Raw genomic sequence first — 56,357 nt, forward strand, 5'->3', positions numbered from 1 at the left:
ACCAAGTACCTGGCCGAGGATGGCTCCGGCTTCGCTGACCCGGCCAAGGGCAAGACGGCCGCCGAGGGCATGTACGACAAGGGCGCGGACGTCATCTACCACGCTGCTGGCGGGTCCGGTGCGGGCGTCTTCGAGGCGGCCAAGGCCAACAAGAAGATGGCGATCGGGGTCGACTCCGACCAGGCCAAGACCGCGGCGAAGAACGTCCAGGACGTCATCATCACCTCGATGGTCAAGAACGTGAACGTCGCGGTCTTCGACTACGTCAAGGCGTCCGTCGACGGCAAGCCGTTGTCCGGTGTCCAGGAGTTCGACCTCAAGGACGGTGGCGTCAGCTACACGACCACCGGCGGCAAGATCGATGACATCACCGCCAAGCTCGACGCGTACAAGAAGCAGATCATCGACGGGAAGATCACCGTTCCCGTGAAGTGACTCTGACCGGCAGTCCGGGGCCCGATCACACGTGAGCGTGTGGCCGGGCCCCGGCCCGTCCTCGGGCGCTACCCTTCGCCTGCGCACCCATGTCGCTGATGCACCACGGAGGCACCATGAGCACGACCGTCACAGACCCCCCTTCGTCCGCAGGCAACGCCGCCACCGACCTCGTCGTCGAGGTCGAGGGGATCACCAAGCGCTTCCCCGGTGTCATCGCCAACCAGGACGTGACCTTCGGTGTGACCCGCGGGACGGTCCACGCGATCGTCGGTGAAAATGGTGCGGGCAAGTCCACCCTGATGAAGATGCTCTACGGGGTGCAGCGCCCCGACGAGGGCACCATCCGGGTCAACGGAGAGGCCGTCTCCCTGCACAGCCCGGCCGACGCGATCAAGCACGGCATCGGCATGGTCTTCCAGCACTTCATGCTCGCCGACAACCTCACCGTGACCGAGAATGTCGTCCTCGGAGCGGAGAAGCTGCACGGGATCGGAGCGGGTGCACGCGCCGAGATCAGCCGCATCTCCGACGAGTACGGGCTCGGGATCGACCCCCGAGACCTCGTCGCCGACCTGGGGGTCGGCGCCCGGCAGCGGGTGGAGATCCTCAAGGTCCTCTACCGCGGGGCCCGCACGATCATCCTCGACGAGCCGACCGCGGTGCTCGTCCCGCAGGAGGTCGACGAGCTCTTCGGCAACCTGCGCGAGCTGAAGCGCGAGGGCATCACCGTCCTCTTCATCTCCCACAAGCTCGACGAGGTGCTGTCGGTCGCCGATCGCGTCACCGTGATCCGTCGCGGCACGACCGTCGACACCGTGCTGCCGCAGGACGTCACCGCCCGCCAGCTCGCCGAGCTCATGGTCGGCTCGGAGCTGCCGACGCCACAGACGCAGGAGTCCACCGTCACCGATCGGGTCGTGCTCTCCGTCGAGGGCGTGACGCTCGCCGGCGCGGGCCGCAACGCTCTCGAGGACATCACCCTGGCCCTGCACGCGGGAGAGGTCGTGGGGATCGCCGGCGTCGAGGGCAACGGGCAGGCTGAGCTGGTCGAGGTCCTCATGGGCATGCGCGAGCCGGTCACGGGACGCATCGAGCTCGAGGGGACCGACATCTCCGACTGGGACGTGCGCCGCATCCGCGAGGCGGGCGTCGGGTACATCCCCGAGGATCGTCACCGTCAGGGCCTCCTGCTGGATGCGCCCCTGTGGGAAAACCGGATGCTGGGCCACCAGACGCAAGAGCCCGCGTCCAAGAACGGAATCCTCACCAACGCCGCGGCCAGGACGGACACCGAGAGGATCGTGCGCGAGTACGACGTGCGCACCCCGAGCATCCACGTCACCGCCGGCTCCTTGTCCGGCGGCAACCAGCAAAAGCTGATCATCGGTCGCGAGATGAGCCACGCACCCAAGGTGCTCGTCGCCTCCCACCCGACCCGAGGCGTCGACGTCGGCGCACAGGCGGCGATCTGGGACCTCATCCGTGAGGCTCGTCGCGAGGGTCTCGCGGTCCTGCTCATCAGCGCCGACCTCGAGGAGCTCATCGGGCTCTCCGACACCATCAAGGTCATCTTGCGTGGCCGGATCACCGGGGACTTCGACCCCGACGTGGTCACCAGCCAGGAGCTGGGCAGCGCCATGACCGGCGCCGGGAAGGACGCCTCATGAAGTTCACTCCACGCCGACTGGTGCTGACCCTCGCGGCCCCGGTCCTCGCGGTGGTCGTCGCCTTCGTCATCACCTCCCTCGTGCTGGTGGCCGTGGGCGACCCGGTGGTCCAGGTGTGGTCCACGCTGCTGTCCGAGCCGCGGCCGCGCACCCTGGTCAACATCGTCAACAGCGCCATCACCTACTACATCGCTGCCGTCGCCGTCGCGATCGGCTTCAAGATGAAGCTCTTCAACATCGGTGTCGACGGCCAGTACCGCATTGCCGCCTTCGCCGCCGCGCTCGTGGCCGGACAGGCCTGGCTCCCGGGTGGGCTCAACATCGTCCTGGCCATGCTCGTCGCCATGCTCGTCGGTGGCTTCTGGGCGGGCATCGCCGGCTGGCTCAAGGTGACCCGCGGTGTCTCCGAGGTCATCTCGACGATCATGCTCAACACGATCTCCGCCGGCCTGGTCGGCTGGGGCCTGCGCACCTGGGGCACCCGGGCCGAGGGCAGCAACACCCGCAACACCACCGAGATCCCGGCGTCGAGCCAGCTCGACGGCTTCAAGCTCATCGCTGACGCGCCCAACCGGGTGTACACGCTCCTGGTGCTCGCGGTCCTCGTCGGCATCGTCTACTGGTTCATCATCAACCGCACCCGCTTCGGCTTCGACGTGCGGGCGACCGGTGAGTCCGAGACGGCCGCCGTGGCCAGCGGCGTCAAGGTGCCGCGGATGGTCCTCATCGCCATGATCGCCTCCGGCGCCGTCGCAGGTCTGATCAGCATGCCCGCCTTCTTCGGGGCCGACCACAGCTACGGGCTCAACTTCCAGGAGGGCGTCGGCTTCATCGGCATCGGGATCGCGCTCCTCGGGCGCAACCACCCCGTCGGTATCGCCTTCGCGGCACTGCTGTGGTCCTGGCTGGAGAAGGCGAGCGATGGCTTGCAGCTGAAGGCCGATGTCTCCCCGGCGCTCGTCTACATCATCCAGGGCGTCATCCTCCTGGCGGTCGTCATCGCCTACGAGGTCGTCGCTCGCTTCGAGCGGCGCCTGGAGCAGAAGCAGGTCACCCGCCAGCTCGACACGGCCACTCCGGAAGGAGCCTCGGCATGACCCTCAGCGTCGGCACCGAGACCGAGACCGTCCCCGCCGCGCGGACCACGCGGCGCATCCCCTTCTGGGCCTGGCCCCTGGGTCTCGCGGCCCTGCTCGTCGTCCTGTCGATCATCCGGATGATCACCGGTCAGGACGACATCTCCTCCTCCGGGACACTCGGTGCTGCGCTCGCCTGGGCCATGCCCCTGGCTCTCGCGGGCCTCGGCGGTCTGTGGTCGGAGCGCGCCGGCGTCATCAACATCGGGCTCGAGGGGATGATGATCCTCGGTACCTGGGGGGCGGCCTTCGGGGCCCTCCACGGTGGTCCGTGGATGGGCGTGCTCGGTGCCGTCGTCTGCGGTGCGCTCGGCGGTCTCGTGCACGCCCTCGCGACGGTCACCTTCGGCGTCGACCACATCGTCTCCGGTGTGGCGCTCAACATCGTCGCCCTGGGCGTCGCGAGCTACCTCGCCGCGCGGTTCTTCGGCGACCTCAAGGGCGGCAGCGATGTCCAGTCGCCGCCACTCCCTTCGCTCCCGCGGGTCGGTGTCCCCGGAGTGTCCGAGCCGCTCAAGAGCGTCGAGGACAAGGGCTGGTTCTTCGTCTCCGAGCTGGCGGCAATGTTGCGTGCAGCGACCACCGACCTGTCGCTGCTGACCGTCATCGCGCTGCTCCTCCTCGTCGGGACCTGGTGGCTGTTGTGGCGCACCTCCTTCGGCCTGCGGGTGCGCTCCTGTGGTGAGTCGCCGGTCGCCGCCGAGACCCTCGGCGTCAACGTCTACCTCTACAAGTACATCGCGGTCACCGCGTCGGGCGGCCTCGCCGGCCTCGGTGGTGGCTTCCTCGCGATGGTGGCCTCCAATGCCTACCGTGAGGACCAGACGGGCGGACGCGGCTACATCGGCCTCGCGGCGATGATCTTCGGCAACTGGCGCCCCGGGGGCGTGCTCATGGGCTCGGGCCTCTTCGGCTACATGGATGCCCTGCAGCTGCGCGGTGGAGGTTCGGCGCTGCACGCGATGCTCCTCTTCATCGGCATCCTGCTGCTCGTCATCGGTCTCTGGCAGATCCTGCGGCGTCACGCCCACGTGCAGGGCGCGATCGCCATCGTCACGGGCATTGCCGTCGTGGTCCTGTGGGCCATCAGCGACACCATCCCCGGCGAGGTGACCCGCTTCGCCCCGCACCTGACGACGCTGCTCGTGCTCGCCTTCGCCAGCCAACGTCTGCGCATGCCGGCGGCCAACGGCAAGGTCTATCGACGAGGAGAGGGGCACTGACGTGGGGCGCGCCCTGACGCAGGACGACTGGGAGCTGCTGCGCAGCACCGCGGTCGAGGCGATGGGGCAGGCGTACGCGCCGTACTCCAACTTCCCGGTCGGGGTCGCCGGTCTCGCCGACGACGGACGGCTGCTGAGCGGCTGCAATGTCGAGAACGCCTCCTACGCGGTGGGCCTGTGCGCAGAGTGCGGGCTCATCAGCGACCTCGTGCGCACTGGCGGTGGCCGCCTGGCCGCCGTCTGGTGCGTCGACTCCCGAGGCGAGACGCTCATGCCGTGCGGTCGCTGCCGACAGATCCTCTGGGAGCACGGCGGCGAGCAGTGCCGCATCCAGACACCGGAGGGCGAGCGCTCGCTCGCCGAGATCCTGCCGCAGGCCTTCGGGGCGGACGACCTGACCAAGGGAGCACGATGACCGAGCAGCACGATGTCGTGGACATCATCCGCACCAAGCGCGACCGGGGTGTGCTCGCCGATGACCAGATCGACTGGGTGATCGACGCCTACACGCGCGGTGTCGTCGCCGACGAGCAGATGTCGGCGCTGGCCATGGCGATCCTCATCAACGGCATGACGCGCCCTGAGATCGCCCGGTGGACCGCGGCGATGATCGCCAGCGGGGAGCGGATGGACTTCTCCGCCCTGAGCCGGCCCACCTCGGACAAGCACTCGACGGGGGGAGTCGGGGACAAGATCACCCTCCCGCTCGCCCCGCTCGTCGCAGTCTTCGACATCGCCGTGCCGCAGCTGTCCGGCCGAGGTCTCGGCCACACCGGCGGGACGCTGGACAAGCTCGAGTCGATCCCGGGCTGGCGTGCTGATCTGAGCAATGCCCAGATGCTCGCGCAGCTCGACGACGTCGGCGCGGTCATCTGCGCCGCGGGCGCCGGGCTGGCTCCTGCCGACAAGAAGCTCTACGCCCTGCGCGATGTCACCGGCACCGTCGAGGCGATCCCACTCATCGCCAGCTCGATCATGAGCAAGAAGATCGCCGAAGGCACCGGCGCGCTCGTCCTCGACGTCAAGGTCGGGTCCGGTGCCTTCATGAAGACCCGCGAGGACGCCACCGAGCTCGCCCGCACGATGGTCGACCTCGGGACGGACGCCGGGGTCAACACCGTCGCCCTCATCACCGACATGTCCGTGCCGCTCGGCCTGACGGCCGGCAATGCCCTCGAGGTGCGCGAGTCCGTCGAGGTCCTCGCAGGTGGGGGACCGCAGGACGTCGTCGACCTCACGGTCGCGCTCGCCGACGAGATGACCCGGGCGGCTGGCAAGGACGTGGGGCCTGACGAGCTGCGTGCCGCGCTGGCCGACGGTCGGGCCATGGATGTCTGGCGCCGGATGATCTCCGCGCAGGGTGGCGACCCGGACGCATCTCTGCCCACCGCGGCCGAGACGCACACGGTGACCGCCGACGCCGACGGCTACCTCGAGCACCTCGACGCCATGGCGGTGGGCATGGCTGCCTGGCGTCTGGGCGCGGGCCGTGCGCGCAAGGAGGACCCGGTGCAGGCCGGGGCCGGCGTCGAGCTGCACGCGCGTCCGGGCGACCGCGTGAGCGCCGGGCAGCCACTCATGACCCTGCACACCGACACCCCCGAGCGCTTCGCCCGGGCTCAGGAGTCGCTCGTCGGGGGCTGGCGCATCGCGCCGCAGGCGCCCGCCCGAGGCTCCGTCGTCCTCGACCGGATCACTGCCCAGGAGGCATGAGATGCCCGAGCTCAACACCAGCCCGTCGATCATCGACGTGCCCGGCGGCAAGGTCATCGCCGAGCACGTCGGTCGGGTCGCCACCGGGAGCGAGGCGATGTCCGTCGCCCACATGAAGGCGCCGCGCGACTGGTCGGAGCCCGCACAACGCCCCGACTTCGACGAGGTGACCGTCGTCGTCTCAGGAACCGTGCTCGTCGAGCACGACGCAGGAACCACCGAGGTCACCGCCGGGCAGAGCATCGTCACCCGGGCGGGGGAGCGGGTGCGCTACTCCACCGGCCCCGAGGGCGCCGAGTACGTGGCGATCTGCACGCCCGCCTTCGCGCCGGACACCGTCCACCGAGAGGACGAAGGGTGAACCTCGACGAGGCCGGGATCCGCTCCCTTCCCAAGGTGCTGCTGCACGATCACCTCGACGGGGGTGTGCGGCCGGCCACCGTCCTCGAGATCGCCGACGAGGTGGGCCACGAGCTGCCGGCCAGTGGTGACGAGCGCACCGCCGAGGGCCTGGCGCGATGGTTCCGTGAGTCGGCCGACTCGGGCTCGCTCGTGCGCTACCTCGAGACCTTCGCGCACACCGTCGGGGTCATGCAGACCGCGCCGGCGCTGCGTCGCGTCGCGCGGGAGTCGGTGCTCGACCTCGCTCGTGACGGCGTCGTCTACGCCGAGTCGCGCTACGCCCCCGAGCAGCACCTCGAGGGCGGACTGACCCTCGAGCAGGTCGTCGACGAGGTCAACGCCGGCTTCCGCGAAGGGGAGGAGCAGGCCGCCGCAGAGGGGCACCCGATCATCGTGAGGGCGCTGCTCACCGCGATGCGGCATGCCGCGAAGTCACGCGAGATCGCCGAGCTGGCGGTGCGCTATCGCGACAAGGGGGCGGCTGGGTTCGACATCGCGGGAGCCGAGGCGGGCCACCCGCCGAGCCGGCATCTCGACGCCTTCGAGTACCTGCGCCGCGAGAATGCGCACTTCACGATCCACGCCGGTGAGGCCTTCGGTCTGCCGAGCATCTGGGAGGCGCTGCAGTGGTGCGGAGCAGACCGGCTCGGCCACGGCGTGCGCATCGTCGACGACATCGGCTTCCGCGGGGGAACCGTCACCGACGACCCGCTCGCCGCCAACCAGGCTGCGAGAGAGGACCCCTCGCAGCTGCGGCTCGGTCGCCTGGCCGCCTTCGTCCGGGACACCCGGGTGCCGCTGGAGATGTGCCCGCACAGCAATGTGCAGACCGGTGCCGCGCCATCGATCGCCGCGCACCCGATCACCCTGCTGGCCAGGCTGCGCTACCGGGTCACCCTCAACACCGACAACCGGCTGATGTCGGACACCTCGATGACCCGGGAGATGCACGCCCTGGTCACCGATGCGGGCTGGGAGCTGGACGACCTGCGCTGGGTGACGACCAATGCGATGAAGTCGGCCTTCCTCCCCTTCGACGAGCGGTTGGACCTCATCGAACGAACGATCAAGCCGGCGTACGCGGCTGCGGCCTCTGCCTGAGGGCCTGGTAGGTGCCCTGATGCTGGTTGGAGGTAAACGCGCGGACGAAAGGTCGGCGAGTTCCCTTCCAATCAACGCCCTTGAACCTCGAATGGATGCCAACTCGCCCAAGAATCGTCCGCGCGTTTACCTCCACCCGATGACTGGGGGCGACTGACGCCTCCACTCGGCGGCTGGGGCCTCAGTAGGTGGCGGTGGGTGCGGCGTCGGTGGCTTGGCCGGGCTCGGGGACGACGAGGCCGTCGGCGCCGAGCTGCTCGGCCTCGGTCAGGAGGGCGGAGGTGCTCGAGGTGCCGATGCGGGTGACGCCCTCGGCAACCATCGCCAGGAGGGTGGGGATGTCGCGGACACCACCGGAGGCCTTGACCTCCATCTGCTGCGGGGTGTTGGCGCGCATGAGCGCCACGTCCGCGAGGGTGGCGCCGCCTCCGGCGAATCCGGTGGAGGTCTTGGTGAAGTCGGCCCCCGCGTCGGCGCTGGCCCGGCAGGCGTCGATCTTGGCGCGCTCGTCGAGCAGCGCCGTCTCGAAGATGACCTTGACGATGACCCCGGCAGCGTGCCCGACCTCGACGACCGCTGCGATGTCGTCGCGCACGGCGGTGATGTCCCCGCCGCGCAGGCGGCCGATGTTGAGGACCATGTCCAGCTCGGTGGCGCCGTCGGCCAGGGCCTGCTGCGACTCGGCGACCTTGGCGGTCGTCGACGTCGTGCCGTGGGGGAAGCCGATGACGGTGCACACGCGCGTCGGGCTCCCGTCCACCTCGGTGATGGTGGCCTTGGCGAGGGCCACATCGCTCGGCCGCACGCAGACGCTCCAGATGCGGTGGCCGGCGAGCTCGCGGACCGAGGCGGCGACCTCGTCAGGGGTCAGCTCCGGCTTGAGCAAGGCGTGGTCGATCAGGTCGGCGACGTCCTGGACGGACAGCGCCGAGCCGGGGACGAAGGAGGGACGACGGGTCATGAAGCCAGCCTAAGGCCCACGCACAGGCACTACGCTGAGCGTCGAGCCGACGGACGCGGCCCGACGTGATGATGAGGCCGTATGAGTGCGCAACCTTCCACCGGAGCGGATCACGGTCGACCGTACGCAGCCGTGTCGGTCTTCCTCGTCGTGGGCTCATTCCTCACGTGGCGTTCCACCTTGGGTTTCGACCTGCGGGACAGCGCCTACGTGACAGCCATCGCCCAACGCATGGCTCGCGGCGAGACACCCTTCGTCGACGAGCTCAACCCGCACAGCTTCGGGTCGCTTCCTGCTGTCCCCAGCCTTTGGCTGTGGCACCACATCGTCGGTACCTCGGGAGTCGTCCTGCTCGGACGCCTGACCTTCGTCGTTCTGGTGGGCCTTGCCAGCGTGGTCGCCTGGCGTGCTCTGTCACCTCATGCCGGGCGGACCATCTCAGCGGTGGCAATCGCCACAGCGGTCCTCGCGCTCCCTTACAACCAACTCGTGGTCTCGTACAACACCACGCCACAGCTGGCGCTGATGGTCGCCTCCTGCGCGGGTGTGGCGGCGGTGGCGCGGGGGTCGAGAGGCTGGGCAGCCGCGTGTGGGACGTCGGCCATGGTGGCATCCATCGGCTACTTCGCGGTACTCCCGGCGGCGATGGTCCTCATCGGGTCGACACTGGTCGGGCGGGCCCTGTGGGTGCATGGTCGTCCGGAGAGGGCTTGGGTCTTCAGTCTGCTCGGCTCAGGGCTCCTCGTGGGCCTGGTCTTCCTCGGGTGGCTCACGCTCGTGCCGGGCTGGGGCGCCGTCCGCGACTCTCTGGCCCTGTTGGACTCGGGAGCAGGCGATCGCGGGATAGGGGTCGAGCCCTTCTACTGGCACTTCGTGGCGGGCGCGCGACTACTCCCGTTGGCGCTTCTGGTCGCGACCATGTCGGTCGCCATCAGGTGGCCACGCGGCGTGCGCGAGGTCCTCTTGGGTGGCGCAGTCGCACTGCTCGCGTTGTGGGGTGGCGAGTGGGGGCCTCCCGGTCAGGAACCAACCGCCGGGAAGTACGCGGGAGCAGTTGCTCTGGCACTGCTCGTCGTCCTGGCTCCGGCCATGACCATCTGGCTCGGTCGACGCAGGGATCGCCTGCTCCTCTTGGTCGTCCTGATCGCGCTCCCGGCTGCGGTCGTGGGTTTCATCGCGACCTCTGCCGTGACGCTGAGCGGTGCCGCATACGGTGCCTACGCCGTCCCGCTGTCGGGGATGATCGTGCTGATCGTGTTGGTCCTGAACGCGGTGGTCACGGATGGCGGGGCGCCGCGATGGACGCAACCCATCGTGTTCCTCCCGGCCGTGGCCATGGTCGCGAGTCTCCTGTCGGTCGTCTTCAACGAGGGGCCCGTGGTCACCACGACGACACGGCTGGCCGAGGGGCCAGGCGCCGGCCTCAGCGTCGGGGTCGACAGCGGATCCGACTACGCGGCCGTGGCGCGGCTCGTCGCTGCTTGCACCGACCCCGGTGGCGGACTGTGGGCCCCCGGTGTACCCGGGGCCTACCTGTGGGTCGACCGGAGTGCTGGGGTACCCCAGTACTGGTTGTCACCGCACGAGTTCACTTCAGGGCTTCGGGTGCTCGGAGCCGTCGGAACCGATCCCGCCTGTGTGCTCGCCCCGTCCGACACGTCTCCGGGTGGTCAAGGGGAGCCGCTCGCCAGATGGCTCGACGACGGCTATGAGCGGCGTACCAGCGAGCGCCTTCGGACGGTGGGAGAGGACGGCACCCGGTACGCGCTGTTCGAGAAGCTTCCCGACGAGGAAGCGCTGCGGTCGGCCGCTGCACAGCAGCAGCTGACTCCCGGGTCGTCCTGAGGGACCGGTTCCGCGCGAACGCGACGACGTTCGAAGGGCGCGGGTTCAGGCCGGTACGTCCATCCACCGCGAGCCCGCCTCACGCAGGACTCCCGTGCCGCCCGTGAGCTCTGCGACGACGGGCGCCAGCGACATCTGCCCGTCGGCCGGCACACCGAGCCGCAGCGTCACCTCGGCGCCGTACGCGGCGTCGAGAACCTGGACCCCGCGGGAGCGCAGCTCGTTGTCGATCCTCCCGGCCTCGGTGTGTGGGACGACCAGCTCGTGCTCGATCACCAGGACGCGGCGCAAGGTCCCCACGGCGTCCAGCCCGGACCGGACCGAGTCGCCGTAGGCCCGGACCAGACCACCCGTGCCGAGCAGCACCCCGCCGAACCACCGGGTGACCACCGCGACGACGTCCGAGACCTCGTGACCCAGCATGACCTCGAGCATGGGAGCGCCGGCAGTGCCCGACGGCTCACCATCGTCGGAGGACCTGGTGGTCTCGCGACCAGGTCCGATGGCGAAGGCCGAGCAGTGGTGGCGCGCATCCCGGTGCTGCTTGCGCAGCCGCTCGACCACGGCCCGCGCGTCCTCCTCCGACTCCACCCGCTCGACGGTGCACAGGAACCGGGAGCGCTTGACCTCGATCTCGGTCTCGCCGTCGCGGGCGATCGTGAGGTAGGACGTGGCGGCCATCGGTGCGTCAGGCTCCGGACAGCTCGCGCTCGGCCCGCGTCGGCGTCGCGCACCGGGCTCCGAGCTCCTCGTGCCGGGCGACGACCCGGGGCTCGTCGCGCATGAGCACCAGCCCGCGACGCACGAGCGTCAGCGGCGGCTTGCGGCGCTCCCTGAGGTCTCGGGCCAGGCGCAGGACGAAGGTCTTGAGCCGGTGGTGGCGGATGCACCACGCGGAGTGCAGCAGCCCCGCGGCGCGCAGCGCCGAGATCGCGTCGGCGGCGAAGATGCCCTCCGCGATGACGAGGTCGTCCGGGCGCGCGGTGATCGTGTGCTGCCCGACGGCTCGGGAGGCGCTGATGTCGTAGACGGGCATCGCTGCCGTGCCCGTCGTGAGGAGCGTGTGCAGAGCCGCGATCGCGGCGTCCTGGTCCCAGCTGTCGGGGTGGTCCCAGTCGATCATCCCGAGCTCCGCGCTCACCGGCAGGTCCGGCGCATCGGCGTCCTTGTAGAAGTCGTCGAGTCGCACGACCGGCCAGCCGTGGGCCCCGTGCAGCCGGTCGGCCAGCCGCGACTTGCCCGACCCGCTCGGCCCCGCGAGCACCACGACACGGCCGTGGGGGCGGGACGGGGCAGGCGTGGGCACGAAGGGAGAGTCTAGAGGGCGGTCAGCCCCTCCATCGCGGCGCGTACAGCGGCCAGGCGCCCGGCCGCTCGCTCGCGGGCGCCCGTCAGGTCCTCACGGCCGGCGACCGGCTCGATCGCCTCGAGGTAGACCTTGAGCTTGGGCTCGGTGCCGGAGGGCCGCACGATGATCCGCGAGTCGTCGGCCAGCAGGTAGCGCAGACCCTCGGTCGGCGGGAGGCCACCGGCACCCGCGGCCAGGTCCTCGACGCTCGCCACCGGTGACCCGGCGACCTCGCTCGGGGGTGTCCGCCGCAGTCGCGCCATGAGCCGGCCGATGTCCGCGAGGTCCTCGACACGGATGGAGAAGGCGTCGGTCGTGTGCACACCGAGCTGGGTGTGCAGGTCGTCGAGGACGGACTGGAGGGTCCTCCCTTCGGCCTTGAGGATTGCGGCGAGCTCGGCGATGAGCAGCGCGGCGGAGACGCCGTCCTTGTCCTTGACGAGGTCGGGCGCGACGCAGTAGCCGAGCGCCTCCTCGTAGCCGTAGTGCAGGCCTTCCACGCGGGCGATCCACTTGAACCCGGTGAGGGTCTCCTCGTGGGGGACGCCCGACTGACGGCACATCGCGGCCAGCAGTCGCGAGGAGACGATGGAGCTGGCCATCCGGCGGCCGGTGGGCACGCCACGCATCAGCAGGTGCGAGGCGAGCAGTGCGCCGAGCTCGTCGCCGCGCAGCAGCCGCCAGCCACCCTCGACCGCGTCGTCGGGGACGGCGACCGCGCACCGGTCGGCGTCGGGGTCATTGGCGATGACGAGGTCGGGGTGCTGCTCGCGGGCCATCGCCAGGGCTGCGTCGAGCGCACCGTCCTCCTCGGGGTTGGGGAAGGCGACGGTGGGGAAGTCGGGGTCGGGCTCGGCCTGCGACGTCACCTTGGTCGGTGCGGCGAAACCGGCTCGGACGAAGGCCTGCTCGACCGTCGCGTCACCGACGCCGTGGAGCGCGGTGTGCAGGACGGTGATGTCGCGCGGGGTGCCCGCGGCGACCACGCCGGCCACCGCGTCGAGGTAGGCCTCGAGCAGCTCGTCGCCGAGGACCTCCCAGCCGGACTCCGCCCGGGGGACCGACGCGACGCTCCCGACGCGGGCGATCTGCGCGGCGATCTGCTCGTCGCTCGGGGGGACGATCTGGCTGCCGTCGCCGAGGTAGACCTTGTAGCCGTTGTCCTGCGGAGGGTTGTGGCTCGCGGTGACCATGACGCCGGCGTCGGCGCCGAGGTGGCGGATCGCGAAGGCCAGCACCGGGGTGGGCAGCGGCTCGGGCAGGAGCACGGCGCGGCCACCGGCCCCGACGACGACCGCGGCCGTGTCGGTGGCGAAGGCGTCGGAGTTGTGGCGGGCATCGCGCCCGATGACGACGAAGGGGGAGTCCGTCACCATCTTCAGGTGGGCCACCAGGCCCGCGGCGGCGCGGATGACGACGGCGCGGTTCATCCGGTGCGGGCCGGCGCCCAGGGCGCCGCGCAGTCCGGCGGTGCCGAACTGGAGCAGGCCGGTGAAGCGATCGGTGAGGTCAGTGACCGCGGTGGGGTCGCGCCCTTCGGCGGCGGTGATGACCTCCTCGAGCTCGGCGCGGGTGGCCGGGTCGGGGTCGTCGGAGGCCCACTCGCGGGCGGCGCCGACGAGGTCATCGGTGGCGCCCGCGGTGGTGTGGCGGGCGGCGTACTCGACCATCAGATGCGCCCGACGATGCTCGCGAGCAGGGTTCCGCAGCGCTCTGCCGCGGCGTGCCCCGCGGCGACCACCTCGTCGTGCGCGAGCGGCGTGTCGCTGATGCCGGCGGCGGCATTGGTGACGAGGGAGACGCCGAGGAGCTCCAGACCGGCCTCCCGGGCGGCGATCGCCTCGAGCGCGGTGCTCATGCCGACGAGGTCGGCGCCGAGGATGCCGGCCATGCGCACCTCGGCGGGCGTCTCGTAGTGGGGGCCGCGGAACTGGGCGTAGACGCCCTCGCCGAGGCCGGGGTCGATCTCCCGGGCCAGCTCGCGCAGCCGGGGGGAGTACAGGTCAGTGAGGTCGACGAAGTTGGCCCCCTCGATCGGGGAGGTCGCCGTGAGGTTGATGTGATCGCTGATGAGGACCGGGGTGCCCGGAGCCCACTCGGGGCGCAGCCCGCCGCAACCGTTGGTCAGGACGATCGCCCGGCAGCCGGCCGCGGCAGCGGTGCGCACGGCGTGCACCACGGACCGCACGCCGCGGCCCTCGTAGAAGTGGGTGCGCGTGCCGAAGACCAGTGCACGACGGCCCGTGCCCGCGATGTCGATCGAGCGCATCTGCCCGGAGTGCCCGGCGACGGCCGCGGCCGCGAAGCCCGGGACCTCCGCCTGCTCGACGGTTGCGACGGTCTCCCCGACGAGGTCGGCGGTCTGCCCCCAGCCCGACCCGAGGACGAGGGCGACGTCGTGGCTCGCGACGCCGGTGCGCTCGGCGATCACCGCCGCGGCGTCACGGGCGAGGGCGAAGGGGTCCTGGCTGTCGGTCTGCTCGGTCACAGCCGCAATCTACAAGGGTGGTTGGATGGGTGGCGTGACCCGAACCAGCTCAGTTGTGATCCTCGGCGGCGGACCCGGTGGCTACGAGGCGGCACTCGTCGCCGCGCACCTGGGTGCCGACGTCACCATCGTCGACCGGGACGGCATCGGTGGAGCCGCGGTGCTCACCGACTGCGTCCCCAGCAAGACCCTCATCGCGACCGCCGACTACCTCGGTGGCATCGAGACGGCGGCCGAGCTCGGCGTCCACCTCGAGGACCACGAGGGCGATGTCGCGACGCGGACCGTCGCCGAGCTCGACACGATCAACCGTCGGGTGCTCAGTCTCGCGGCTGCGCAGTCGGCGGACATCTCGGCGCGGCTGGCCGAGGTCGGTGTGCGGGTGGTCCCCGGGGCCGGTCGGCTGACCGCCCCGGGTGAGGTCGTCGTCGAGGGCGAAGGGGGGACCCCCGAGACCCTCAACGCGGACGTGGTTCTGGTGAGCACCGGTGCGACGCCACGGGTGCTGCCGACCGCGCAGCCCGACGGGGAGCGGATCCTCACCTGGCAGCAGATCTACGCGCTGCCGCAGATCCCCGACAAGCTCATCGTCGTCGGCTCCGGTGTCACGGGCGCCGAGCTGGCGCAGGCCTATCTCGGGCTCGGCACGGACGTCACGCTCATCTCCTCTCGCGACCTCGTCCTGCCCGGCGAGGACCAGGACGCGGCCGCGGTCATCGAGGACGTCTTCCGCCGTCGCGGCATGACGGTGCTCAACCGCTCACGGATGGCCTCCGCTGAGCGTCGCGGCGACGGGGTCGTCGTCACCCTCGAGGACGGTCGGGAGGTCGAGGGCAGCCATGTCCTCATCGCCGTCGGCGCCGTGCCCAACACGAGCGACATCGGCCTCGAGGACATCGGCGTCGAGCTCAGCGAGTCCGGGCACATCGTCACCGACCGGGTCTCGCGCACCTCGGTGCGCGGTGTCTACGCCGCAGGCGACTGCACGGGTGTCTTCGCGCTCGCCTCCGTCGCGGCCATGCAGGGCCGCACGGCGATGGCGCACGCACTGGGTGACGCGGTGACCCCCCTTCGCCTCTCGGCGGTGTCGGCCAATGTCTTCACCGACCCGGAGATCGCGACCGTCGGTATGAGCGCCGCGGACGCGGCCGACAACCCCGACGTCGAGGCGGTCATGATGACTCTCTCGCGCAATGCGCGGGCCAAGATGCTCGGCATCGACGAGGGCTTCGTCAAGCTCTTCGCCTACCGGGGGACCGGCACGCTGCTCGGCGGTGTCGTCGTCGCACCGCGGGCCTCCGAGCTGATCTTCCCCGTGGCCATCGCGGTGCAGAACAGGCTCTCCGTCGACCAGGTGGCGTCGACCTTCACGGTCTACCCCTCGCTCACCGGCACGCTCGCCGAGGCGGCCCGACGGCTGCACCCGCTGCGCAGGGACTGAGCCGTCCGCTGGCCGGTACCCGCGGGTCACGTGGCCGACACGAGGTCGGGCGCCCGGCTAGGGTCACGGTAGGGCCGATCGCCGGCCCCGTGTCGAAAGGGCCCAGATGAGCAACAACCCGCAGAAGTTCAACGGTGGCGAGTACGTCGACAAGGCACGTGACGCGGCCAGGGACAACCCGGACAAGGCGCGCAGTGCGATCGACAAGGTCCAGGAGGCGGCCAACCGGCGCACCGGTGGCAAGTTCGGGTCGCTGATCGACAAGGCCGGTGACTTCGTCGAGGACAAGCTGGGTCTCCCGGAGGAGAAGGCGGCCGAGGACACGACGCCGGCTCCCAAGGACGCGGGTGCGCCCGCGCCGAAGCCGCAAGCGCCTGCACCCAAGCAGGACAGTGCGCCCCGCGAGAGCGGTCAGTCCGACTCGACTGGCGGCGGAGTGCTCCCGGGCTGAACCTGCTGGGGCAGCGAAAGCTGCAGATCGATCGTCGCCGAGCGGCCGCCCACCGCCAGGATGTGGCTGTGGGTCGCCCCGGTGTCGCGGTCGACGGCCGTGAGGTCGTAGACGCCCTCCTTGGGCAGCGGCAGCGTGTAGTGACCCGTGTCGTCCGTGCGAACCCAGGAAACCGATCCGCCGCTGCGCTTGGTGATGACCACCGAGGCATTGGCCACAGGGTGATCGAGTGCGTCCGTGATCTCGCCGGTGACGGTCAGCCGCTCCGCCATGGCGAAGGGGGCGAGGTGGCGGTCGTCGGTGAGGTCGACGTAGAAGGACGCCGGCGACCAGCCCACCGCCGAGACGACGAAGAGATGACGGATCGGGCCAGCCGTGGCGACGCTGAAGTCGCCCGCGGAGTCGCTGCGTGACCAGTCCATGTGACTGCCGCGGCCGCCCATGACGGTGACGACCGCACCAGCGAGTCCGACCCCCTTCGGGTCCACGACCTTGCCGCGCACGACGTGGTCGACGGTCAGGGTCTCGATGGACTGGGTGTCGCCCTCGGCAGCGCGCCGGCGCAGGAAGGGCAGGATGAGCACGGCGCTCACCGCTGAGGCCGCCGCTGCGAGGACGAACATCGTGCTCAGGGCGCCGAAGGTCGGGTACCCCTTGGTCGCCGAGGTGATCGTCGCGGCCAGGACTGCGGCCGTGACGGCGCTGGCCGTCGAGGTGCCGACGGAGCGCAGCAGGGTGTTGAGGCCGTTGGCCGCGGCCGTCTCGGTCACGGGGACGGAGCGCATGATCAGCGTCGGGAGGGCCGAGTAGGCGAGTGCCGTACCGATCGTGACGACGACGGTGCCGATGACCACGAGGGTCACGGAGCCGCTGAGCGGCACTCGGGCAAGGTAGGAGACGGCCATGATCACGCCGCCGGCACCGATGGCCACCTCCGGGCCGAAGCGTCGGGTGACCCAACCCGACAGGGGTGCGAGCACGCCGAAGGCAACGGCCGACGGGGCCATCCACAGCCCGGCGTGAAGGGCGTCTAGGCCGAGGCCGTAGCCGGTGGCCTTGGGCGTCTGCAACAGCTGCGTCGACACGAGCATGTTGACGAACATCGCGAAGCCCATGAAGACCGAGATGGTGTTCGCGGCCAGGATGACCGGCTGCGCTGCCGTGCGGATGTCGACGAGCGGGTTGGGGATGCGCAGCTCGAGCGGGATGAAGACCGCGAGCAGCGCGACGCCTGCGGCGAGGCAGCCAAGCGTCCGAGTGTCGACCCAGCCCCAGTCGGCGCCCTTGGAGACGGCCAGGAGCAGGAGGACGAGGGCCAGGCTGAGCAGCACGGCGCCGCGGAAGTCGAAGGCTCCTGCGGTGCGCACATTGGACTCGGAGACCGTCACGAGGACGAGGCCGAGCATGAGGAGCGCGAGCACGCCGGGCAGCCAGAGGACGACATGCCAGTCGAAGGCCTCAGCGAGGAAACCACCCAGAGGAAGGCCCACGCCGGCGCCGATGGCCAAGGTCGCGCTCATCAGGGCGACGGCGAGCGGGACCTTGTCCGGCTCGAGCTCGTCGCGCATGGTCGCGATGCCGATGGGCACGAGCGCCATGCCCATGCCCTGCAGCGCCCTGGCGAGGAGGAGGAAGGGGAGCGAGGTGGACAGACCACCCACGAGTGCGCCGAGCGCGACGATCGCCAGGGTCACGAGGATCATCCGGCGCTTGCCGTACATGTCGGCCATGCGGGAGATGACCGGGGTGGCCACGGCGCCCGCCACCAAGGTGGCGGTGATCATCCAGGAGGCGTTGCCGGCGCTGGTGCCGATGAGGTCGGGCAGGTCAGGGACGAGCGGCAGCACCATCGTCTGCTGGAGCGAGACGACGGTGCCGCAGAGGGCGAGGACAGCGATGACGACGCCGCCCCCGCCACGCCGGGTGGGCGTGGCGGGGGCGGCGTCGATACTCGGGGTGCTGGCGCTCATCAGTCCTTGATCTCGGCGATGACCGCGCCGTTGCTGACCGTGGCGCCGACCTCGGCGGACAGGCCGGTGATCGTGCCAGCCTTGTGGGCGTTGAGAGGCTGCTCCATCTTCATCGCCTCCAGGACGACGATCAGGTCACCCTCGGCGACCTCCTGGCCCTCCTCGACGGCGATCTTCACGATCGTGCCCTGCATGGGGGCGGTGAGGCTGTCGCCGGAGGCCGCGGCAGCGCCGCCACCTCCGCCGGAACGCTTGGGAGCCTTCTTCTTCGCCGCGGCGCCGCCGCCACCGCCGAGCGAGAGACCGCCCGGCAGGACGACCTCGAGGCGCTTGCCGCCGACCTCGACGGTGATCTTCTGGCGCTCGCCCTCGTCCTCGGCGGCCTCGCCGATCTCGCCACCGTAGGGCGCGATCTGGTTGTCGAACTCCGTCTCGATCCAGCGGGTGTGGATGGTGAAGGGAGCGCCGTCCGCCGGCGCGAAGGCCGGGTCGGACACGATGGTCTGGTGGAAGGGCACGACGGTCGGCATGCCCTCGACCACGAGCTCGGACAGGGCGCGGCGGGAGCGCTCGAGGGCCTGCTCACGGGTGGAGCCGGTGACGATGAGCTTGGCGATCATCGAGTCGAAGGCACCGGCGACGGTGTCTCCCTCGACGATGCCGGCGTCCCAGCGCACGCCGGGGCCGGTCGGCACGGTCATCTTGGTGACGGTGCCGGGGGCCGGCATGAAGTTGCGGCCGGCGTCCTCGCCGTTGATGCGGAACTCGAAGGAGTGGCCGCGGGCGATCGGGTCGTCGTAGCCGAGCTCCTCGCCGTCGGCGATGCGCAGCATCTCGCGGACGAGGTCGATGCCGGTGACCTCCTCGGACACGGGGTGCTCGACCTGCAGGCGGGTGTTGACCTCGAGGAAGGAGATCGTGCCGTCCTGGGCGACGAGGTACTCACAGGTGCCGGCGCCGACGTAGCCCGCCTCCTTGAGGATCGCCTTGGAGGCGCGGACGAGCTCGGCGTTCTGCTCGTCGGTGAGGAAGGGGGCCGGAGCCTCCTCCACGAGCTTCTGGTTGCGGCGCTGCAGCGAGCAGTCGCGGGTGGACACGACGACGACATTGCCGTGCTGGTCGGCGAGGCACTGGGTCTCGACGTGGCGCGGCTTGTCGAGGAACTTCTCCACGAGGCACTCGCCGCGGCCGAAGGCCGTGACGGCCTCGCGGACAGCGGACTCGAAGAGCTCGGGGATCTCCTCCATGGTGCGGGCGACCTTGAGGCCGCGACCGCCACCGCCGTAGACCGCCTTGATGGCGATCGGCAGGCCGAACTCCTGCGCGAGTGCGACGACCTCGTCGGCGTCCTTGACCGGGTCCTTGGTGCCCGGAGCAAGGGGGGCATTGGCCTTGACGGCGATGTGCTTGGCCTTGGCCTTGTCGCCGAGGGCGTCGATGGCCGCGGGGCCCGGACCGATCCAGATCAACCCGGCGTCGAGGACGGCCTGGGCGAACTCGGCATTTTCGGCGAGGAAGCCGTAGCCGGGGTGCACGGCGTCGGCGCCGGCGTCCTTGGCGACCTCGAGGAGCTTGTCCTGCAGGAGGTAGCTGTCCGCCGGGGTCTGACCCCCGAGCGCGTACGCCTCGTCAGCGACCTTGACGTGCAGGGCGTCACGGTCGGGCTCGGCATAGACGGCGACGGAGGCTACTCCGGCGTCCGCGCAGGCGCGGGCGATGCGGACGGCGATCTCGCCGCGGTTGGCGATGAGGACTTTGCTGATGGCCATGGGTCGCAGACTACTGGGTGACTGGACCGCTTGATGGCCAGCCCGCATCGTGGCCCGCGCCACCCTCCCGTGGCTCAGCGTCGGTCGCTGGTGCTCAGCCCGCACCCGGGGCGAAGGGAGTACCCCGCCCGGATGTCGTCGGCGCGGGAGCGGGCGAGGTTCCACTCGGGCCAGGTGCTCCCTTCGTCCTGCGTCGTCGAGCGGGAGAGGACGCACGCCTTGACCTCGGCCGGCAGGTCACTCTCGTGGATCGTCGGGACGGCGTCGTCACCCAGCTGCGAGAGGTAGAAGGAGTCGATCTCGCCCGTCTCCTCGTAGAGAGCGATGTTGCGGTCGGCGACGAAGCCGTTGACATTGCCGAGGGACAGCCCGGCGACGAGGACTGCCGCCGAGACGAGCGCGAGCCGCCCCAGCCAGCGACCGCCGACGAAGAGCGAGACGAGCACGCCGAGGACGATGATGCCGAGCCAGACCTCGAAGGCGTCGACGTTGACCCGCAGGGTCGTGTAGCCGAAGGCGTCCTGGTAGAGGGCCATCCGGCGCAGGGCGGAGGCGACGACGAGGAGGGTGAGGACGCACAGGGCCGCGTTCATCCACCTCATCGTGCGTCGGTCGCGGTCGGTGTCGGCGCGCCCCCAGGAGCGCACTCCGGCGATGAGGAGCAGCACGAGCGCGGTCGCGAGGGTCAGCTGGCCGAAGCCCTGCCGGGCCGACTCGGCGTAGGTGACGCCGGCGGTGCGCATGACGTAGTCGTGCCCGCCGATGGTCGCCGCGGCCTGGGCGGCGATGAAGACGACGAAGACCGCGATGACGACACCGAGCGGGATCTGCCACTCCCGCACCGGGATCCGCCGGTCGGTGAGGCGGCTGGAGCGCAGCTCGTCGACCGCTGGCGGGTTGATCGCGAGGTAGAGCCCGGCGAGCATCACACCGGCGAAGAAGACGAGGGTGAAGGCCCGGAAGACGAACATGTCGCTGATGTCGGGCACGAGTGCCGAGGCCCAGGACCCGAGGACGGCGTCGGCGGAGGCGAGCAGGCCGCCGAAGACGACGAGCAGCACGAGGCTGACCGCGCTGATGCGCAGGGCCGCCCAGGTCCGACCGTGCTGCCCGAGCATGCGGACCGTGCGGTCGAGGAGCGGCAGGCCACGCAGCGCCGAGGCCGGCCAGGCGGCGACGGACGCGACCATGCCGCTGACGCGGTGCGCATCGGTGCAGGCGACGGCGGCGAGCACCCCCGCCATGACGGTCGCGAGGAAGATGTACCCCGGGTGCGCTGTGAGGATCGTCGTCAGGCCGAGGGGGAGCGCGAGGGCTGCAGTGAGCCACGACCAGCGGCTGGATCGGCGCGGCGAGGCGAGCCACAGGCAGGCGCCGCCCGCGACGAGGACGAGCAGCAGCCCGAGCCCGAGGTCGTTGTCCGGCAGCACGATCGCGGCCAGCAGGCCGACGACGAGGGCGGCGAGGACGAGCCTCGGTTGCGGTGCGGTCGTCCGCTCGGGCCACCACCGCGACCACGAGAGCGAAGGGGGCGACGTCGCCACCGCTCCCTGCCCTTCGAGACGCTCGCCCGCTGCGCGGACTCGCTCCTCAGGATCCGCAGGCGCGCCAGCGCCGTCTCGAAGGGGAGGGGTGGTGGGGGCGGGCTGGACGGACACGGTGGTCTCCTGGGTCGGTGTGGGCACGGGCCGGTCGGCGGCCAGCGGTGCGGGCGAAGGGGAGGGCCTGGGTGGGGTGAGCGGTAAGGTCATCCGGATCACGGCGCCCCCGGATTCCCCCGCTCCCTGCCCTTCGAGACGGCGCTGGCGCGCCTCCTCAGGACCCGGAGCTTGCCCAGCAAGCGTCTCGAAGGGAACCGCCTGGATGGTCCCGCTGTGCATCGTGACCACCCACGCGGCGATGGCCAGTCCGAGGCCGGTGCCACCCCCTTCGTCACCGCCGGGACCGAAGCGGTGGAAGAGCCGCTCGGCGCGCTCGGGCGAGAGGCCGGGACCGTCGTCGGCGACGGTGAGGGTCCACTGGTGGGCATCGGTGCGTGCGGTCATCGTGACCGTGCCGCCGCTCGGGCTGTGCCGGACGGCGTTGTCGAGCAGGTTGGCGGTGACCTGCGCGAGCCGGGCGGGGTCCCCGGTCACGGTGAGGTCTGCGGGCTCGACATCGACGACGAGGGAGACGTCACGCCCTTGGAGGGCGGCCTCGTCGACGGCGTTGTCGAGGAGGTACTGCACGTGGACTCGACTGGGGGAGAAGGGAACTCCGCGTCCGTCAGGTCGTGACAGGTCGAGCAGGTCGGTGACGAGGGAGGCGAGTCGCTCGGACTGGGCCAGGGCGGCGCGCAGGGTGCTCTCGTCGGGGGGTGTCACGCCGTCGGCGAGGTTTTCCAGCAGGGCCTGCTGGGCGCTCAACGGGGTGCGCAGCTCGTGGGCGACGGTCGCGACGAGGCGACGACGGTGCTCCTCGCTCTGCTCGAGTTCGGTGGCCATCGAGGTGAAGGCGCGGGCGAGCACACCCACCTCGTCCTGCCCGGACGTCGTGATGACGGCGGCGTAGTCCCCCTTCGCCATGCGCTGTGCGGCGTCGGTCATCTGCAGCAGCGGGGTCGTCATGCCCGAGGCGAGCCACCGGGTGACGACGAGAGCGACGCCGACGGTCGCCGGCAGCCCGAGCCACAGGGGGACCCCTGCGTCGGTGCCGATCGTGCCGACCACTGCGGCGACGAGCACGCTGGCGCCGACGAGTACGGCCAGGCGGGTGCGGATCGAGCTGAGCCCGCTGAGGGGCTGCGAGCGGTTCACTGCGCTGAGCCGTCGTCGAGGGCGTAGCCGACGCCGTGCACGGTGCGGATGCGGTGCGCGCCCACCTTGGTGCGCAGGGACTTGATGTGGCTGTCGAGGCTGCCGCGTCCCAGTCCGTCGTCCCAGCCCCACAGGTCGGCGACGATGTGTTCCCGGCGCAGGACGACTCCGGGCTCGCGGGCGAGCAGCGTGATCAGGTCGAACTCGGTCGGCGTGAGGTGCACCGCGTGACCGCTGACGGTGCAGCGCCGGGTGCGCTCGTCGAGGAGCAGTCCGTCGTGCTGCACCGGCCCGTCGTCGCTGCGACCCAGCTCGGCGGCCCGCTCGACACGGCGCAGCAGCGCACGGACCCGGGCGACGACCTCGCGCATCCGGAAGGGCTTGGTGAGGTAGTCGTCGGCGCCGACGCCGAGGCCGACGATGATGTCGCTCTCGTCGTCGCGGGCGGTGAGCATGAGGACGGGCACCGGCCGCTCGGCCTGGATGCGGCGGCAGACCTCGAGCCCGTCGAAGCCGGGGAGCATGAGGTCGAGGACGACGACCTCGGGGGAGTGCTCGGCGAAGGCCTCGACACCGCCTGGTCCGTCGTGGGCCCGGGTGACCTCGAAGCCCTCGGCCACGAAGCGATCCGTCAGGGCCTGGTTGATCGTCGGGTCGTCCTCGACGATCAGGACGCGGGGGCTGGTGCTCATGGACACAAGGCTAGGCAGCCCGACCGGGAGATCTCTGGGACGAGATCTGGAGATCCTCTGCAGATCTCGCCGAGGCCACTGCATTGCCATAGGGCAATGCCGAGAATCTTGCATTGCCCTATGGCAATGCAGGATTCTCGGGTTCGGGTCAGCCCACCGGCAGGCGGGAGACGAACTGCCGCAGCTGCTCGATGTTGCGCACCTCGTGCATGTCGACGACCTGCGCGTACTGGCTGGCGACGGAGTCGCCGGTGTCCCACATGCCCTCGCGCTCCGGGTTGAGCCAGACCGCGTGCCGGGCGCGCGAGACCAGCTCGCGCAGGGCGTCGACCTGCGGGTCGGTGCCGTTGGTGCGGGCGTCGCCGAGGATGAGCACGGTCGAGCGCGGGCCCACCGCGTCGAGGTGGTTCTCGACAGCGTCGACGAAGGCCGAGCCGTAGTCGCTCGAGCCGTGCCAGCGGGTCATCTGCGCCTCGCGGGAGACCCGCTCGCTGATGTCCTCGCCGAACTGCGCCTCGCGCACCAGCTCGGTGATGTCGTCGCAGGTGTTGATGAAGCCGATGAACCGCACCCGACGGAAGGCCCCGGCCAGTGACTGCAGCAGCAGCATCGTGAAGCGGGAGAAGCCCGCGACCGACCCGGACATGTCGCACAGCAGCACGATGTCGGCGCGGCTGCGGGTGCGCCGCTTGTATGCAGGCCGCACCGGCACTCCACCGGTGGACATCGCGGCGCGCAGGGTGCGCCGGATGTCGATGGTCCCCCGGGACTGGCGACGCTGACGGGCGGCCAGCTTGGCCGCGAGCTTGCGCGACAGGGGAGTGATGACGGCGTGCAGCTCGGCCGCCTCGGTCTTGCCGGTGAGGAGGAAGTCCTTGCGCTCCAAGGGATCCCGCACGCCGTAGCGAGCGATGCGCTCTCGACCGCGCACCTCGGCGTTGCGGCGTGCCGCCTCCGTCTCGATCTTGCGGCGGAAGGCCCCGACCCGCCCGCGGATCTCGTCGCGGTCGTAACGGTCGCTGAGCTGCTCGGGTCGCCACGGGCTGCCGGCGCCGCCTCCACCTCCACCCGACGCGCCGCCCGAGCCGGAGCCGGACCCACCCGAGCCTTCACCCGATCCGCCACTGACGTCGCCGGCGTCCCGGGCCCGCTGCAGGGCAGCGGCGATCGCCGTCTGCGGGGCGAGCCGCTCGATGGTCTGGTTGGCCGACCACCCACCGGTCGACGACTCGTTGGACAGGCGGCCCAGCTCCTGCAGCGCCCGGGATGCCAACCGGTCCAGCTCGGCCTGGTCACCGCGGGCGAGTGCGTCGACGAGCTCGTCACGGATGGCGGCGGCGCGCTCCCGGGCGCCGGCCGTGTCGGTGGGGGGCAGGGCCTCCCCTTCGCCCGTGCGGGTGCCGACGGCGGCGGGGAAGTGGATGTCGAAGAGCTGGTCGAAGACCGCCCGGTCCGCGGACCGGCGCATCATCGTCGCGGCCAGGCCGGTGCGCAGGCGCTCGCGGTCCTCCAGGCCGAGCGTCGTTGCGGCAGCAGCGGCATCGGTGATCTCCGAGGTGCCGACGGTCACCCCGTGACGACGAAGGGAGCGGGCCAGGTCGACGAGCCGCTCGCCGAGCGGATCAGGCAAGGGCCCGGTCCAGGTCGAGGGTCCGTGCGGCGAGCTCGATGTCCTCGCGGTGCTTCAGGACGACGCCGAGGGTGGCACGCACCAGGTCGGGCTGCAGGTCCTGGTCCGCGCCGAGGCTGAGCAGCGTGCGCGCCCAGTCGATCGTCTCGGCGACGGACGGCGACTTGCGCAGGCGCATCTCGCGCAGCGCTCCGACGAGGCGCACGACGGAGGCCGCGAGGGTCTCGCCGAGGTCGGGCACCGTCAGGCGCACGATGCGCAGCTCGAGGTCGGCCTCGGGGTAGTCGATGTGCAGGTAGAGGCAGCGGCGACGCAGCGCCTCGGACAGCTCACGGGTGGCATTGGAGGTCAGGACGACGAAGGGGGTCTGGCTCGCCCGGATCGTCCCGAGCTCGGGGACCGTCACCTGGAAGTCCGAGAGCACCTCGAGCAGCAGCCCCTCGATCTCGACGTCAGCCTTGTCGAGCTCGTCGATGAGCAGCACGGTCGGGTGCTCGTTGCGGATCGCGGTGAGCAGGGGGCGCGAGAGGAGGAACTCGTCGGTGAAGATGTCGTCCTTGACCGATGACCAGTCGGCCTCGTCGGCGCCCTGCGTGTTGTGGTGCGCGCCGGCGGCGGTGATGCGCAGCAACTGCTTGGCGTGGTTCCACTCGTAGAGCGCGCGGGCCTCGTCGACACCCTCGTAGCACTGCAGGCGCACCAGCTCACCGTCCGTGGCGTCGGCGACGGCAGCGCTGAGCGCGGTCTTGCCGACGCCGGCCGGACCCTCGATGAGCAGCGGCTTGCCCAGCTGGTCGGCCAGGTAGACCGTGGTCGCGATCGCGTCGGAGGCGAGGTAGCCGTGGTCGGCGAGGCGCTCGCGGACATCATCGACGGAGGTGAAGCGAGGGGTGTGCGTCATGGTTGCAGTCTGCCGCAGGGCGATGAGCGACCGCTCACCGCTGGGTGGGTAACGTGACGGCCCATGAGCCCCCGGGTCATCCACACCGCCCAGGCCCTCGTCGACGTCGTCGTCGAGGTGCCCGCACTCCCTCGCCGTGGCGGCAACGCCATGGCGTCGACCGCGACGCGCTACGCCGGGGGAGCGGTGACGATCCTGCTCGCTGCCGTCAGGTCAGGTGCAGCGGCCGTGCATGCCGGGGCCCACGGGCGTGGCCCCAATGGAGACCTCGTGAGGGCGACCCTTGCGGCAGAGGGCGTCTCGCTGTCGGCTCCGATCACCGAGGACCTCGACACCGGCATCTGCGTCGTCATGATCGAGCCGTCCGCGGAGCGCACCTTCGTCACGACCCAGGAGGCCGAGCGGCAGATCACGCCGCAGTCGCTGCAGACGAGCAACCCGGTCGCCGGGGACCTGGTCTGCGTCAGCGGCTACTCCTTCGTCGGCTCGACGCGGGACCCGCTCATCACCTGGCTGGAGTCCCTGCCGGACGAGGTCGTCGTGGTGCTCGACCCGGGTGCCGTCTTCGCGGAGCTGGGCTCCTCCCTTCGCTCCCGCATCGTGGCGCTCACCGATGTGTGGACCGGCAACGGCGAGGAGTCCGAGGACTTCGGTGGGGCGCAGGGGATGGGGCCGGCCGCCGAGGCCGTCGCCGCACTGCTGAGGCCGGGGGCCGTCGCCGTCGTGCGCGATGGCGAGGAGGGGTGTGCCGTGCACGTCGACGGCGTGACCACGGTCGTGCCGGGCTACCCGGAGAAGGCGATCGACACCAATGGCGCCGGCGACACCCACACCGGGGTCCTGCTCGCGGAGCGGGCGAAGGGGGTGGCCTGGCCCGATGCCTGTCGCCGGGCCAACGCGGCCGGCGCCATCAAGGTCACCCGTCGCGGCCCGACGACTGCGCCCACGGCCGCGGAGATCGACGCCTACCTCGCCAGCCACGCTGGCTGACGTCGGCTTCGAGATGCTTGCTGCGCAAGCTCCTCAGCCAGCGTCGGGACGGGCGTCGAGGTCGGTCCGGCAGCGCTGCTCGAAGGTGTCCAGCTCGGACAGCGCGTCGTCGATGTCACGCCGCCGCTGCACGAGGTCCTCGCGACGCTCGTCGATCTGCGACAGGACGTACTCCAGCTGGCTGCGCCGGCCGCGCGGTGCGTCGTAGAGATTGATGATCGTGGCGATCTCGTCCAGGGGGAAGCCGAGGCGCTTGCCGCGCAGGATGAGTGACAGGCGCGTCCGGTCGCGGCGGTGGAAGATGCGCACCGTGCCCTGCCGCTCGGGGGAGATCAGGCCGATGTCCTCGTAGTGGCGGATCGTGCGCGTGGTCACGCCGAACTCGTCCGCGATCTCGCGGATGGTCCAGGTGGGGCTTGTCATGAACCGAGATCATGCTTTACGTTGACGTTAACGTCAAGCAAAGGTGCTCACCGATCACACGGTCGAAGTGCCACGAAAGGCCGGGAATGTTCGAGCTGTCTCAAGACCATGAGGACTTTCGCGCCAGCGTGCGCGACTTCGCCGAGAAGGAGGTCGAGCCGCACGTCGCCCAGTGGGACAAGGACCACCATCTCCCGCTCGAGGTCGTCAGCCGGATGGGCGATCTGGGCCTCTTCGGTCTCGTCGTCCCCGAGGCCTGGGGCGGCTCCGCCGAGACCGTCGACGGCGTCGTGCAGTCCGACTTCACCGCCCTGTGCGTCGCGATCGAGGAGCTCGGCCGCGTCGACCAGTCGATCGGCATCACGCTCTCGGCCGGGGTCGGGCTGGGCATCAACCCGATCCTCACCTACGGCACGGACGAGCAGCGCGACACCTGGCTGCCCGACCTCGTCGCGGGCAAGGCGCTCGCCGGCTTCGGCCTGACCGAGCCCGACGCCGGGTCCGACGCGGGCGGTACCCGCACCACCGCCAAGCGCGACGGCGACGAGTGGGTCATCGACGGCGCCAAGTCCTTCATCACCAACTCCGGCACCGACATCACCTCACTGGTGACCGTCACCGCCCGCACGGGCACGAGCGACGAGGGCCGCCCGCAGATCTCGGCGATCATCGTCCCGAGCGGTACGCCCGGCTTCACCGTCGAGGCGCCCTACGACAAGCTCGGGTGGAACATCTCCGACACCCACGGCCTGAGCTTCGCCGGCTGCCGCGTCCCCGCGGACAACCTCGTGGGAGGGGAGGGGCAGGGCTTCCGCCAGTTCCTCAAGACCCTCGACGACGGCCGCATCGCGATCTCCGCGCTCGCCACCGGGCTGATCCAGCGGATGCTCGAGGAGTCGACCGAGTACGCCAAGACCCGAACCGCCTTCGGCCGGCCGATCGGTGCCAACCAGGGCGTGTCCTTCCAGGTGTCCGACCTCGCCGTCATGGCCGAGACCTCGCGTGTGCTGACCTACAAGGCCGCGTGGCTCAAGGACGAGGCCGACCGTGGTCGCCGTTCGGTCAAGGAGGTCGCCAAGGCCGCCTCGATCGCCAAGCTCTACAGCTCCGAGGCCGCGGTGAGCGCGACCCGCATCGCGACCCAGATCTTCGGTGGCAACGGCTTCATGGAGGAGTACCCGGTCGCGCGGTTCTACCGTGATGCCAAGATCCTCGAGATCGGCGAAGGTACCTCCGAGGTCCAGCGCATGGTCATCGCCCGCCACCTCGGCCTCCCGGTCTGAGTGCCGGACCGAGCGACAAGGAGCATCATGACCACTCATCCACTGGACCCCAAGGTCGAGGACGTCCGTCGTCGCCTGCGTGAGGCCCACGCAGCCTCCGAGCGTCCGACCGACAAGGCCGCCGCCAAGCTGGAGTCGCAGAACAAGCTCTACGTGCGCGACCGCATCGCGCTGCTCGTCGACGAGGGGACCTTCGTCGAGGACGGGCGCTACGCCAACGCGCTGTCGGCAGGGCTGCCGGCGGACGGCGTCGTCACCGGTCGTGCGCTCGTCGACGACCGACCCGTGATCATCATCGCCAACGACCCGACCGTGAAGGCCGGCTCGTGGGGTGCGCGCACGGTCGAGAAGATCGTCCGCTCGACCGAGACGGCGCTGCGCGAGGAGCTGCCGGTCTTCTGGCTCGTCGACTCCGCCGGCGCGCGGATCACCGACCAGGTCGAGATGTTTCCCGGGCGCCGCGGCGCCGGGCACATCTTCCACAACCAGGTCGCGTTGTCGGGCAAGGTCCCGCAGATCTGCTGCCTCTTCGGCCCCAGCGCTGCCGGTGGGGCCTACATCCCCTCCTTCACCGACCTCGTCATCATGGTCGAGGGCAATGCGTCGATGTACCTCGGCAGCCCTCGGATGGCCGAGATGGTCGTCGGCGAGAAGGTCTCGCTCGACGAGATGGGCGGGGCCCGCATGCACTGCACCGTCAGTGGTGTCGGCGACGTCCTCGTCCAGGACGACACCGAGGCCATCGAGACGGCGAAGCTCTGGCTGAGCTACCTCCCGCTCAACTGGCGCAGTGCCCTCCCTTCGTACGCACCGGAGGAGCCCTCGACCCCGCTCACGGGCGCGACCATCCCCGAGCGTGAGTCGCAGCCCTTCGACGTCCACGAGGTCATCGACGGACTCGTCGACGACGACTCCTTCTTCGAGGTCAAGGCGCTCTTCGCCCCCGAGCTCGTCATCGGCCTCGGCCGGATGTCGGGGGAGACCGTCGGCATCGTCGCCAACAACTCGATGGCCAAGGGCGGGGTGCTCTTCACCGACAGCGCCGACAAGGCGGCCCGCTTCATCTGGCTGTGCGACGCCTACTCCATCCCGCTCATCTACCTGGCCGACGTGCCCGGCTTCATGATCGGCTCCGAGGTCGAGCGCGGCGGCATCATCCGCCACGGCGCCAAGATGGTCTCGGCCGTCGCGTCGGCAACCGTGCCGCAGTTCTGCGTCATCATCCGCAAGGCCTACGGCGCCGGGCTCTACGCGATGGGTGGGCCCGGCTTCGCGCCGGACGCCACGATCGCGCTGCCCACCGCGCGGATCGCGGTCATGGGCCCGGAGGCAGCGGTCAACGCCGTCTACGCCAACAAGATCGCGCAGGTCGAGGCCGACGAAGGGGAGGCTGCTCGCGACGCGTACATCGCGGCCCAGCGGGCCGAGTACGAGGAGGACGTCGACCTCGAGCGCCTGGCGGCCGACCTCGTCCTCGACCAGGTCATCGAGCCGGAGCAGCTGCGCGACGAGCTGCTCGCTCGGCTGCGTCACGCTCGCGGTCGCGACCGCAGCTTCTCCGAGCGTCGGCGCGGTATCCCGCCGGTCTGATCCGGGGTCGGCAGTGCCGGACGGGTGGGCGATGGGGTGACCCGTCTCCCACCCGTTCGCGCTGCAGGGACGTGACTTCATCGTTACCGTGGAGTAACCAACGTTCCCCTGACGAAGGATCCCCTGATGAAGCGCTTCACTGCTCCCTTCGCCGCCGCAGCCTGTGCGATCGGCCTCGTGGCCACTGCCGGCTCCGCCGGTGCCGCGACGAACGACCCCCTCCGCCCCGACCTCTGGGGCCTCGACCAGGTCCACGCCGAGCAGGCGTGGGCGACGACCCGTGGCGAGGGGGCCGTCGTCGCCGTCGTCGACACCGGCGTCGACCTCACCCACCCCGACCTCGCCGGGCGCCTCGTGCCGGGCGCCGACTTCGTCTGCGGTGACGTCAAGGGCTCCTGCGGTGACGGCAGCTGGAAGGGCCTGGACGGTGTCGGGCAGGACCCCGACGTCCACGGCACCCACGTGTCCGGCACGGTCGCGGCCGTGGCGGACAACGGCATCGGTGTCGCCGGTGTCGCGCCGGACGCCGAGATCATGCCGATCAAGGTCCTCGAGGACGGCGCTGGCACCACCGAGGACATCGCCGAGGGCGTCCGCTACGCCGCGGACCACGGCGCCGATGTCGTCAACCTCAGCCTCGGTGGCCTGCCCGGCACCCAGCTGCTGACGATCATCGGTGCCGACACGGTGATGAAGGACGCGATCCAGTACGCGCGCGACAAGGGCACGCTGACCGTCGCGGCCGCCGGCAACAGCTCGACGTTGCTGTGCAACGACCCGGCCTTCAGCAGCGACTCGATCTGCGTCGGCGCGACCGACCGCAACGAGATGAAGTCCTACTTCTCCGAGCTGCCGATCAAGCTCAGCGGCAAGGGTGTCGCCGCCCCGGGTGGCTCCGGTCGGCTGCTCGGCGGGCCGTGCTCCGACGACATCCTCTCCACCGTGCCGCAGGGCACCGGCACCGACGAGTGCGGTGAGGGCAAGGACTACGCCGCCTTCGCCGGGACGTCGATGGCGACCCCCCACGTCGCTGGTGTCGCGGCGCTCCTCTACGCGCAGGGCCGCAGCATGGACAGCGTCGAGCAGGCGATCCTGACGACCGCACGTCAGCCCTTCCTCGACCTGCGCGGCAGCTTCAGCCCCCTCTACGGCGCCGGCATCGTCGACGCCGAGGCCGCGGTGGCCACCCCGGTCTCCTGACCCGCTGCGACGCTCCACCAGTCGACCCCCAGGTCGCCCAAGAGGCGCCGTAGCAGGGGCAGACACAGTCCGATGACGGTGCTCGGGTGCCCCTCGATCGACTCGACGAAGGGGGCACCCAGCCCGTCGAGGGTGAAGCCGCCGGCCACGTGCAGCGGCTCGCCCGTCGCGACATAACCCTCGATCTCGGCATCACTCACCGAGGCGAACCTGACGGTCGCACTCGCCGGAGCACCGGCGGTGCGGCCGTCACGCATGTCGATGAGGTGGTGCCCCGTGTGCAGGACCGCCGAGCGACCGCTGACCTGGTGCCACCGCTCGCGGGCGATGTCGGGTGTCCCCGGCTTGCCGTGCACCCGTCCGTCCACCTCGAGGACCGAGTCGCAGGCGAGGACCAGGTCGGCTTGCTCCTGCCCGATGCGCTCGGCGACGGCCGCTCCCTTCGCCTCGGCCAGCAGCTGGGCCAGACGCGAGGGCGACAGCTGCGGATCCTGCTGGCGGGCGGCTGCCTCGACGGCATCCTCGTCGACAGCGCTGACCACGACCAGCGGCTCGATGCCACTGGAACGCAGCAGATGCAGACGTGCGGGTGATGCAGAGGCCAGGACGAGTGAGCGCATGCCCACATCATCCACTGGTTGCCAGCAACCCAACTCACCAGTAACTTGTCCTCACCGCAACACCACTGACGATGTCGTCGGCCCGGGAGCATCCTGCCTGACCGGAGAGACATCGATCCCTCCTCATGACAGGAAGTCCATGTCCTCCACGAAGATGCGCGCCGTCGCGGCAGCCGCCGTCGTCTGCGCGCTCGGTCTGCCCCTGGCCGGGCAGGCCACCGCCGGTCCCGCCGACATCCCCGGCACTGCTGGCGCCCAGACGATCACCGGTACCCCGGAGCCGGCCCGGCCCGCGTTCTACGAGCCGCCGGCCTCGATCCCGAGCACGCCGGGCACGATCATCCGCAGCGAGCCGGCCCCGCTGCTGCTCGACCCGTTCGGCCTCTCGTCCAGTCTCGTGACCGCCACGCGGATCATGTACTCCTCCACGGACGGGGACGGCATCCCGATCGCCGTCACCGGCACGGTCTTCGTCCCGAAGGCGCAGTACATCGGCGTGTCCAAGCGTCCGCTGATCTCCTACGCACCCGGCACCCAGGGCCTGGGCGACCGCTGTGCCCCGTCACGCCAGATGGAGAGCTTCGTCGAGTACGAGGGCGTCGGCATCTCGCGCACCGTGGGTCGTGGCTACGCCGTCGGCGTCACCGACTTCCAGGGTCTCGGGACGCCGGGCACGCACACCTACATGGCGCGTGAGCCCCAGGGCCGCGCGACCCTCGACATGGCCCGCGCCGCGAAGAACCTCCAGGGCAGTGGTCTGGACGACACCAACCCGATCGGTCTCATGGGGTACTCGCAGGGTGGCGGCGCCGCTGCTGCGGCGGCCGAGCTGGCCTCCTCCTACGCGCCGGAGCTCAACATCAAGGGATCGGCCATCGGTGCGCCGCCGGCGGACCTGGCCAAGGTGGGGGCGAACATCGACGGCACGACCTACACCCTCTTCGCCCTCTTCGCCATGCTGGGGGTCGCGACCTCCGAGCACATCGACGTCGCCCCGTATCTCAACGACGCGGGCAAGCAGCTGGCGGGCCAGGTCGAGGACGCCTGCGTGCTGGATCTCTTCGAGTACGCCAACCTGGACACCTCGAAGTACACGAAGAGCGGCAAGGACCTGACCTCGCTGCTGTCGGAGGAGCCCTTCAGGTCGGCGGTCGCCAACCAGAAGATCGGCAAGATCAAGCCCAACGCGCCGGTCCAGATCAACCACGCGATCGGTGACGACGTCATCCCCTACGCGGTCGGCAAGAAGCTCGGGAGCGACTGGTGTGACAAGGGCACCCGCGTGACCTTCAACGCGGGCCTGATCCCGACGCACGTCGGCGGCTTCGTCCCGCACGTGGAGAAGTCGATGTGGTTCTTCGAGGCCCGCTTCGCGGGTCACAACCAGGTCAACAGCTGCTGGCTGCTCTGACCAACACCATGCGAAGAAGGGAGTGACACCGATCTCGGTGTCACTCCCTTCGTCGTCCGTCGTCGTGCCGGCTCAGGAGAAGGTCGACCCATCCTTGACGTGGTCGCTCGCAGTGTTGGTCGTGCTCTGGGGAGGCCCGGCGGTGGATGACGCGTCGGTGGGCGTGGACGAGGCGGTCAGGACGGCCGAGGTGACCGCATGCTCAGCGCCGGCGCCGAGCGCCCCGTGGTCGACGACGACGGTGAGGGTACGAGACCCGTCGGAGTAGATGACCTCGCTGCTGCCGGCGTACTCGATCGTCGACGCGCGCCTCCAGCTGGGGCCCCCGGCGGGCATCTGAGCGAAGAGCTCGCTCACTGCGGCAGCGGTGCCGTAGGTGGACGCCGAGGCGCGGTCCCCCCGCCCCCACGCCCGGATGAAGGCGTCGGCGTAGTCGCCCGGGCGGCTCGGACGCGCCTCGTCGTCGGGGGCGGTGCTGCTCGGGCTGGACGTCTGCGTCCCCGTCGGCGTCGAGGTCGATGACGAGGCGCCGGACGGGGAGGAGGACGAGCTCGACGCAGAGGACGACGACGAGGAGGAGGAAGAGGAGGAGGACGACGAGGACGAGGAGGACGTGCTGCGTGACCTGCGCGTCGAGGACGGGGAGCTGGTCACCGTCTGGGTCGTCGGGGCATTGCTCGTCGAGCTCGAGTAGGTGACGGTGACGGTCTCCGGGCCCGGGGGAGTGCCGTCGTCAGGGCTCGCGGAGCACCCGGCCACGACGATCGTCGCGGCAAGGACGTACACGGACCCCCGGAAGCACCTCACACCTGCGATCGTAGTGGCGTCCCGCCATCGTGCATGGGCCATCATGCTCAGCTCTGCGCGCCACCGAGCACGGCCGAGCTCAGGGTGTCGAGCCCGACGCTGCCGATGTCCAGGGCCCGACGGTGGAAGGCCACGAGGTCGAAGTCCGCGCCCTGACGACGAGACGTCTCCTCGCGCAGCTGCATCCACAACCGCTCGCCGATCTTGTAGCTCGGTGCCTGTCCCGGCCAGCCGAGGTAGCGGTCGAGCTCGAAGCGCAGGAAACCGTCGTCCATGTTGGCGTGTGCCGACAAGAAGGCCCAGGCCTTGTCGTAGGTCCACTCGCCGCCACCGACCTCGGTGGGAGCCTCGAAGCCGCAGTGCACACCGATGTCGAGGACGACCCGCGCTGCTCGCAGCGACTGCCCGTCGAGCAGCCCCATCCGGTTGCCGGGGTCGTCCATGTGCCCCAGCTCGGCCATGAGCCACTCGGCATACAGGGCCCAGCCCTCGCCGTGGCCGGAGGTCCAGGAGGCGAGCCGGCGCCAGCGGTTGAGCAGCTCCTTGCGGTGGATCGTCTGGCCGACCTGGAGGTGATGGCCGGGGACGCCCTCGTGGTAGACGGTCGTCAGCTCGCGCCAGGTGCCGAACTCGGTGACGCCCTTGGGCACCGACCACCACATGCGACCCGGTCGGGAGAAGTCGTCGCTCGGTCCCGTGTAGTAGATCCCGCCGGTCTCGGTCGGCGCGATGAGGCACTCGATGGTGCGCACCGGCTCGGGGATGTCCATGTGCGGGGCAACCAGCTCGATCGCCTCGTCGGCAGTGCGCTGCATCCACTCGCGCAGCGCGTCGGTGCCGTGCAGCTGGTAGCGCTCGTCGGCGTCGAGGAGCGCGATGGCCTCCTTGACGCTGGCCCCGGGGCGGATCTCCTGCGCGACGGACTCCATCTGGGCGGTGATCCGGGCGAGCTCCTCCTGACCCCACGCGTAGGTCTCCTCGAGGTCGATCGTGGCCCCGAGGAAGGCGCGCGAGTGCAGCTGGTAGGCCTCCCGGCCGCAGGCGTCGGTCTCGGGAGCCTGGTCGCGCAGGGGCTCCAGCCGGACCGCGAGGTCGCGGTAGGCGTCGGCTGCGGCCGCGACGGAGCGGGCGAGGTCGGCGGCGACGGGGTCGGGGAGGGGCGCGCCTCCGTCGAGGGTGGCGCCGGCGAGCAACCCGGCGAAGTAGCCGTCCGGGGTGGTGAGGTCCGCGCACTGCTCGATGCATCGCTCGTACTGACGAAGGGGGGCGATCCTCCCCTTCGCCGCGGCAGCGGTCAGCGACTGCGTCCACTGCTCGAGCGCGGCCGGCACCTTGCCCATACGGGTGGCGATGGTCGTCCAGTCGTCGGCCGTCGCGGTCGCCATGATGTCGAAGACGTCCCGCACCGCCTGCATCGGGGAGGCGATGACGTTGATCTCCTGCAGGTCCAGACCTGCAGCGTGGAGCTCCTCGGCGAGCCCCAGTCGCTCACGCATCGCCTCGAGCGTCACGCGGTCGACGTCATCGACGGGGGTGGCCTGCTCGAGTGCAGCGAGCGTCTCCTGCCGCAGCTCAGAGGCCGCTTCGAACCCGGCTGGCGAGAGGTCGTCGAGCTCGCTCTCGCGACCCGGCAGCCCGAGGTAGGTCGCCGTGATGGGCGACAGGGCGACCTCGCGGTCGAGGTGGGCCTCGGCGATGCGGTCGATGGCGGTCTGGGGGCGGCTCTGCTCCTGGGTCACCCCCGGGACGGTACTACCCGCTCATCACACGAGGGTCTCGTCGACGAAGCACCATCGCCACGCCTCGCCCGGCTCGAGCGAGCGCATGACCGGGTGGCCGGTCTCCTCGTGGTGCGCCGTGGCGTGCCCGTGCGAGGAGTCGCAGCAGCCCACGTGGCCGCACGAGAGGCAGACACGCAGGTGCAGCCAGGACAGACCCTCGGCGAGGCACTCCTCGCAACCCGCGGGCTGTCGTGGGACGACGCACTCGGGCAGCTCCCGCTGGTGCTCGCACTCGCCGGTGAGCCGGTCGGGTGCCTGCAGGGGCGCCTCTCGGATCGCCTCGGCCCGGGCACCGATCGACTCGATCGTCGACTCCTCGACGTCGAGTGCGGCGAGGACGTCGGCGAGGACCTGGTGGTCGACGACGCCGTGGTCGCGGATGCGCAGCAGCTCGGTGCGCTCCGCCTGCAGGACCGGCAGCCGGATGCGCCGGTAGGCATCGCTGGGTGACTCGGAGTCGGTGCCGCCCAGTCTTTCCCACACCCGGTTGACCCGCATGGTGGCCTGCTGGCGCAGTCGGTCGTCGACATCCGGGTCGACATCGTTCAGCTCGTCGAGACGGCGCAGCCCGGCGCTCACCGCAGCCTGGGTGACGGTCGCCTCCTGCAGGGCGTCCTCGCGGGGGTCGGGCCCGTGGACGCCGAGCGCTCGCGCCAGCACCGGCAGGGTGGTGCCCTGGATCAGCAGGGTCCCGATGGTGACCATCATCGCGATGAGCACGAGCGTGGGGCGGTGCGGGGTCTCCTGCGGGAGCAGGAGCGCGGCTGCCAGCGTGACGACTCCCCGCATGCCGGCCCAGCTGACGATCACGCCCTCGCCGAAGGGACTGAGCACGTCGCGCTCGCGGTGGGAGGTGAGGGAGCGCAGCCAGCGGAAGGGGAAGATCCACACGGGGCGCAGGACGAGGACGGTGGCCAGGACCGCGAGCCCGGCGAGCAGCGTGGCACTCAGACCGAGATCGGTGGCCTGCACGTCCTCGACCAGGCTGCTCAGCTGGAGCCCGATGACGAGGAAGACCGCGTTCTCGAGGATGAACTGGATGCTCGCCCAGTTGGACCGCTCGGCCAGCCGCGACCGCGCGTTCTGCAGCACGGGGGAGCGGTGGCCGAGCAGCAGGCCGGTGGTCACCACGGCGAGGACCCCGGATGCGTGGAGCAGCTCGGCGGGCAGATAGGCGGCGAAGGGGGCGATGAAGCTGATCGTCGTGTCCGCCACCGGTGAGTTGGCGTGGAGACGCAGCACAGCGATGAGCTTGTAGGCGATGACGCCGATGACGACGCCACCGATCGCGGCCCGCAGGAAGTCGATCGTGACGGACTGGACCGACACGTCGAGGATGCCGTGGCTGCCGTGACCCGCCGCGAGGCCTGCGACGGCCAGCGCAGTGCGCAGGGAGACCAGGGCCGTCGCGTCGTTGAGCAGGGACTCGCCCTCGAGCAGGGTGACTGCGCGGCGGGGCAGCCCGATGCTGCGGGCGACCGCGGTCGCCGCCACGGCATCGGGCGGGGCGACGATCGCGCCGAGGGCGAAGGCCAGCGCGAAGTTGATGGGGAGCAGGGCGCTCGCGACGACGGCGACGCCGAGGGCGGTGAAGAGCACGAGGGCGATCGACAGTCCGGCGATGGCCACGCGTTGTGCCTTGAGGTCGACGAGCGAGGTCGAGATGGCGGTGGCGTAGAGCAGCGGGGGCAGCAGCCCGATGAGCACGACCTCCGACGAGAGGGTGACCTCGGGGAACCACGGGACGAAGGACGCGGCCGCGCCGGCGGCGAGGAGCAGCAATGGCGTGAGCAGGCCCAGCCGCGACGCGATCCCGTGCACGAGCAGGGAGGCGACCGCGATGGCCAGGAGGGTGAGGGCGAGGTCCACGAGGTCATTGTGATCCCTCGGCATCCGTCTCGGCATCCGTCACCCGGGAGGTGTGGCGCTCGGCCGGTGCCACGATCGGCGGATGACCCGCTATCTCCACGGCCACGCGGCACCCGTCGTCGCCGCGCACGCAGCCCGCACGGTCGAGAGCTCGGCGGCGTATCTCGCCGGCCACCTGGGGGAGGGGATGAGCATCCTCGACGTCGGCTGCGGGCCCGGCTCGATCACCCTCGACCTCGCTCGGCGCGTGGCCCCCGGCGAGGTCGTGGGCGTCGACTCATCACCGACGGTGATCGAGCACGCACGCGCCGCGGCGCTGGAGGCCGAAGACACGCGCACGCGCTTCGAGGCGGTGGACGCGATGAGGTTGCCCTTCGACGACGACAGCTTCGACGTCGTCCACGCCCACCAGGTGCTCCAGCACGTGCCCGACCCGGTGGGCCTGCTGCGGGAGATGGTCCGGGTCGCCCGGCCCGGTGGTCTCGTCGCCGCGCGGGACGCCGACTACGAGGCGATGACCTGGGCGCCCGCGCACCCCGGGCTCGACCGGTGGCTGGAGCTCTACCGGGCGGCGGCACGCGGCACGGGCGGCGAGCCGGACGCCGGGCGCCACCTGCTGCGCTGGGCGCACGAGGCCGGGCTGACCGACGTCACCGCGACCGCCTCGGTGTGGTGCTTCGCCGACGACGAGGCGCGCGAGTGGTGGGGCGGGCAGTGGCAGCGGCGCGCCGTGGAGTCCGGCTTCCACGACCAGGTCCTCGCCCAGGGCCTGGCCGACGACGGGGAGATCGCTCACCTCGTGGAGGTGTGGCGGAAGTGGACGGCGTCGCCGGACGGGTGGTTCGTCATCGTGCACGGCGAGGTCCTCGCCCGCGTCTGATGATCTTCGTCTGATACAAACAGCCGCAGCCTTGTCCCCCTTCGTCCCCCGGAGTGACCGCATGACCCTCACCGCAGCCGCCGACGGCTCCGCACTCGGCAACCCCGGCCCCGCCGGCTGGGGCTGGTACATCGACGACGATCGGTGGGACCTGGGTGGTTGGGCGCACGGCACCAACAACATGGGTGAGCTGACCGCGGTGCTCGACCTGCTCCAGCAGACGGCCCACCTCGACGAGGACCTGCACGTCATCTGCGACAGCAAGTACGTCATCAACTCGATCACGTCCTGGATGCCGGGCTGGAAGGCCAAGGGCTGGCGCAAGAAGGACGGCAAGCCGGTCCTCAACCTCGAGATCATGCAGGCGCTCGACGCGGCGATGGCAGGGCGTCGGGTGACCTTCGAGTGGGTCAAGGGCCACGCGGGTCACCCGCTCAACGAGGAGGCCGACCGCCTCGCCACCACGGCCGCGGCCGCATGGTCGAAGGGGGTGGCCCCCGAGAGCGGGCCCGGCATCCCGGGCGCCCGGTCGGGTGACGCAGAGGCAGTCGTCGAGCACGCGGTCCAGCAGTCGGAGCAGGAGCCGAACGAGCCGCTGTCCCTCTTCTAGGAGCGGGAGGTGATCTGCTCCAGCTCCGCCTGGCGCTCGCCGGTCAGCGCGCCGGAGTCGAGTGCGGCCCGGGCGGCGTCACGGTCCCCGAACCAGGCGCGCAGGTAGGTCGGCACGGTCAGGCCCGATCCTGAGGGCGTCACGGTGATGGTGTCCTCGGGCCGGATCTCGCCCGGCTCGACGACCTGCAGGTAGGCGCCGCTGCGGCCGTGCGCGGCAAACCGCTTGACCCAGCCACGCTCGCCCATGCGCTCGCCGAAGGTTGCGCAGGGCACGCGCGGGCCGCGCACCTCCAGGAGGGCCGAGCCCACCCGCCACCGGTCGCCGACCTCGGCGGCATCCACGTCGAGCCCGTGGGTCGTGAGGTTCTCGCCGAACATCCCGTGCGGCAGGTCGCGCCCGAGCTCTCGCTCCCAGACGTCGAGCTCCTCGCGGGCGAAGGCGTATACCGCCTGGTCCGAGCCTCCGTGGTGCCGGCCGTCCCCGACGTGGTCGCCGCCGACACCGGACACACCCGCGCCGTCGACGACGCGCTTGGGGCCGGGGTCGCTCACGCGGATCACATCGACGGGCTGCTTGCCGATACCCGTGGAGCGACCCTTGGGGATGCGCTGCACCATCGGTCGCCCGATGTTGACGGACAGGACGTGGGGGAGGTCGATGGGCACCAGCAGAGGTTACGTCGCTCCCTTCGGCACGTCCGTCGTCGCCCACCACACGCCCGCCGCCGGGTCAAACGACAGGGCGCGTGCCGAGACGCGCGAGGTGTCGTTGAACCGGGTGTCCACATCCGTCGGGTACCGACCCGGTCGCTCCACAGACGTCTCCGGGTGCTGTAACGGTGATCGTCGCTACCCGATCGTCGACCCATGCTCAGATCCTCGACCCTGGCGAAGGTCGCGCGCGCCGAGACGGTGGCCGCAGACTTCGGTGGCGTGCTCAGTCGTCGCCAGCTGACGGACCTCGGTCTGCACCGCGACGTTGTGGCCAGATTGGTGCGCGATCACCGATGGGCACTCAGCGGTACCCGGTCCGTCGCCACACATTGCGGTCAGCTCGAGCCCTCAGGGCTGCGCTGGAGGGCCGTTCACGAGGTGGGCGGCGACGCGCTGGTCGATGGGGTGAGCTCGTTGACCGCGGCGGGACTCACCGGGATCGGCGACGACGTCGTCCACGTCTCGGTGCACATGAGCATGCGGTCACCCGTCATCGCCGGCGTGCGGGTCCACAAGGTGTCCAGACGACTGACGGGCGAGGGCATGCCGGCCGGCGTGCCCAGGACTCGACCGTCGCTGGCCGCCCTCCGAGCGGCCCAGTGGGCGGTGTCGGACCGACAGGCGGCGCTCTTCCTTGTCGCGCCCGTGCAGCAGCGCGTCGTCACAGCGGACCAGCTGCGGGAGACGCACGCGTGGTACATCGGTCGACGGCGCCGGGCCCTGGTCGGGCAGCTCATCGAGGACATCGCCGACGGGGCGCAGTCGCTCGGGGAGCTGGACCTGGCCGCGATGTGTCGCACCCGCGGCCTGCCAGTCCCCGAGCGGCAGGTCGTCGTGCAGGGCAAGGACGGGCGCTTCTACCTGGATGTCCGGTGGGCCGCCGGCCTGGTCGTCGAGGTCGACGGGTCGCAGCACCTGCAGGGAGTGGCTCCCGTTGACGACATGCTTCGTCACAACGAGGTGGCCATGCGCGGTGACCTGGTCCTGCGCGTCCCGCTCATCGGGCTGCGGCTGGAGGCCGACGCCTTCCTCGACCAGATCGCGCAGGCACTCCGACTGCTTGCCCTGCGACAGGCAAGCTGACCCTTCGTCGGGACAAAAGACAACCCGCGTGCTCGAGCACGCGGGCTGTCTGTGAACGAGTGGTCCAGGTCAGCGCGGGAGGCCGGAGGCCACCCAGCCGCCGCGCGACGGGTGGACCGCATGGCGCACCAGCCGCTCGGGGGAGGCCCAGCGCGAAGGGGGGCCCGCCGGAACCTCCTCCTCGCCACCGCCCAGTCCGGACAGGACCGCGACGAGCGCGGCGACCTGCTCCGGTGAGGCGTCACCGAGGACCTCGATGCGCGGACCTGCAGGAGCCTGCGGCTGCTCGGCGTCTGCGTCGGGGGTCTGCTCGGGTGCGGTGCTCACAGCGGGATGTTCCCGTGCTTCTTGGGCGGCAGCGTCTCGCGCTTGGTGCGCAGGGCCCGCAGTGCCTTGGACACATTCATCCGCGTGTTGCTCGGCGAGATGACGGTGTCGATGTAGCCGCGCTCGGCCGCGACGTACGGGTTGGCCAAGGCGTCCTCGTAGGCGCTGATGAACTCCTGGCGCGCGGCATCGACGTCGCGACCCTCGGACTCCGCGGCAGCCAGCTGCTTGCGGTAGAGGATGTTGACGGCACCCTGGGCGCCCATGACCGCGATCTGGGCCGTGGGCCAGGCGAGATTGATGTCGGCACCGAGGTGCTTGGAGCCCATGACGTCGTACGCGCCGCCGTAGGCCTTGCGGGTGATGACCGTGACGAGGGGGACCGTCGCCTCTGCGTAGGCGTAGATGAGCTTGGCGCCGCGGCGGATGATGCCGTTCCACTCCTGGTCGGTCCCGGGCAGGAAGCCGGGGACGTCGACGAGGGTGAGGACCGGGACGTTGAAGGCATCGCAGGTGCGCACGAAGCGGGCGGCCTTCTCCGAGGCCTCGATGTCGAGTGTCCCGGCGAACTGCATCGGGTTGTTGGCCACGATGCCGATCGACTGGCCCTCGACGCGGGCGAAACCGCAGATGATGTTGGGCGCGAAGAGCGGGTGCACCTCGAGGAAGTCACCGTCGTCGACGATGGTCTCGATGACGGCCTTCATGTCGTAGGGCATGTTGGCCGAGTCGGGGATGATCGTGTCGAGCGCCAGGTCGGTGTCGTTCACCGCCAGGTCGAGCTCGCCGCCGAAGACGGGCGCGGTCTCGAGGTTGTTGCTCGGCAGGTACGACAGGAGCGCCTTGACGTAGTCGATGGCGTCTTCTTCGTCGGTGCCCATGTAGTGCGCGACACCGGACTTGGTGTTGTGCGTGCGCGCCCCACCGAGCTCCTCGAACTCGACGTCCTCGCCGGTGACGGTCTTGATGACGTCGGGACCGGTGATGAACATGTGCGAGGTCTGGTCGACCATCACGGTGAAGTCGGTGACGGCGGGGGAGTAGACCGCGCCGCCGGCGCAGGGGCCCAGGATGAGCGAGATCTGCGGGATGACACCCGATGCGTGGACATTGCGCTTGAAGATCTCGCCGTAGAGGCCGAGCGAGACGACGCCCTCCTGGATGCGCGCGCCGCCGGAGTCGTTGAGGCCCACGACCGGGCAGCCGATCTTCATGGCGAAGTCCATGACCTTGGTGATCTTCTCGCCGAAGACCTCTCCGAGCGACCCACCGAAGACCGTGAAGTCCTGGGCGAAGATCGCGACCTGACGGCCATCGACCGTGCCGTAGCCGGTGACGACGCCGTCGCCGTAGGGACGGTTGGCCTCCTGACCGAAGGCGGTCGAGCGGTGGCGCGCGTACTTGTCCATCTCGACGAAGCTGTCGTCGTCGAGGAGGAGGGCGATGCGCTCACGTGCGGTCTTCTTGCCGCGTGCGTGCTGCTTCTCGATGGCGCGATCTGATCCGGCATTGGCCACCTCGGCCACACGACGCTTGAGATCGGCGAGCTTGCCGGCCGTGGTGTGGATGTCGATGTCAGCGGGGACGTCGGTGCCACCGATCGCCTGAGCGTCTGTGGTCTCGGTGCTCTGGGACATGATCGGCAGCCTAGCCTTGCCGGCATGCCCACCTTGATCGACGTCCAGCGTCTGACCACACAGTTGCCGATGTCACAAGGGTGGGGTGAGGTCGTCCACCTCGACGTCACGGGTTCGACCAATGCTGAGGCGGCCGATCGCGCCCGGCCGTGGTCCCCGGTGCTGGCGGAGCTGCAGACCGCGGGGCGAGGGCGCCTCGGGAGGGCGTGGCAGGAGGTGCCGAGCGCGGGCCTGGCCGTGTCCGTGCTCGTCCCTGTCCCCCCGAACCCGGGGTGGCTGCCCCTGGCCGCCGGGTTGGCCGTACGCACCGCGCTGTCCGACACGGGAGTCGCGGTCGGGCTGAAGTGGCCCAACGACGTGCTCGCCACCGAGGACGACGACCGCAAGCTCTGCGGGATCCTCTGCCAGATGGTGCCCGACGCCTCAGGCGTGGTCGTCGGCATCGGGATCAACGTCCACCACGACCGGGACCAGCTGCCGTTCCCGTCGGCCACCTCCCTTCGCCTCGTCGGTGCCGAGGTCGACCGCACGGACCTCGCCGCGGCCGTGCTGCGCCAGCTGCGGGCCCTGCACGAGGACCTCATGGCCGGCGGCAATCGGGCGAAGGGGGTCCACGCGGCCTATCGCGCCGCCTGCACCACCATCGGCCGAGAGGTCGACGTGCACCGACCCGATGGCTCGGTGCAGCAGGTGCGTGCCACGGCGGTCGATGACGAGGGCTGCCTCGTCGTCCGTGGCGCCGGGGGCTCGGCTACCGTGGCCGCTGGTGACGTCCAGCACATCCGTCCAGCGGGAGTGCCGCCGCGCCCCTGACGGGAGCCTGCCCTTCCCGCCCTGCCCGTCCGACTCGTGGAGGTGCCGTTTGTCCTACGACGCAGCCCCCGAGCGCCCTGACGACGAGCCGCGGCCCGTGCCCACCGACAAGGAGGCCGACCTCGAGTCCTTCGAGCGCGCGCTCCTGGGACGACCGGCCTCGATGGGACGACGAGAGGTCTCTCGCGGTGCGGGAGTCTCCATCCGCTCGGCCCGCAAGTTCTGGCACGCCATGGGCTTCCCCGTCGTCCTCGAGGGCGACACCATGTTCACCGAGGCCGATCTCGCTGCGCTGAGCAGCGTCGCCTCGATGGTCCGCGAGGAGGGGCTCCCCGAGGACTTCGCCCTGTCCATGACCCGGGCCATCGCCCGCACCATGGACCGCCTCGCCGCCTGGCAGGTGCAGCTCGTCAGCGAAGAGATCGGCCGCCAGCGCCACGGCGACGTCCCGGACGAGATGGCCGAGGGTGACTCCGCCGCAGCCGCTGCCTGGCTGACCTCTCTCACCGACGAGCTGGAGCCGCTCGTCGTCTATGTGTGGCGGCGTCAGCTCACCGCCTCCGTCCAGCGCATGCTCACCGTCGAGGACGACAGCACCCGAGCCTCCACCATCGGCTTCGCCGACCTCGTCAACTTCACCTCTGTCGTGCGCCGGCTCGCGGAGAGCGACCTCGCTCGGATGGTCCAGCGCTTCGAGGACCTGTGCACCGATGTGGTGACCGCTCACGGCGGTCGGGTGGTCAAGACCGTCGGTGACGAGGTGCTCTTCCAGACCTTCGAGGTCGCGCCGGCCGCGGCGATCGCGCTCGACCTCGTCGAAGCCATGAGCGAGGACGACCTGCTGCCCTCGGCCCGCGTCGGCATGGCGCACGGCCCGGTCGTGCGTCGCCTCGGGGATGTCTTCGGCACGACCGTCAACCGCGCCAGTCGCCTGACCGCGGTCGCCCCACCCGGAGGCGTCTTCGTCGACGACGCACTCGCCCGTCTGCTCGAACCCCTGAGCGGCTTCTCCACCCTGCCCACCCGACCCCGAGCCCTGCGGGGCATCGGCGAGGTCGTCCCGAGTCGCCTCGTGCGGGTGACCGGTGTGCGTCGATCTCGTGATGTCACCGCGCATGTCTGAGGAACTCTTCCTATGATCCGACCATGACCCGAGTACTGCTGGCCGAGGACGACGCTGCCATCTCCGACCCGTTGGCGAGGGCTCTCATCCGTGAGGGATATGAGGTGACCGTGCACGAGGACGGGCGCGATGCGCTCGACTCTGCGCTGGGCAACCCACCCGACCTGCTCGTGCTCGACCTGGGGCTGCCCACGCTCGACGGTCTCGAGGTGTGCCGACGACTGCGGGCCACGGGTGCCGATGTCCCGGTGCTCGTCCTCACCGCGCGTGCCGACGAGGTCGACACCGTCGTCGGTCTCGACGCCGGAGCGGACGACTACGTGACCAAGCCCTTCCGCCTGGCGGAGCTGATGGCCCGCGTGCGCGCTCTCCTGCGCCGCCGTAGCGACGACACCCTCGAGCCGACCGGACCGTTGCGGATCGACCTCGACAGCCGCCGGGTCTGGTTCCACGGCGACGAGCTGTCGCTCACCGCCAAGGAGTTCTCCGTGCTGAGCGTCCTCGTGCGAGAGAGCGGCCGGGTCGTCACCCGCGAGCAGCTCATGGGTGAGGTCTGGGAGACGGAGTGGTACGGCTCGACCAAGGCCCTGGACATGCACATCTCGGTCCTGCGTCGCAAGCTCGGCGATGACGTCGCCGACCCCCGACACATCGCCACCGTGCGTGGCGTCGGGTTCCGCTTCGACTCGTGACCTACTCGACCCACATCCACCGGATGGTGGCTGCCGCCGTGGTCGGCTCAGCAGCCCTCACCGCGCTGGTCCTGGGCATCGTGGCCATCGCGGCCACGGGGTCGCAGGGGACGCGGGTCCTGGGGATCGACCTGCTGGCCTGGATGCTGATCGCCCCCGCCCTGGCCGTGGTCGCCAGCGGCGGTCTGGCGCTGATCTTCGTGCGGGTCATCGACCGTCGCCGCGCGCAGGGGATCGCCTACATCCACGACCAGGTGGCAGCGATCCGTGACGGGGGCGGCGCCCTTCCCCGGACGGTCGTCGGCCTGAGTGATGTGGACGGAATCGCCGGGGACCTCGCCCGTCTGGCGGGCGAGCTGTCCCAGCAGCGCGCGCTGGACCGTGACTTCGCCGCGGATGCCTCCCACCAGCTGCGGACCCCGCTCACGGCGCTGCTGATGCGTCTGGAGGAGATCGGTCTGACCGACGACCTCGAGGTCGTGCGGGACGAGGCAGCCGTCGCGGTGACGCAGGTCGAGCGACTCGCGGGCGTCGTCGACACCATGCGCACCCGGTCCAAGGGAGTGAAGGCGCAGCTGCCCGAGATCTCCTTGGACTCCGTGCTCGCCGGCCTGCAGCGGGAGTACCAGCCGGCCTTCACCGCGGCCCACCGCAGCATGCGCGTGCAGGGCCCGCCCGGTCTCGCCGTCCGTGCGGCGCCGGTGGACCTGGCGCAGATCCTGCAGACCCTCATCGAGAACTCGCTCGACCACGGCGCCGGGCGCGTGGAGATCGAGATGCGCGGCTCCGGAGGGTCGGTCGTCATCGAGGTCCGCGACGAGGGTGAGGGCGTGCCCACGGCCATCGCGCCGCACATCTTCGAGCGCTCGGTGACCTCCCACGGCTCCGGTCTCGGCCTGGGTCTGGCCCGACAGCTCGCGGAGCGCAACGGCGGGAGGCTGCAGCTGGTGAGCACCCAGCCGGCGGTCTTCGCGCTCTTCCTGTCCGGTCCGGGGAGTCGCTGACCCGGTGCTCCGCCCCTGCCCGGGGCCTCAGGCCGTGGGCGGCTAGGCCAGCCCGTGCTCCCTGGGGGAGGTGCCCTCGTCCATCGGTTCGTTGGCGAAGACGAAGCGCTTGTAGGCCCAGAAGCGGAAGAGCGTGCCCAGCCCGATGCCCAGCACGGTGGCGATGTTGTCCGCCAACCGAGAGGTGTAGTCGAGGCCGTAGTGCGAGAGCACCAGGCACGCCGTGGAGATGACCAGGGCCAGGCCGTTGACGACGAAGAAGAGCGTGAGCTCGTGGTGGACCGGTCGTGAGCGTCGGTGCGCGAAGGTCCAGCTCCGGTTGCCGAACCACGCGAAGGCCGTGGCGGCCACCCCGCTGACGATGCGCGCTGTCGTCACCTTGTCCTCGAGGACGGTGTGCGTCAGGAGGTTCATCCCGCCGAGGTCGATCACGAAGGAGATCGCGCCGATGAGGCCGAACTTGGCCATCTCGTGCCACACCGTGTCGACGAGGCCGGCGACCCCGCCGCGACGGGTCACGGGCGTGGCGCCGGTGCGCGCGTCGCTGGTGGCTTCGGTGGGATCAGACATCTCGAGCAGCGTAATCGTGGGCGGGCAGATTCCGTGCAACGTATCCTTCGGCACGTGTCGATTCCTCCCCGTGCCCCTGGTGGCTTCCCCGTCGTCGGCGTCATCGGTGGCGGCCAGCTCGCGCGGATGTGCGCCGGCCCGGCCGCGGAGCTCGGGGTGACCCTGGCCGTCCTCGCCGAGGCGCCGGACGCCTCCGCAGCGCTGGTCACCCCCTTCGCCCCCGTCGGTGACCACACCGACGTCGCGACGGTCCGCGAGTTCGCCAGCCACTGCGATGTCATCACCTTCGACCACGAGCACGTGCCTGCCGAGGTGATCGAGGCACTGCTCGCGGACGGTGTGGCCGTCCATCCCGGCCCGGCAGCGCTCCTGCACGCCCAGGACAAGATCGTCATGCGTGCGGCGCTCACCGAGGCCGGTGTGCCGTGCCCCCGGTGGGCGCCGGCGAGGAGCGAGCAGGACGTGATCACCTTCGCCGAGGACGTGGGGTGGCCGGTCGTCGTCAAGACCCCCCGGGGCGGCTACGACGGGAAGGGGGTGCTCCTCGCCGACAGCATCGACGACGTCCGCGAGTGGCTGGCTGCGGCCGCCGCGCGCGGTGAGCAGCTGCTGCTCGAGCAGCGTGTCCCCTTCGTCCGGGAGCTGTCCGTCCTGCTGGCCCGTAGCCCTTCCGGCCAGGCCGCGGCATGGCCCGTGGTCGAGACCGTGCAGACCGACGGGGTCTGCACCGAGGTCATCGCGCCGGCGCCGGGTCTGGACGCGCGGGCCGCGCGGGCGGCGACCATCATCGGGCTCGACATCGCCGGCGCGCTGGGAGTCACCGGTGTCATGGCGGTGGAGCTCTTCGAGCTCGAGGACGGATCGGTCGTCGTCAACGAGCTGGCGATGCGACCGCACAACTCGGGCCACTGGAGCATGGACGGCGCCGTCACCGGGCAGTTCGAGCAGCATCTGCGTGCCGTGCTCGACCTCCCGCTCGGCTCGCCCCGCGCCCGGGAGCCGTGGACCGTCATGGGCAATGTGCTCGGTGGGGAGCCCACCGATCTCTACCCGACCTACCGCCACCTGATGGCCCGCGACCCGGAGCTGAAGGTGCACCTCTACGGCAAGGCCGTGCGGCCCGGGCGCAAGATCGGGCACGTCAACGTCAGCGGCAGCGATCTGGACGACCTGCGAGAGCGGGCCCGGCACGCAGCCGACTACATCCAGGGAGTGATCACCGAATGACCGCAGCCACGAGTGTCGACACGACCGCCAAGGTCGGTCTCGTCATGGGCAGCGACAGCGACTGGCCGACGATGGAGGCCGCCGCGCTCGTCCTCGCCGAGTTCGGCATCGCCTACGAGGCCGATGTCGTCTCCGCGCACCGGATGCCGACAGAGATGATCGCCTACGGGCAGGAGGCGGCAGGCCGCGGGCTGCAGGTCATCATCGCGGGTGCTGGGGGAGCGGCGCATCTGCCCGGGATGCTCGCCTCGGTCACGACGCTGCCGGTCGTCGGTGTGCCCGTGCCGCTGAAGCACCTGGACGGCATGGACTCGTTGCTGTCGATCGTGCAGATGCCCGCTGGCATCCCTGTCGCCACCATGGCGGTGGGTGGGGCGCGCAATGCCGGGCTGATGGCCGTGCGCATCCTCGCCTCGGGTGAGGGAGCGGAGGCGGCGCGACTGCGCGTGGCACTCTCGGACTTCGCGACCGACCTTGCCGCGCAGGCCCACGCCAAGGGTGAGCGGCTGCGTCGGCAGGTCGCCGGGGACTGACCCGGGGGTCTCCCCCCTTCGCTCGCATTCCCCTATGGCAATGCGAGCGGGACAGAGCATTGCCATAGGGGAATGCACGGTCAGCGCGAGGCGCCCTCGTTGCGCAGCTCGCGCCACTCGATCTTGGGGCAGGTGTCCATGACGACGAGCAGGCCGGCCTCGCGGGCGCGGTCGGCTGCGGCCGGGTCCTCGACGCCCAGCTGCATCCAGATGGCGTCGATCTTGAGGCGGTCCTTGTTGGCGATGACCTCGTCGACGACGGCGCCGACCTCCTTGCTGTTGAGGAAGAGGTCGACGACCTTGATGTCACGGTCGGGGATGTCAGAGATCGTCGCGTAGCCGGTGTCCCCGTCGACCTCCTCGGCCTCGGGATGCACCGGGATGATCGCCTTGTGCATCTCGTGCTTGAGCCACCGTGCGACGCGGTGGGCATCACGGTCGGTGTTGTTGCTCAGACCCACGACCACCCAGGTGCCGGGGTCAGCGATGAGACGTCGCATCGTCTCCGTGTCGTTCTTGTGCGTGAGGCTCATGTGACCCATCCAACGCGCACTGAGGGCGGGAATCAACGGTCCACGCCCACCTGTTCACGGAATGTCGGTCTCCGTCGGTCATACTGCGCCGGGGAACCACCCCACCACCGAGCTCCGTGAGGACCATGTGACTACCAAGATCGCCGTCGTCGGGACGGGCTACGTGGGCCTGTCCATGGCCGTCCTGCTGGCCCAGCACAACCAGGTGGTCGGCTTCGACATCGATGCCCGCCGTGTGGAGATGCTGAGCGCGGGGCGCAGCCCGATCCAGGACGAGCAGATCGTCGACTTCCTGGCCAACCGCGACCTGGACCTGACCTTCACGCTCGACAACGAGCAGGCCTACGCAGACGCCGACTTCGTCGTCATCGCGACACCGACGGACTACGACCCGGACACCAACTACTTCGACACCTCGTCGGTCGAGAGCGTGGTGCGCGATGTCATGCGGATCAACCCGCAGGCCGTCATGGTCGTCAAGTCCACGATCCCTGTCGGCTTCACCGCCAGCCTGAGCGAGCAGCTGGGCACGGACAACCTGATCTTCAGCCCCGAGTTCCTGCGCGAGGGCCAGGCGCTGCGCGACAGCCTCCACCCCAGCCGGATCGTCGTCGGCGAGGTCAGCGACCGCGGCCAGCAGTTCGCGGACCTGCTCCTGGGTGGCGCCGAGGACACCGACACCGCCGTGCTGCTGACCCACTCCACCGAGGCCGAGGCGATCAAGCTCTTCGCCAACACCTTCCTGGCGATGCGCGTGGCCTACTTCAACGAGCTGGACACCTTCGCCTCGCGCCTGGGCCTCGACACGCGCCAGATCATCGACGGGGTCGGTCTGGACCCGCGCATCGGCACCCACTACAACAACCCCTCCTTCGGCTACGGCGGGTACTGCCTGCCCAAGGACACCAAGCAGCTCCTCGCCAACTACGAGGACGTCCCGCAGAACCTCATGCAGGCCATCGTCGACTCCAACCGCACCCGCAAGGACTTCGTCGCCGAGGACATCCTGCGCCGCGACCCCAAGGTCGTGGGCGTGCACCGGCTGATCATGAAGGCCGGCTCCGACAACTTCCGCGCCTCCTCCATCCAGGGGATCATGAAGCGCCTGAAGGGCAAGGGCATCGAAGTGATCATCTTCGAGCCGGCCATGGAGGAGGAGGTCTTCTTCGGCTCCCGCGTCGTGCGCGACGCCGAGGCCTTCAAGCGCGAGGCCGACGTCATCATCGCCAACCGCCGCACCCCCGACCTCGCGGACGTCGCCGACAAGGTCTACACGCGCGACCTCTTCGGCACCGACTCCTGACTCGAACCCGCACCGGACGTCCGGGCCCGGGCCGGCGGGGCACGGGTAGCATCAGGCTCCGTGAGCGCGAACCCAGACTTTGACCTGTTCCGGACCAACGAGGACCACGAGGCCATCCGCGAAGCGGTGAGGGCGGTCGCCGAGGCGAAGATCAAGCCCTTCGCCGCGGAGGTCGACGAGGAGTCCCGCTTCCCGACCGAGGCAAACGAGGCGCTCATCGCGAGCGACTTCCACGCGGCACACGTCGCCGAGGAGCACGGTGGCGTCGGCGCCGATGCGCTGGCCGTCTGCATCATCATCGAAGAGGTCGCCCGGGTGTGCGCCTCCTCGTCCCTCATCCCGGCCGTCAACAAGCTCGGCTCGATGCCGGTGATCCTCGGCGGGTCCGACGAGATCAACGCCAAGTACATGCCGCGCCTGGCCAAGGGCGAGGGCTTCAGCTACGGACTGTCCGAGCGCGAGGCCGGGTCCGACACCGCCGGCATGAAGTGCAAGGCCACCAAGGACGGGGACGACTGGGTCCTCAACGGTCAGAAGGCGTGGATCACCAACGCCGGCGAGTCCGAGCTCTACACCGTGCTCGCGGTCACCGACCCCGACGGCGCCCGCGGCAACAACATCTCGGCCTTCGTCGTCGAGAAGTCCGACGAGGGCTTCGGCTTCTCCGAGAAGGAGCGCAAGCTCGGCATCAAGGGATCGCCCACCCGCGAGCTGCACTTCGACAACTGCCGCATCCCCGGCGACCGTATCGTCGGCGCCGAGGGCGAGGGCCTGAAGATCGCCCTGCGCACCCTCGACCACACCCGCGTCACCATCGGCGCGCAGGCCGTCGGCATCGCCCAGGGCGCCCTCGACGAGGCGCTGGCGTATGTCAAGGAGCGCAAGCAGTTCGGCAAGAACATCGCCGAGTTCCAGGGCATCCAGTTCATGCTCGCCGACATGGCGATGGAGCTCGAGGCCGCCCGCCAGATGGTCTACGTCGCCGCCGCGAAGTCCGAGCGCCACGACGCCGACCTGTCCTTCTTCGGTGCCGCCGCCAAGTGCTTCGCCTCCGATGTCGCCATGAAGGTCACCACCGACGCCGTCCAGCTCCTCGGCGGCGCCGGCTACACCCGCGACTTCCCGCTCGAGCGGATGATGCGCGACGCGAAGATCACCCAGATCTACGAAGGCACCAACCAGGTCCAGCGGATCGTCATGGCGCGCCAGCTGATCAAGGGCCTGCCCACGGCTCGCTGAGCCCTTCCGCTGATCGAGGTGTGAGGCCGCGGGCCAAGCCTCGAGATCATTCCCGGCGCCGCCTCGAGGTCGAGGCGGCGCACGGAAAAGTCCGGACCGCTTCGCGCGTACGTCACGTCGCGCAGGCAGTCCGGACTTTTCTTTGATGCGCGCCGCCCCCACCTCGAGACGGCTTCTCGCTTGGGCCCGGCGTCGTTGTGCAGGCCCGGTCCCCCCGAGAGGGTGGGCCGGGCCTGCACAACGACGCCAGGCAGCGTCACGGTCACTGAGGGCGTGGGTGGAGGTCGGGGCGGCCCGACTCATGACGCAGGCCGTTCACGGCCGGAGTCTTAGGCCGTCCGAGCCTCCACGCGCACCCGTTGCTGCCCGTTGCTGTCCGGGCGAAGGCGTCAGGTCTCGTAGGTGTAGAAGCCGCGGCCGGACTTGCGGCCCATCAGGCCGGCGTCGACCATGCGCTGCAGGAGCGGCGGGGGAGCGTAGAGCGGCTCCTTGAACTCCTCGTACAGCGACTGGGCGACGGCCATCGTGGTGTCGAGGCCGATGAGGTCGGCCAGCGCGAGGGGGCCCTGCGGGTGCGCGGCGCCCAGGACGAAGCCCTGGTCGATGTCCTCGGCCGTCGCGAAGCCCGACTCGTACATGCGGATCGCGCTGAGGATGAAGGGGATCAGCAGGCTGTTGACGACGAAACCGGCGCGGTCCTGGCAGGTGATCGCGTGCTTGCCGAGCTCACCGTCGACATAGCGACGGGCCCGCTCGACGGTCTCTTCGGCCGTCATCAGCGAGGGGACGAGCTCGACGAGCTTGAGGACCGGGACCGGGTTGAAGAAGTGCACGCCCAGCACGTTGGAGGGGCGCTTGGTGACCGTCGCGAGCTTCATGATCGGGATGGAGCTGGTGTTCGAGGCGAGGATCGCGTCCGGCGAGGTGACGATCTCGTCCAGCTGCTTGAAGAGCTCGACCTTGGCGCCCTCGTCCTCGACGATCGCCTCGACGACCATGTCGCGGTCGGCGAGGTCACCGAGCTGCGTGACGACGCGGATGCGCCCGAGCACCTCGTCGGCACTGTCGAGGCGGCCGCGCTCCTGCGCGCGGCGCAGCGACTTCTCCAACCGACCGCGTCCCGCGTCGGCGCGCTCCCGGCTCGACTCGACGACGATGACGTCGGAGCCGGCCCGGGCGCACACCTCGGCTATGCCGGCACCCATGAGGCCGCATCCCACGACCCCGATCTTCTGCAGCGTGTTGTCCATGGTCAGCACGATATGTCCGTGTGACCCGATGCACATCATCGGGTCGGGGGCATAGCGTGAGGAGCGACCGCCGAACACCGACGAAGGGGGCCCCTCATGCGGGTCGCGCTCATGGCCACGTGCCTCGGGGACACGATGTTCCCCGATGTCGCCAAGGCCACCGTCACCGTCCTCGAGCGGCTGGGAGTGGACGTCGACTTCCCTGAGGCGCAGACCTGCTGCGGCCAGCCGATGATCAACACCGGCTACCTCGACGAGGCCGAGCCCGTGGTGCGGGTCTACCACCGGGCCTTCGCGGACCACGACGCCGTGGTACTCCCTTCGGGCTCCTGCGCAGGGTCGGTGCGCCACCAGCACGAGATCGTCGCCCGACGCTCCGGCGACGCTGGCCTGGTGGCCACGGTCGAGCGCCAGGCCCACCGCGCCTACGAGCTCAGCGAGTTCCTCGTCGACGTCCTCGGGGTGACCGACGTGGGCGCGAGCTTCCCCCACACCGTCGCGTATCACCCGACCTGCCACTCGCTACGCATGCTCGGGGTCGGTGACCGGCCCCGCCGTCTGCTCGAGGCGGTCCGGGGGCTCGAGCTCGTCGACCTCCCGGGGGAGCGGGAGTGCTGCGGCTTCGGTGGGACCTTCGCGCTCAAGAACGCCGAGGTGTCCAGCGCCATGGGCCAGGACAAGGCCGACAGCGTCATCGCCTCCGAGGCCGAGGTCCTCGTCGCAGGGGACTCCTCCTGCCTCATGCAGATCGGCGGGGTCCTCTCCCGCCAGCGCGTCGGGGTGCGCACCATGCATCTCGCCCAGGTCCTCGCAGCGCAGGAGGAGAGCGCATGAGCGCCGATGCACCGACCTTCCTCGGGATGCCACCCTTCCCCGAGGCGGCACACGAGGCGCTCGGCAACGAACAGCTACGTCACAACCTCCGCCGGGCGACGGGCACCATCCGCGACAAGCGGGCCCAGGTCATCGGCGAGCTCGACGACTGGGAGGGTCTGCGCACTCGCGCGGCGCTCATCAAGGACACGGCGCTGCACGACCTCGACCGGCACCTCGTCGAGCTCGAGGAGCAGCTGGTCGCCCGCGGCGTCACGGTCCACTGGGCCCGCACCGCCGAGGAGGCATGCATGATCGTCGGCGACATCGCGCAGTCGCACGACGTCGACGAGGTGGTCAAGGTCAAGTCCATGGCCACCCAGGAGATCGAGCTCAACGAGGCGCTTCAGGCGCGGGGCATCGCCGCCTGGGAGACCGACCTCGCGGAGCTGATCGTCCAGCTCGGTCACGACCTGCCGAGCCACATCCTCGTCCCGGCCATCCACCGCAACCGCACCGAGATCCGCGACATCTTCCGCGCCGAGATGGGGCAGGTGGGCCGCGCCGCGCCCGAGGACCTCACCGACGACCCGGCGCAGCTCGCCGAGGCGAGCCGGCTGCACCTGCGGGAGAAGTTCCTGCGGGCCCGCATGGCGGTGTCCGGGGCCAACTTCGCGGTCGCCGAGACCGGGACCCTCGTGGTCGTCGAGTCCGAGGGCAATGGCCGGATGTGCCTGACCCTGCCCGAGGTCCTCGTCAGCGTCGTCGGGATCGAGAAGGTCGTGCCGACGTGGGACGACCTCGACGTCTTCCTCCAGCTGCTCCCGCGCTCGAGCACCGGCGAGAGGATGAACCCCTACACCTCGACGTGGTCCGGCGTCACCGAGGGTGACGGCCCGCAGGAGTGCCACGTCGTCCTGCTCGACAACGGGCGCACCCGGGCGCTCGCCGACGAGGTCGGCCGGCAGGCCCTGCGGTGCATCCGATGCTCGGCCTGCCTCAACATCTGCCCGGTCTACGAACGCACCGGGGGGCATGCCTACGGCTCCGTCTACCCCGGCCCGATCGGGGCCATCCTCAACCCCTTGCTGAAGGGGGTGGGGCACGACGAGCAGGTCGACTCCCTTCCCTTCGCCTCGAGCCTGTGCGGAGCCTGCTACGAGGTCTGCCCGGTCAAGATCGACATCCCGACCGTGCTCGTCGACCTGCGTGCGCAGGTGGTCGACGCCCACCGTGAGGACCGGCGCCCGCACGCGGAGGCAGCCGCGATGCGAGCCGGCGCGTGGGCCATGGGCTCATCGCGTCGGATGGCACTGGGGCAACGGGCGAGCGGGCTCGCCGGTGCGGTCCTGGGGCGGGTCAGCCGCAGGGCCAACGCGTCCGGACGACAGGTCTTGGGCTGGCTCCCTTCGCCGGGCTCCGCGTGGACCCGCACCCGGGACCTGCCGGTCCCACCGACAGAATCCTTCCGACGCTGGTGGAAGAGGACCCGATGAGCGCGCGCGACGAGATCCTGACCGCGGTCCGCGAGGCCGTCCGAGACGCCCCTCGAGGGCAGCCGCCGGGCCCGCAGCCCACCGTGCCGCCCACAGACCGGTCGGCGATGCTCGAGCGCTTCGCCGCCCTCGCCGCCGACTACCGGGCGACGGTCATCAGGTGCAAGGCGTCCGAGGTGTCCGTCCACGTCCTGAAGGCCCTGCGCGACGCGCGACGGGTCATCCTGCCCGCGGGGCTGCCCGAGGTCGTCGTCGAGGCCGTCAGCGGACGGTTGGGCAAGGATGCGGTGGCCGCGGACGCGGCCGGGCACGCCGAGCTCGAAGGCTTCGACGCGGTGGTCACCACGTGCGCGGCCGGGATCGCCGCCACGGGGACCGTCGTCCTCGACCACGGCGAAGGCCAGGGCCGCCGCGCCCTGACCCTGCTGCCGGACCTGCACGTGTGCATCGTGCGGTCCGGGCAGGTGGTCCCCGACGTTCCCGACGCCGTCCGGCGACTGGACCCGCAGCGGCCGCAGACGTGGATCAGCGGACCGAGCGCCACGAGCGACATCGAGCTCAGC

General features: G+C 70.5%; 53 protein-coding genes (2 of these 53 only partly in view). 31 read left to right on the forward strand and 22 right to left on the reverse strand.

What is annotated here, in order from left to right:
• The 8 genes from ASG73_RS08145 to ASG73_RS08180 form a co-directional block, all read left to right on the forward strand.
• Positions 1–435, forward strand: the end of a protein-coding gene (locus ASG73_RS08145) for a BMP family lipoprotein (RefSeq protein WP_055993380.1). It extends 603 nt beyond the left edge of the window; the window shows 435 of its 1,038 coding nt (coding positions 604–1,038); its start codon lies off the left edge, out of view; it ends in the stop codon at positions 433–435.
• A gap of 116 nt (positions 436–551) precedes the next feature.
• Positions 552–2,105, forward strand: a complete 1,554-nt coding sequence (locus ASG73_RS08150) for an ABC transporter ATP-binding protein (RefSeq protein WP_055994447.1) — start codon at positions 552–554, stop codon at positions 2,103–2,105.
• The gene (locus tag ASG73_RS08155) at positions 2,102–3,202 is read left to right on the forward strand and encodes an ABC transporter permease (RefSeq protein WP_055993382.1); all 1,101 of its coding nucleotides are present in this window, start codon (positions 2,102–2,104) and stop codon (positions 3,200–3,202) included. Before ASG73_RS08150 ends, ASG73_RS08155 begins: the two co-directional genes overlap by 4 nt.
• Complete coding sequence (locus tag ASG73_RS08160; protein ID WP_055993384.1) at positions 3,199–4,464, forward strand: ABC transporter permease; 1,266 nt, start codon at positions 3,199–3,201, stop codon at positions 4,462–4,464. Before ASG73_RS08155 ends, ASG73_RS08160 begins: the two co-directional genes overlap by 4 nt.
• Before the next feature lies 1 nt (position 4,465).
• Entirely contained in the window at positions 4,466–4,879 is a 414-nt protein-coding gene (locus tag ASG73_RS08165; RefSeq protein WP_156466209.1) for a cytidine deaminase, read from the forward strand.
• Positions 4,876–6,177, forward strand: coding sequence for a thymidine phosphorylase (locus tag ASG73_RS08170; RefSeq protein WP_055993386.1), 1,302 nt, complete (start codon positions 4,876–4,878; stop codon positions 6,175–6,177). Before ASG73_RS08165 ends, ASG73_RS08170 begins: the two co-directional genes overlap by 4 nt.
• 1 nt (position 6,178) lies before the next feature.
• A complete protein-coding gene (locus ASG73_RS08175) occupies positions 6,179–6,538 on the forward strand; it encodes a cupin domain-containing protein (protein WP_055993388.1) in 360 nt (119 codons plus the stop codon).
• Positions 6,535–7,680 (forward strand): adenosine deaminase, encoded by a 1,146-nt coding sequence (locus ASG73_RS08180; protein ID WP_055993390.1) that lies wholly within the window; start codon positions 6,535–6,537, stop codon positions 7,678–7,680. The genes ASG73_RS08175 and ASG73_RS08180 overlap by 4 nt, the downstream gene beginning before the upstream one ends.
• Before the next feature lie 181 nt (positions 7,681–7,861).
• On the opposite strand, the gene deoC is transcribed toward ASG73_RS08180, so the two are convergent.
• Positions 7,862–8,641, reverse strand: a complete 780-nt coding sequence (gene deoC, locus ASG73_RS08185; protein WP_055993391.1) for a deoxyribose-phosphate aldolase — start codon at positions 8,639–8,641, stop codon at positions 7,862–7,864.
• 81 nt (positions 8,642–8,722) lie between these two features.
• Between deoC and ASG73_RS08190 the strand changes: the two genes are divergently transcribed.
• The gene (locus tag ASG73_RS08190) at positions 8,723–10,486 is read left to right on the forward strand and encodes a hypothetical protein (RefSeq protein ID WP_156466210.1); all 1,764 of its coding nucleotides are present in this window, start codon (positions 8,723–8,725) and stop codon (positions 10,484–10,486) included.
• A gap of 45 nt (positions 10,487–10,531) precedes the next feature.
• Here ASG73_RS08190 and ASG73_RS08195 read toward each other — a convergent pair whose 3' ends face one another.
• Genes ASG73_RS08195 through ASG73_RS08210 form a run of 4 tightly spaced genes read right to left on the reverse strand, consistent with a single transcriptional unit; the run spans position 10,532 to position 14,322 of the window.
• On the reverse strand, positions 10,532–11,167 hold the full coding sequence (locus tag ASG73_RS08195; RefSeq protein WP_055993395.1) for a YigZ family protein: 636 nt from the start codon (positions 11,165–11,167) through the stop codon (positions 10,532–10,534).
• A 7-nt stretch (positions 11,168–11,174) separates the two neighbouring features.
• Complete coding sequence (locus ASG73_RS08200) at positions 11,175–11,792, reverse strand: uridine kinase family protein (protein ID WP_235499398.1); 618 nt, start codon at positions 11,790–11,792, stop codon at positions 11,175–11,177.
• 11 nt (positions 11,793–11,803) lie between these two features.
• Complete coding sequence (locus ASG73_RS08205; RefSeq protein ID WP_055993397.1) at positions 11,804–13,504, reverse strand: phospho-sugar mutase; 1,701 nt, start codon at positions 13,502–13,504, stop codon at positions 11,804–11,806.
• The gene (locus ASG73_RS08210; protein WP_055993399.1) at positions 13,504–14,322 is read right to left on the reverse strand and encodes a purine-nucleoside phosphorylase; all 819 of its coding nucleotides are present in this window, start codon (positions 14,320–14,322) and stop codon (positions 13,504–13,506) included. Before ASG73_RS08210 ends, ASG73_RS08205 begins: the two co-directional genes overlap by 1 nt.
• A gap of 25 nt (positions 14,323–14,347) precedes the next feature.
• On the opposite strand from ASG73_RS08210, the gene ASG73_RS08215 reads away from it, so the two are divergent.
• Positions 14,348–15,763 carry an NAD(P)H-quinone dehydrogenase gene (locus ASG73_RS08215; protein WP_055993401.1) on the forward strand — a complete coding sequence of 472 codons (1,416 nt, stop codon included), beginning with the start codon at positions 14,348–14,350 and terminating at the stop codon, positions 15,761–15,763.
• A gap of 106 nt (positions 15,764–15,869) precedes the next feature.
• The gene (locus tag ASG73_RS08220) at positions 15,870–16,214 is read left to right on the forward strand and encodes an antitoxin (RefSeq protein ID WP_055993403.1); all 345 of its coding nucleotides are present in this window, start codon (positions 15,870–15,872) and stop codon (positions 16,212–16,214) included.
• Here ASG73_RS08220 and ASG73_RS08225 read toward each other — a convergent pair.
• The 6 genes from ASG73_RS08225 to ASG73_RS08250 all read right to left on the reverse strand — a co-directional run bounded on the left by ASG73_RS08225 (position 16,175) and on the right by ASG73_RS08250 (position 25,971).
• Positions 16,175–18,184, reverse strand: coding sequence for an MFS transporter (locus tag ASG73_RS08225; RefSeq protein ID WP_055993405.1), 2,010 nt, complete (start codon positions 18,182–18,184; stop codon positions 16,175–16,177). The genes ASG73_RS08220 and ASG73_RS08225 overlap by 40 nt on opposite strands.
• Positions 18,184–19,953 (reverse strand): acetyl/propionyl/methylcrotonyl-CoA carboxylase subunit alpha, encoded by a 1,770-nt coding sequence (locus ASG73_RS08230; RefSeq protein ID WP_055993406.1) that lies wholly within the window; start codon positions 19,951–19,953, stop codon positions 18,184–18,186. Before ASG73_RS08230 ends, ASG73_RS08225 begins: the two co-directional genes overlap by 1 nt.
• A 74-nt stretch (positions 19,954–20,027) precedes the next feature.
• Positions 20,028–22,748: a DUF4153 domain-containing protein gene (locus tag ASG73_RS08235; RefSeq protein ID WP_055993408.1), complete on the reverse strand. Its 2,721-nt coding sequence runs from the start codon at positions 22,746–22,748 to the stop codon at positions 20,028–20,030.
• On the reverse strand, positions 22,745–23,440 hold the full coding sequence (locus tag ASG73_RS08240; RefSeq protein WP_055993410.1) for a response regulator transcription factor: 696 nt from the start codon (positions 23,438–23,440) through the stop codon (positions 22,745–22,747). The genes ASG73_RS08235 and ASG73_RS08240 overlap by 4 nt, the downstream gene beginning before the upstream one ends.
• Positions 23,441–23,588: 148 nt before the next feature.
• Entirely contained in the window at positions 23,589–25,070 is a 1,482-nt protein-coding gene (locus ASG73_RS08245) for a VWA domain-containing protein (RefSeq protein ID WP_055993412.1), read from the reverse strand.
• Positions 25,063–25,971: an AAA family ATPase gene (locus ASG73_RS08250; RefSeq protein ID WP_055993414.1), complete on the reverse strand. Its 909-nt coding sequence runs from the start codon at positions 25,969–25,971 to the stop codon at positions 25,063–25,065. The genes ASG73_RS08245 and ASG73_RS08250 overlap by 8 nt, the downstream gene beginning before the upstream one ends.
• A 63-nt stretch (positions 25,972–26,034) precedes the next feature.
• On the opposite strand from ASG73_RS08250, the gene ASG73_RS08255 reads away from it, so the two are divergent.
• Positions 26,035–26,961, forward strand: coding sequence for a PfkB family carbohydrate kinase (locus ASG73_RS08255; protein ID WP_055993416.1), 927 nt, complete (start codon positions 26,035–26,037; stop codon positions 26,959–26,961).
• Between the two features lie 33 nt (positions 26,962–26,994).
• Here ASG73_RS08255 and ASG73_RS08260 read toward each other — a convergent pair whose 3' ends face one another.
• Complete coding sequence (locus ASG73_RS08260; RefSeq protein WP_055993418.1) at positions 26,995–27,384, reverse strand: MerR family transcriptional regulator; 390 nt, start codon at positions 27,382–27,384, stop codon at positions 26,995–26,997.
• Positions 27,385–27,470: 86 nt separating this feature from the next.
• On the opposite strand from ASG73_RS08260, the gene ASG73_RS08265 reads away from it, so the two are divergent.
• The 3 genes from ASG73_RS08265 (at position 27,471) to ASG73_RS08275 (ending at position 31,457) form a co-directional block, all read left to right on the forward strand.
• Entirely contained in the window at positions 27,471–28,667 is a 1,197-nt protein-coding gene (locus ASG73_RS08265; RefSeq protein ID WP_055993420.1) for an acyl-CoA dehydrogenase family protein, read from the forward strand.
• A gap of 27 nt (positions 28,668–28,694) precedes the next feature.
• A complete protein-coding gene (locus ASG73_RS08270) occupies positions 28,695–30,257 on the forward strand; it encodes an acyl-CoA carboxylase subunit beta (RefSeq protein ID WP_055993422.1) in 1,563 nt (520 codons plus the stop codon).
• Between the two features lie 126 nt (positions 30,258–30,383).
• Positions 30,384–31,457: a S8 family peptidase gene (locus ASG73_RS08275; protein WP_055993424.1), complete on the forward strand. Its 1,074-nt coding sequence runs from the start codon at positions 30,384–30,386 to the stop codon at positions 31,455–31,457.
• Here ASG73_RS08275 and ASG73_RS08280 read toward each other — a convergent pair.
• Positions 31,403–32,077: a Maf family protein gene (locus ASG73_RS08280; protein WP_055993426.1), complete on the reverse strand. Its 675-nt coding sequence runs from the start codon at positions 32,075–32,077 to the stop codon at positions 31,403–31,405. The two genes, ASG73_RS08275 and ASG73_RS08280, sit on opposite strands and share 55 nt — an antisense overlap.
• Positions 32,078–32,216: 139 nt before the next feature.
• Here ASG73_RS08280 and ASG73_RS08285 point away from each other — a divergent pair, with 139 nt between their 5' ends.
• Positions 32,217–33,488, forward strand: a complete 1,272-nt coding sequence (locus tag ASG73_RS08285; RefSeq protein WP_055993428.1) for a lipase family protein — start codon at positions 32,217–32,219, stop codon at positions 33,486–33,488.
• Positions 33,489–33,560: 72 nt separating this feature from the next.
• On the opposite strand, the gene ASG73_RS08290 is transcribed toward ASG73_RS08285, so the two are convergent.
• On the reverse strand, positions 33,561–33,845 hold the full coding sequence (locus tag ASG73_RS08290; RefSeq protein WP_055993431.1) for a hypothetical protein: 285 nt from the start codon (positions 33,843–33,845) through the stop codon (positions 33,561–33,563).
• Between the two features lie 115 nt (positions 33,846–33,960).
• Here ASG73_RS08290 and ASG73_RS08295 point away from each other — a divergent pair, with 115 nt between their 5' ends.
• Positions 33,961–34,182: a hypothetical protein gene (locus tag ASG73_RS08295; protein ID WP_055993433.1), complete on the forward strand. Its 222-nt coding sequence runs from the start codon at positions 33,961–33,963 to the stop codon at positions 34,180–34,182.
• A 160-nt stretch (positions 34,183–34,342) separates the two neighbouring features.
• On the opposite strand, the gene ASG73_RS08300 is transcribed toward ASG73_RS08295, so the two are convergent.
• Both ASG73_RS08300 and ASG73_RS08305 read right to left on the reverse strand, forming a co-directional pair.
• Positions 34,343–36,034 (reverse strand): DUF885 domain-containing protein, encoded by a 1,692-nt coding sequence (locus tag ASG73_RS08300; protein WP_055993435.1) that lies wholly within the window; start codon positions 36,032–36,034, stop codon positions 34,343–34,345.
• A 24-nt stretch (positions 36,035–36,058) separates the two neighbouring features.
• On the reverse strand, positions 36,059–37,945 hold the full coding sequence (locus ASG73_RS08305; RefSeq protein WP_055993437.1) for a Na+/H+ antiporter: 1,887 nt from the start codon (positions 37,943–37,945) through the stop codon (positions 36,059–36,061).
• An 82-nt stretch (positions 37,946–38,027) separates the two neighbouring features.
• Here ASG73_RS08305 and ASG73_RS08310 point away from each other — a divergent pair, with 82 nt between their 5' ends.
• Both ASG73_RS08310 and ASG73_RS08315 read left to right on the forward strand, forming a co-directional pair.
• The gene (locus tag ASG73_RS08310; RefSeq protein ID WP_055993439.1) at positions 38,028–38,825 is read left to right on the forward strand and encodes a methyltransferase domain-containing protein; all 798 of its coding nucleotides are present in this window, start codon (positions 38,028–38,030) and stop codon (positions 38,823–38,825) included.
• Positions 38,826–38,886: 61 nt separating this feature from the next.
• A complete protein-coding gene (locus ASG73_RS08315) occupies positions 38,887–39,435 on the forward strand; it encodes a ribonuclease H family protein (RefSeq protein WP_055993441.1) in 549 nt (182 codons plus the stop codon).
• Here the strand turns inward: ASG73_RS08315 and ASG73_RS08320 are convergent.
• Positions 39,432–40,103, reverse strand: coding sequence for an MOSC domain-containing protein (locus tag ASG73_RS08320; RefSeq protein ID WP_235499399.1), 672 nt, complete (start codon positions 40,101–40,103; stop codon positions 39,432–39,434). The two genes, ASG73_RS08315 and ASG73_RS08320, sit on opposite strands and share 4 nt — an antisense overlap.
• 201 nt (positions 40,104–40,304) lie before the next feature.
• Here ASG73_RS08320 and ASG73_RS08325 point away from each other — a divergent pair, with 201 nt between their 5' ends.
• Positions 40,305–41,234: a hypothetical protein gene (locus ASG73_RS08325; protein ID WP_055993443.1), complete on the forward strand. Its 930-nt coding sequence runs from the start codon at positions 40,305–40,307 to the stop codon at positions 41,232–41,234.
• Between the two features lie 69 nt (positions 41,235–41,303).
• Here the strand turns inward: ASG73_RS08325 and ASG73_RS08330 are convergent, their stop codons facing one another.
• Positions 41,304–41,561 carry an acyl-CoA carboxylase subunit epsilon gene (locus ASG73_RS08330; RefSeq protein WP_055993445.1) on the reverse strand — a complete coding sequence of 86 codons (258 nt, stop codon included), beginning with the start codon at positions 41,559–41,561 and terminating at the stop codon, positions 41,304–41,306.
• Positions 41,558–43,198: an acyl-CoA carboxylase subunit beta gene (locus ASG73_RS08335; RefSeq protein WP_055993447.1), complete on the reverse strand. Its 1,641-nt coding sequence runs from the start codon at positions 43,196–43,198 to the stop codon at positions 41,558–41,560. The genes ASG73_RS08330 and ASG73_RS08335 overlap by 4 nt, the downstream gene beginning before the upstream one ends.
• Before the next feature lie 24 nt (positions 43,199–43,222).
• Between ASG73_RS08335 and ASG73_RS08340 the strand changes: the two genes are divergently transcribed.
• Genes ASG73_RS08340 through ASG73_RS08355 form a run of 4 tightly spaced genes read left to right on the forward strand, consistent with a single transcriptional unit; the run spans position 43,223 to position 46,830 of the window.
• Entirely contained in the window at positions 43,223–44,011 is a 789-nt protein-coding gene (locus ASG73_RS08340; RefSeq protein WP_055993449.1) for a biotin--[acetyl-CoA-carboxylase] ligase, read from the forward strand.
• A 49-nt stretch (positions 44,012–44,060) separates the two neighbouring features.
• Positions 44,061–45,134, forward strand: coding sequence for an adenylate/guanylate cyclase domain-containing protein (locus ASG73_RS08345; protein ID WP_055993451.1), 1,074 nt, complete (start codon positions 44,061–44,063; stop codon positions 45,132–45,134).
• A 23-nt stretch (positions 45,135–45,157) separates the two neighbouring features.
• Positions 45,158–45,826, forward strand: coding sequence for a response regulator transcription factor (locus ASG73_RS08350; RefSeq protein WP_055993453.1), 669 nt, complete (start codon positions 45,158–45,160; stop codon positions 45,824–45,826).
• Positions 45,823–46,830 carry a sensor histidine kinase gene (locus ASG73_RS08355; RefSeq protein ID WP_055993455.1) on the forward strand — a complete coding sequence of 336 codons (1,008 nt, stop codon included), beginning with the start codon at positions 45,823–45,825 and terminating at the stop codon, positions 46,828–46,830. The genes ASG73_RS08350 and ASG73_RS08355 overlap by 4 nt, the downstream gene beginning before the upstream one ends.
• A 42-nt stretch (positions 46,831–46,872) precedes the next feature.
• Here the strand turns inward: ASG73_RS08355 and ASG73_RS08360 are convergent, their stop codons facing one another.
• Positions 46,873–47,400 (reverse strand): GtrA family protein, encoded by a 528-nt coding sequence (locus ASG73_RS08360; protein WP_055993457.1) that lies wholly within the window; start codon positions 47,398–47,400, stop codon positions 46,873–46,875.
• Between the two features lie 54 nt (positions 47,401–47,454).
• On the opposite strand from ASG73_RS08360, the gene ASG73_RS08365 reads away from it, so the two are divergent.
• Both ASG73_RS08365 and purE read left to right on the forward strand, forming a co-directional pair.
• Complete coding sequence (locus ASG73_RS08365; protein WP_055993459.1) at positions 47,455–48,627, forward strand: 5-(carboxyamino)imidazole ribonucleotide synthase; 1,173 nt, start codon at positions 47,455–47,457, stop codon at positions 48,625–48,627.
• Complete coding sequence (gene purE, locus ASG73_RS08370; protein WP_055993461.1) at positions 48,624–49,160, forward strand: 5-(carboxyamino)imidazole ribonucleotide mutase; 537 nt, start codon at positions 48,624–48,626, stop codon at positions 49,158–49,160. The genes ASG73_RS08365 and purE overlap by 4 nt, the downstream gene beginning before the upstream one ends.
• 80 nt (positions 49,161–49,240) lie before the next feature.
• On the opposite strand, the gene ASG73_RS08375 is transcribed toward purE, so the two are convergent.
• Positions 49,241–49,693 carry a CoA-binding protein gene (locus tag ASG73_RS08375; protein ID WP_055994459.1) on the reverse strand — a complete coding sequence of 151 codons (453 nt, stop codon included), beginning with the start codon at positions 49,691–49,693 and terminating at the stop codon, positions 49,241–49,243.
• A 127-nt stretch (positions 49,694–49,820) separates the two neighbouring features.
• On the opposite strand from ASG73_RS08375, the gene ASG73_RS08380 reads away from it, so the two are divergent.
• Complete coding sequence (locus tag ASG73_RS08380; protein WP_268766354.1) at positions 49,821–50,996, forward strand: nucleotide sugar dehydrogenase; 1,176 nt, start codon at positions 49,821–49,823, stop codon at positions 50,994–50,996.
• Between the two features lie 60 nt (positions 50,997–51,056).
• Positions 51,057–52,235: an acyl-CoA dehydrogenase family protein gene (locus tag ASG73_RS08385; protein ID WP_055993464.1), complete on the forward strand. Its 1,179-nt coding sequence runs from the start codon at positions 51,057–51,059 to the stop codon at positions 52,233–52,235.
• A 389-nt stretch (positions 52,236–52,624) separates the two neighbouring features.
• On the opposite strand, the gene ASG73_RS08390 is transcribed toward ASG73_RS08385, so the two are convergent.
• Positions 52,625–53,485, reverse strand: coding sequence for a 3-hydroxybutyryl-CoA dehydrogenase (locus ASG73_RS08390; protein ID WP_055994464.1), 861 nt, complete (start codon positions 53,483–53,485; stop codon positions 52,625–52,627).
• A gap of 96 nt (positions 53,486–53,581) precedes the next feature.
• On the opposite strand from ASG73_RS08390, the gene ASG73_RS08395 reads away from it, so the two are divergent.
• The 3 genes in view from ASG73_RS08395 to ASG73_RS08405 are tightly spaced (each overlapping or abutting the next) and all read left to right on the forward strand, a layout consistent with a single transcriptional unit that may run on beyond the window.
• On the forward strand, positions 53,582–54,319 hold the full coding sequence (locus ASG73_RS08395; protein WP_055993466.1) for a (Fe-S)-binding protein: 738 nt from the start codon (positions 53,582–53,584) through the stop codon (positions 54,317–54,319).
• The gene (locus ASG73_RS08400; protein WP_055993468.1) at positions 54,316–55,794 is read left to right on the forward strand and encodes a lactate utilization protein B; all 1,479 of its coding nucleotides are present in this window, start codon (positions 54,316–54,318) and stop codon (positions 55,792–55,794) included. The genes ASG73_RS08395 and ASG73_RS08400 overlap by 4 nt, the downstream gene beginning before the upstream one ends.
• On the forward strand, positions 55,791–56,357 hold the 5' portion of the coding sequence (locus ASG73_RS08405; RefSeq protein WP_055993470.1) for a LutC/YkgG family protein. Its footprint extends 60 nt past the window's final position; only the first 567 of its 627 coding nucleotides appear in the window; its start codon is at positions 55,791–55,793; its stop codon lies off the right edge, out of view. Before ASG73_RS08400 ends, ASG73_RS08405 begins: the two co-directional genes overlap by 4 nt.

Source organism: Janibacter sp. Soil728 (genome assembly GCF_001428305.1).
GTDB lineage: Bacteria > Actinomycetota > Actinomycetes > Actinomycetales > Dermatophilaceae > Janibacter.

Excerpts from the sequence above, each read along its gene's own strand:
- ASG73_RS08255 (WP_055993416.1), top strand. The coding sequence starts at position 26,035 with ATGAGCCCCCGGGTCATCCACACCGCCCAGGCCCTCGTCGACGTCGTC.
- ASG73_RS08230 (WP_055993406.1), bottom strand. The coding sequence starts at position 19,953 with ATGGCCATCAGCAAAGTCCTCATCGCCAACCGCGGCGAGATCGCCGTC.
- ASG73_RS08375 (WP_055994459.1), bottom strand. The coding sequence starts at position 49,693 with ATGAGCCTCACGCACAAGAACGACACGGAGACGATGCGACGTCTCATC.
- ASG73_RS08195 (WP_055993395.1), bottom strand. The coding sequence starts at position 11,167 with ATGGCCGCCACGTCCTACCTCACGATCGCCCGCGACGGCGAGACCGAG.
- ASG73_RS08360 (WP_055993457.1), bottom strand. The coding sequence starts at position 47,400 with ATGTCTGATCCCACCGAAGCCACCAGCGACGCGCGCACCGGCGCCACG.
- ASG73_RS08280 (WP_055993426.1), bottom strand. The coding sequence starts at position 32,077 with ATGCGCTCACTCGTCCTGGCCTCTGCATCACCCGCACGTCTGCATCTG.
- ASG73_RS08250 (WP_055993414.1), bottom strand. The coding sequence starts at position 25,971 with ATGACGCACACCCCTCGCTTCACCTCCGTCGATGATGTCCGCGAGCGC.
- ASG73_RS08340 (WP_055993449.1), top strand. The coding sequence starts at position 43,223 with ATGCCCACCTTGATCGACGTCCAGCGTCTGACCACACAGTTGCCGATG.
- ASG73_RS08205 (WP_055993397.1), bottom strand. The coding sequence starts at position 13,504 with ATGGTCGAGTACGCCGCCCGCCACACCACCGCGGGCGCCACCGATGAC.
- ASG73_RS08190 (WP_156466210.1), top strand. The coding sequence starts at position 8,723 with ATGAGTGCGCAACCTTCCACCGGAGCGGATCACGGTCGACCGTACGCA.
- ASG73_RS08260 (WP_055993418.1), bottom strand. The coding sequence starts at position 27,384 with ATGACAAGCCCCACCTGGACCATCCGCGAGATCGCGGACGAGTTCGGC.
- ASG73_RS08225 (WP_055993405.1), bottom strand. The coding sequence starts at position 18,184 with ATGAGCGCCAGCACCCCGAGTATCGACGCCGCCCCCGCCACGCCCACC.
- ASG73_RS08335 (WP_055993447.1), bottom strand. The coding sequence starts at position 43,198 with ATGTCCCAGAGCACCGAGACCACAGACGCTCAGGCGATCGGTGGCACC.
- ASG73_RS08170 (WP_055993386.1), top strand. The coding sequence starts at position 4,876 with ATGACCGAGCAGCACGATGTCGTGGACATCATCCGCACCAAGCGCGAC.
- ASG73_RS08155 (WP_055993382.1), top strand. The coding sequence starts at position 2,102 with ATGAAGTTCACTCCACGCCGACTGGTGCTGACCCTCGCGGCCCCGGTC.
- ASG73_RS08285 (WP_055993428.1), top strand. The coding sequence starts at position 32,217 with ATGTCCTCCACGAAGATGCGCGCCGTCGCGGCAGCCGCCGTCGTCTGC.
- ASG73_RS08265 (WP_055993420.1), top strand. The coding sequence starts at position 27,471 with ATGTTCGAGCTGTCTCAAGACCATGAGGACTTTCGCGCCAGCGTGCGC.
- ASG73_RS08150 (WP_055994447.1), top strand. The coding sequence starts at position 552 with ATGAGCACGACCGTCACAGACCCCCCTTCGTCCGCAGGCAACGCCGCC.
- ASG73_RS08270 (WP_055993422.1), top strand. The coding sequence starts at position 28,695 with ATGACCACTCATCCACTGGACCCCAAGGTCGAGGACGTCCGTCGTCGC.
- ASG73_RS08215 (WP_055993401.1), top strand. The coding sequence starts at position 14,348 with ATGGGTGGCGTGACCCGAACCAGCTCAGTTGTGATCCTCGGCGGCGGA.
- ASG73_RS08315 (WP_055993441.1), top strand. The coding sequence starts at position 38,887 with ATGACCCTCACCGCAGCCGCCGACGGCTCCGCACTCGGCAACCCCGGC.
- ASG73_RS08390 (WP_055994464.1), bottom strand. The coding sequence starts at position 53,485 with ATGGACAACACGCTGCAGAAGATCGGGGTCGTGGGATGCGGCCTCATG.
- purE (WP_055993461.1), top strand. The coding sequence starts at position 48,624 with ATGACCGCAGCCACGAGTGTCGACACGACCGCCAAGGTCGGTCTCGTC.
- ASG73_RS08275 (WP_055993424.1), top strand. The coding sequence starts at position 30,384 with ATGAAGCGCTTCACTGCTCCCTTCGCCGCCGCAGCCTGTGCGATCGGC.
- ASG73_RS08220 (WP_055993403.1), top strand. The coding sequence starts at position 15,870 with ATGAGCAACAACCCGCAGAAGTTCAACGGTGGCGAGTACGTCGACAAG.
- ASG73_RS08175 (WP_055993388.1), top strand. The coding sequence starts at position 6,179 with ATGCCCGAGCTCAACACCAGCCCGTCGATCATCGACGTGCCCGGCGGC.
- ASG73_RS08240 (WP_055993410.1), bottom strand. The coding sequence starts at position 23,440 with ATGAGCACCAGCCCCCGCGTCCTGATCGTCGAGGACGACCCGACGATC.
- ASG73_RS08350 (WP_055993453.1), top strand. The coding sequence starts at position 45,158 with ATGACCCGAGTACTGCTGGCCGAGGACGACGCTGCCATCTCCGACCCG.
- ASG73_RS08310 (WP_055993439.1), top strand. The coding sequence starts at position 38,028 with ATGACCCGCTATCTCCACGGCCACGCGGCACCCGTCGTCGCCGCGCAC.
- ASG73_RS08400 (WP_055993468.1), top strand. The coding sequence starts at position 54,316 with ATGAGCGCCGATGCACCGACCTTCCTCGGGATGCCACCCTTCCCCGAG.
- ASG73_RS08160 (WP_055993384.1), top strand. The coding sequence starts at position 3,199 with ATGACCCTCAGCGTCGGCACCGAGACCGAGACCGTCCCCGCCGCGCGG.
- deoC (WP_055993391.1), bottom strand. The coding sequence starts at position 8,641 with ATGACCCGTCGTCCCTCCTTCGTCCCCGGCTCGGCGCTGTCCGTCCAG.
- ASG73_RS08325 (WP_055993443.1), top strand. The coding sequence starts at position 40,305 with ATGCTCAGATCCTCGACCCTGGCGAAGGTCGCGCGCGCCGAGACGGTG.
- ASG73_RS08395 (WP_055993466.1), top strand. The coding sequence starts at position 53,582 with ATGCGGGTCGCGCTCATGGCCACGTGCCTCGGGGACACGATGTTCCCC.